The following is a 57,671-nucleotide window of genomic DNA, read 5'->3' as shown; positions in this document are numbered from 1 at the left end:
AGGAAAAGGCTACTGGCCGGCTTTTTGGATGCTTCCTGAAGATGACCTGTATGGAGGCTGGGCCGCTTCTGGAGAAATTGACATCTTAGAAGCAAAAGGCAGCCGTCCTCATGAAGCCATTGGAACGATTCATTATGGTGAAACATGGCCTAACAATAAATACACCGGCGCTGAATATACGTTTGAAAATGGATCCACGATTGCCGATGAACATGTATATTCGGTTGAATGGGAACCGGGAGAAATCCGCTGGTATGTAGATGGCGTACTTACGCAAACCCAGGACAACTGGTACAGCAAAGAAACGAATGCTTCAGCAAACCATACGTACCCTGCACCATTTGATCAGCCGTTTCACATGCTTCTGAATCTTGCCATTGGCGGAAACTTTGATGGGGATCCGACGGAAGACACGATGTTCCCTCAATCGATGAATGTGGAATATGTGCGGGTGTATGATCTGACAGGACGCCCCTACCAAACTCCTGAACTTCCAGTAGTCGAAGCCGAGCCGCTGCCGGAGGACGCAAAATTGCCGCTTGAAGATGGCAACCTGATTTATAACAACAACTTTGATGAGGAATGGGACGGCGTAGAGGGAATTGAAGGCGTTCCAAACACGGATTACTGGTACTTCCTCACACTGCCGGACTTTGGGGGGCAAGCCGCAGTAACAATCGACTCACTTGAGGACCACTCCTTTGCAAAAGTGGATATCCAAAACGGAGGTAATCAGCCCTATGCTGTTCAGCTTGTTCAGGATGCCACGATTGGAAAAGGCCGTTATTATAAGGTCACGTTTGATGCGAAAACAACAAACACCCGGGACATTAATGTAAAAGTCAGCGGCGATGCAGACAGAGACTATGCCACTTATTCAAACAGCCAATCATTTAAACTGACTGATCAGGTGGAAACGTATGAAATGGTGTTCCAAATGACAGAAGAAACGGATATTGCCGCCAGGTTAGAATTTAACCTCGGACTGTCAACTCTTCCTGTATGGATAGGAAATGTAAGAATAGAAGAAACCACTCCTTCTGAAATGGATGCAGATGCGTCAAAACCGGCTCTGCCAGACGGCAACCTCGTATATAACGGAACCTTTGATCAAGGCTTTCCGGACCGTCTGTTATTCTGGAATAGCATCGACTCAAAAGAAGCTTCTTCCATTGAAGTAGATCCTGATTCCCGAGTATTAAACGCTCAGGTACTCAAGGAAACAGCTCATGCAGAAGATGTTCAACTCGTTCAAAAAGGGATCCAGCTTCAAGGTGAACAGGAATACGAACTAATATTTGATGCAAAAGCAGACATTCCCCGGGAAATTAAAGTCGAACTGCGCAGTCAGGATGGGAATGTGACGTACAGCAAACAGTCAATTCCCCTTACAACAGACTGGGCAGCAAGCGCAATGAGTTTCACAATGCCTGAAGTCTCAGACTTAGATTCTCAGCTGATCTTTCATTTAGGCGGAAAGCCGGTTAAAGTGGAGCTCGATACAATTTCACTTAAGAAAGTGGGCGGCCCAATCAATCCGCTCCCTCTTGAAAACGGAGATTTTGAAAACGGATTAGAACCTTGGCAATCCTATATTCACTTTGATGCTTCAGCAAGCATTCAGCATACAGACAGCCAGGCGCATATCCTTATTGACCAGGAAGGCCAGGAACCATGGAGTGTTCAATTCTTCCAGGATAATCTTATTTTAGAGCCAAATAAAGAATACACTCTTTCGTTTGAAGCTCAATCAACCGTCGACCGGTCCATAGAGGTCACGATTGAAAACGCAGAATACACACGATTCTTGTCTGAAACCACTGAACTTAAGGAAAACAGCACACGCTATGAATTCACCGTACAAACACCGTCAAGTGAACCGGTAAGTTTGAAGTTTCTTCTCGGGAAAGCCGGTTCCCCAATCGGAACGCATGACATCGTGATTGACAATGTGGAATTAAAGCAGCAGTAAATCTAAAGGAAGCCACGATGAGAAATCATCGTGGCTTCCTATTTGCAACTGAAATTTTGAATTTATCTTCAACGAATACTTTTGCATGTGAATCCGGCTCGCCCAAAAAGGTCTTTTACAGGAGGTGCTGTATGAGGTGATGCTTCACTGTTTCTCGTTAGGCCGCCCCTTTAAATCATTTAGTGATAATATCAACCCGGTTTGTCCATATATACCCCTGATAACCTTCCGGGATTTTTTCCAGACTTTCTTTCGTATCAAACCCCTCTGACCATTTGCCATTTCCCTCTACAATGACGACTCGTGTATTAACCGATTCCATGCGGTCAATAAATTTAGCAGGCCATCCCCATAGAAGCTTCGCATATTTCAAAGGTACATGCAGCTCCATATTATGCAATTCCTTTGGGATGTACCCTGTCCAGCCCGCTACTTCATACATTACTAGCGCACTGACCATCATGTCCTTTGTCAACAGTTTCATCTCTTCATGCTTCGATCGCAGGTAATCAAATCCTTCCCCTGCTCCGTCACCATAAACCGTTATTCGATTCAACTGCTCCTTAGATAGATTGCTTAAATAGCCCTCCCAAAGTACTTTCGTGGTTTCCAGTTCGCCATCTTTGTCGTGAATCAGAAACGATTGATCAGGAAAAGCTGCAAGCACTTCGTCCAAACTGGGCATCAATCCGACACCTTTACCGCGAAATGGGTAGCTTTCCCCCTCATCAGCCGTATAACGATACCCAACATCCAGTTCCTTCAATTCTTCCATTGTATACTCGCTGACTTCGCCTTTCCCATTTGTGCGATAAGCTAAATCGAAATCATGAAAAACAGCTAATTGGCGATCTTTCGTTAGCTTTATATCCAATTCCACAATGTCTGCTCCATGGTCAAAAGCAGCTTTTATAGAAGGCAGAGTATTTTCTAAATAAGGATGCTCTGGCGGATAAATGACTTCAGCTGTATTTGTATCGTACTCCACCTTGGATACATCGAAGGTTTGAGCCAGCCCTCTATGAGCAAGAACCTTAAAATCCGTATCGTTAGAATAAAACAGGCTCGTATTATTCAACCACACGGCCACAGCAAATAAGAGGAATGCCCCTAAAAGGATGAGCCTTTTTTTCCGGTTTCTCTTTTTCATTTATGACTCCTTTCTTGTCATCAATTAACTTCATACTTTAAGAGTAGAACTGTGGACTCCCGATCTCTGTTCATGTACTTAGCATCTCACTACCTGGTATAGGTCTCGGAAGATGCCTCAATCATTTTGACCATCTCTCCAGCCGGCAGAGGTTTACTCAAGAAATATCCCTGTATTTGATCGCATCCTTTTTCACTTAATATCTCATACTGTTTTTCATTCTCCACGCCTTCAGCAATAACGGTCAGGCTAAGATTGCGTGCTAAGTTCAATATGGTGGAGACAATGGCTGCATTGCTCCTATTATTCTCAATATCATCAATGAATGTTTTATCAATTTTTAATATATCGATCGGCAGATTTTTAAGGTGGCTCAAAGAAGAATAACCTGAACCAAAGTCATCTACTGAAATATTGATTCCCAGACTTCTTAATTTTTCCAGCTTCGCCACAACTAATTTAATATCCATCATGGTGCTTTCTGTTATTTCCAGCTCTAAAAATTTTGGTTCGAGGTCAGCTTGTATGAGTACATTCTCTACCTTTTCCACAAAATCCTTCTGGAGAAATTGAATGGTCGACACATTAACGGAAACAGAAAACTGATTCATCCCTGCAAGATGCCACTTCTTTAGCTGTAAACAGGCTTCGTTTAAAATCCAGTCCCCAAGCTTCACAATGAGTCCCGTTTCTTCAGCCAGCGGAATAAACGTAGAAGGAGAAATAGAACCATATTTTTTATGCTTCCACCTTAATAGAGCCTCCGCTCCTATGATTCCTTTTGATCTGAGCTCCATTTTCGGCTGGTAAGCCACACTTAGTTCATCAAGTTCAATCGCCCGTCTTAAGCCATTTTCCAAATTGGTTTTTAACAGTATTTGTTCATCCATACTGGCGTTGAAAAATTGATAGCGGTTTTTCCCCTGATCTTTGGCGCTGTACATTGAGGTGTCCGCTCTTTTTATTAACGTGTCTGCATTGCTGCCATGCTGAGGGTAGAGGGTAATCCCGATACTTGATGTAATAAACAGTTCGTTTCCATTGATCGAAATTGGGTTTTCCAACTCTTTCACGATTTTTTCTGCTGTCTGTCCTGCTTCCTCCCTGGATGTGCTGCATAATAGAATCATAAATTCATCCCCGCCCTGACGAGAAACGATATGCTGGTCTCCAACGATTTCTTTTAATGATCTGGCAACATGTTTTAATAATAAATCTCCTATGTGATGTCCTAATGTGTCATTAATAAATTTAAATCGATCCAAATCAATAAATAAAATTGCCAGTCCATTATCAGAAGACAGTGACTCTTTCATTGCTTTCTCAACTGCTTCTTCAAAATACCGTCTGTTGGGCAGTGAAGTCAGGCTGTCATGATACGCAATATATTCTACTTCTCTCATAGACTCTTCTAATTCCTGATTTTTAACATGCAGCTCTTTTGTCCGATCTGCTACTATGATTTCAAGCTTCTTATTCAGCTTTTGAGATTGAATAAGGAAATCGCGATTTTGTATTAACGTGAAAATTTGCCGGATAATAATTAGTAATGTTGAAATAATAGAGCCTATCACAATACTGTTAAATTCCAATACCCCTTGAAAAATCATAAATACGAAAATAATCACTACGCTTAAATAAGGCAGAATTAATTTGATCGTTAGCGAATTTTCACCTGATCTCTCCATACTCTTTTCATCAGTTTCTACCATTTTTTTATCAGATTTCTGGTTGTACAGGCTCCCCAGCCCAAAAAGCAGCATAGAAAGAGGCCAAAGGGGGTCACTAAAATTATCTGCTGCATATCCATAGTTGATCATGATGTAAAGAAAAGAGATATTCGCAAGCAATAACACCGTAAATCCCAGTATGTTAATGGCAAAAACTTTTTTTGGGAAAACCGTATCCTGAGAATAATAGATGCTTAATATCGCAAATAACATAAGGAGGATGCCGACCAGATAGCTGATAAAGGTGAAGACCTCCGCCCCTCCAGTGCTGAGGCTGAACAATGGATCGATTAAAAAATGCCAGCTGATGGATGTCGCCACCACCATGACAATAAAGATATCGAAAGCGTACTGAATGGTTTTTGCCGTATTTTTGGTTAGGGACATGATAAAGACGAGTGCTGAAATAAATGAAAGGATGCTTAAATACCAGAGTATATCGTAATAAATTGTACTGGTGGTAAGATCGTATACGACTAAATTATATCTGAAAATGAACGTTCCAAAACCGTAGCTTAATGCAGCAATAGAAGCCAGCAGCCAATAGATCCTTATTCGATCACCCTTTAAAAGAAGAAACTGCTTGAAGATCATAGCTCCTGCAACTAAAGGTGCGATCACTTGAAGAATACTCCCAAAGAACGTCATAACCTCACGATTACTTTGAAAAAAAACAATAAGTGAATAATAAAAAAGGATATATAGTGCGATAAAATAAATAAAGTGTTTGGGTTTTAGGTTCATTTACATTTCCGCCTTATGTAAATATTTTATAGGATAGTCTTACTTACCTAATAAAATAAGTATATTTTACTATATAGATGATTATATACTACTATATAGTATCGGGTATACATGTCAATTATTTAATGGGTTACTCCGCAATGCTGGCAAAATATTTTAAAAATTCCAACGGGTATCATATTTGTGCAATGTGTTCATAATCTGCGTTTCAATTAATATGTTCAATGGAGAGGGATTCAATCGTTGCACGCTTATATAATATGAAAAGCGGAGGTGCGCATGGAAAAACTGATTGCAAAATTAGCGAGCCTGCTGAAAATAGACAATGTAAATAAGATAAACGAAAATATAATCGAAATAGATCATAATGGAAATGAAGTACCTGAAAAATACTTACTTCATGCCCTTCTCTCTTCTGTTAAAGGGAACCCCGATCAGTCATGGCTTTGGGTTTGGAGAGGTTCTGTGGAATCCCCTTCGAATCCTGTATATGAATCATTGCTTACACAATTTTTTAAGGATATTAAACCCGATAAGAGCGAATTAAATGTGCTTCACGGCTCCATAGAAATCGCCAATCAAATGCACGCCATCTCCAAAGGATTGTCCTTGCACAATGTGAATGCGAAATCCATTAATTATTACCCCTACTATCTGGGCTACTCCTCTGACTACACGATCAATTTACTTAAAAAAAGAAGCACACCTGCGCTAAACTCAGTTCTGCGAAAGCTCGCTGTGGAGTTTACTAACCGCTATGATCAATTTCATTTTCACTTTGGCACGACCCTTACATTCGATTATTCAGATCTCGCTATTTTAACAGCTGCTAAAAAACCGATGATCATGCACCACTGGGGAAGTGATGTGAGAATGCATTCAGCCGCTCTCCGCACAAATCCTTATGCACTGGTAAAAGACAAGAATGAAGATAAGATCAGTAAAAAGCTTACAACCCTATCAAAATCCATCAAGCATTGCATGATTCCGGATTATGAATTATACCCTTATGTAAAAGACTATTATGAACACGTCCATATCGTGCCCTCGATGATTGACTTAACGGCTTACCCATCTGACACATGTCTGCCAAAGAATCCACTTCCCTTGCTTGTTCATGCACCAACCTCTCCCTCTATTAAAGGAACCAAATATATACTCCAGGCAATCGAAAAACTAAGAGCAGACTATTCATTTACCTTTAAGCTTGTCCAGGGACTCTCTCACAAGGAGGCAAAAGAGATTTATAAAAAAGCGGATGTGATTATTGATCAGCTTCATGTGGGGAGCTACGGCTTATTCAGTGTAGAGGCGATGGCTCTTGGAAAGCCGGTGGTCTGCTGGATCACGGATGAAATGAAACGTCACTACCCTAAAGAGCTCCCTATTCTGTCAGCCAACCCGGATACCATAAAAGACGTGCTTGAAACCATTTTAAAAAACCAGGATATGCTCAAGGATATCGGGCAAAAAAGCAGAAAATATGCTGAAACTTACCATGATGCAGCCGTTAACAGCAAATTAATTAAGGATATTTACACACAACAAAAATAAAAGAGCGCCGGGGACGATGCCTCGCGCTCTTTTACCGGTTCACTTCGCTTCAGAAGGACGCTTTCTGCATGAACCGATGAACGTGCCGTCTTCTTCTGCAGGAGTCGTTTTTGTCACGTTCCCTCCAGCCATCTTTTCGTTTTCTCAAGCCCTTCAAAAAGCGTATGTTTGTTTTTCCAGTTCAGTTCCTGTTCAATTTTAGCTGTGTTCATGCATCTTCTTTGCACGACATCCACTTCGCGCTTGGGATGATATTCATCAGCGAGTGTTTGCGTACCGGTTACTTGTTTAAGGACCTGGGCAAGTTCGACGATGCTCGTTTCCTCACTGGTTCCCACATTGTATTTCTCCCCGATGGCCGCATCTGTTGTTGCCGCAAGCAATGTGGCCTCAATCGCATCCTCTATATAAGTAAAGTCCCTTGTTTGTTTTCCGTCTCCGTAAATTTTAAGCGGCTGCCCGTTTTGGACTGAATCAAAAAATTTAGCAATCACCCCGCAGTAAGGATTAGAAACAAGCTGCCCGGGACCGTAAACGTTTGAAAATCTCAGCGTCGTGACAGGCATTTGATACAGAGTGTAATACACATCACAATAGTGTTCGGTTGTAAATTTGCTCGCTGAATACGGCAGTCCAATATTATAGTAGGACTCAGGAGTAGGAAGAATATCGGCATTTCCGTAGATAGACGCAGTTGAGGCGTAGATAAACCGCTTCAGGTTAGGGCATAGCTCTTTTGCTTTACGCAGCAGCGTGAATCCGCCGAGCACGTTTGTATGAAAATCAGCATCTACATTGATAACGGACAAGAGAAGATTTTTGCACGCAAAATGAAATATATACTCCACCTTTGGAAGAATTTCATCTAAGACCTCTTCGTCTGTAATGCAGCTTTGATAAAAAGTGACTTTATTGGATGCCGGGACCGCTTCTTTAGAGGCCGTTGATAAATTATCAATAATATAAATATGATCTGATAAGGGCAGTAAAGCCTGAACAAGCTGAGAGCCTAAAAAACCAGCTCCTCCTGTAACCAGCACATTTCCAAACAACTTCATCCCCCCTATTCTTTTTCTAATGAAACGCTGGATAAATCCGCCATAATCAGTGTATGCGCAGATGATGCTTCATGAGACGGCATCTTTGTATTTTGGGTGGGAGTTATGCGTTTAAAAAAAGACATAAAAAGGTCTGGAGGGCATCCTCCAGACGAGGTATTTCTAATTGATTCTATATTGGTTTATAAATCAATTGATATACTGTAAAACTCAAGAAATATAATATTGGATACCAATATTATATTTAAACTTCTTGAACTTTTATTGAAGTTTTGCATCCGCTATTTAAAAAGGTTGGTATATTCTTCTTCACTACTTAGTTCCGTTAAAAATGGATGCAGGGAAATAATTAAAATGAATACAATAGGAAATGAACTTAATAAAATGAGGCCTGGAACATCAAAGAAAATGTTAATCAAAAGCGGTATTAGTATGAAAAAATTTAAGGAGGCACTTTTCATTCTTGACTTTTGTGTTTGATATTGCGTTTCACCACAATAAGGACAAGACATTGCGGGGTTTAAAGTGAAAGTCTTTTTGGAAGTTTGTTTCCAGGACCACTTATTATCACATTTTCTACAAAACGGCATATAACCCCACCCTAAAATTATTTTTTAGCATATTACACTCTACTATTATAGGTGTATTCAATTAAAAATGTTTCATCTGTTATCGTTACGAATGTACATCCATTAATATGCCCGGTTACTTAAATAAGCAGGTGCGATTCCGCTCTTTGAGAAACGCTCCGATTCCTATAAGACTTAATTTCAAGATGTTTTGTGGGATCATTATCTAAGAAACACGCCAGCACGCTAATCCTAATCTTATTTTCCTACTAACAATCTCTCCGCGCACCCTATTTAATAATTAACGAAGCGTTTTCCGTAATGGTTGTTTTGTTATCTTCCAATGTGATGTATTCCATACTACTTCTTGTTTATCTACGAGGAGGATTATGTTTCTTACTCATTTTAAAACCCCTTTATATTAAATACGAAAAAACATACTTAAGTTTCAAAATTAAGCATTTCATTTTGAACTGAGTTTTCCACAATCTTTTGCCATTAGTTTAAGTGAAAAAAATCACAAATATATATTATTTTTATTATAACCTCTGCTTCCACTCTGCTTCTTAATTAAGTAAGTCCTTATCTAACAAAATAACCTCCTTAGATATAATCCAAAGAGGCAAAGCAGCATGACATTTTTTAAACGTTTCATCTTTTTTATAAACATCCCAGCTTTATTTTAAATCCAGACCAGGATTTATATGATTAAATCGGTATAGCTTACTACACTTTCAACAAGGATTGAGTAGTCGCAGGCAGCAGGATTTCTATTGTCGTTCCCTCATTAACTTCACTTTGAATGTTCAGTTTGCCTTTATGGCTTTCAATAATTTTATAGCAGGTCATGAGTCCAAGACCCGTACCCTTTTCCTTTGTGGTGTAAAAGGGTTCTCCAAGAGTGGAAAGCCTCTCCTTAGGAATGCCGACTCCTTGGTCCACAATGATGATTGAAATTTGATCTTCTTCTTTTTCCTTTACCTTCACATCGATGATTCCGCCTTTTGGCATGGCTTCAATTGAATTTTTAAGGAGGTTCAGAAATACCTGCTTAATTTGATTTTTTTCGCAGCTGACCATTGGCAAATCACTTTCGAACTCAACGAAAATCTGGACATTATTTAAAATAGACTGTGTATTGATTAAGGTGACAACGTCTTTGATCAACACCTTCACATCTTGTTCGACAAACGTTGCTGCACTTGGTTTGGCGAGAACAAGGAATTCGCCTACGATTTCATTGATCCTATCAAGCTCTGAAAAAACAATATCAAAGTATTCCTCTTTTCGATTATTGGCCTGTAGCAGGTGGATAAAGCCTTTAATTGAAGTAAGGGGATTCCGGATTTCATGGGCGATACCTGCTGCGAGCTGACCGAGCATGGCCAATTTTTCAGATTTTTGAATGAGCTGTTCAGATTGAAGCTTTCTGCTCGTGATATCTTTTCCGATGGAGAGGATAGCCGGTTTGTTACCAAATGCAATGGACAGTGAAGAAACCTCGAAGAAAAACTTCGATCCGTCCAGACGTTTTAATCTGTGCTCGATACTGTTTAACGGCCGTTTCTCTTTTTTTGCCTGTTTTACTCGTTCCCTTATCCGTTCTTCATACTCTGCATCAATAAAATCCAGAATTGATTTGCCGAGGATTTGTTTCTCAGTGGAAGCCCCCATCATTAAAACCGCTGCTTGATTAACGTAAATAATAGTAGAGTCCCTGTGGATCAGAATGGATTCCGGCAATGAATCCAGCAATTGTTTATAGCTGTCTTCACTCGAACGTGCCTGTTTTTCATAATAACGGGCTTTATCGTATTGCCAGCCCACAAGCCAGGCGATAAGGGTAAAGATAAAGAAGTCCATTGTGAAAAAGGGTTCACCATTAACTATTTTTTGATACGCCGTAAATACGAGAGAAATCAATACTAAAATTATTTGACCCCATTTATTCATTTCATCCCTCTTAAATTTATTTTTGCTAATATCATAGCATATTGCCAGAAGCTTTTAATTACTTTGAAAATAATAATTTGGGCTTGATGCCGCGTGATTTCACCGTTAATTAAATAGTAAAAAAAGTCCGGAAGGCATCTTCCGAACCATTAATTCTCTTAAATTCACCAACCTTCATTCGCACCTTTGGCTCCCTGATTTATCAGCCACTCGATCAGTGAATGATGCGCGTGGTTTCGTTGTACTGCCTCTAGCGGGGTCAGGTTGTCGTAGCCAATCCAGTTAAGATCAGCCTCTTGAGCAAAAAGATATTCTGCTGACCTTTTCTGCCCGCCGTGACACGCTAACCAAAATGCCTCAGTAATTTGCTCAGGAGCTGGTGAATCACCACCTTGAAATCGCTGCTGAATCCGATTCATAAGTCCAAGTGCAGCTTCATTCCAAAGCTTCGTTTGTGCTCCGCGTTCAACTAAACGGGTCGCTGCATTCCACTGTGCGAAAGCAACCGCATCGTCCAGCGGAGTCCCGCCTCCAATCACCGCTCCATCCGCGTCGATCTCAGCACCGCCATCTAAAAGCGCATCCATTACTTCGACATCATTACTGCTTGCAGCCCAGTGGAGAGCCGTTTCGTTATGTGGACCCATGAATCTCGCATTCACGTCAGCACCTGCCTCGATCAGAACTTTCACCGTCTTTGCACCATTTGGAAAGTTCCCCGGCCAGTCGGTCACAATAATATGAAGGAGCGTACGCGACATGCCAAGCTCATTGCTATTTTCAACATAATCTCTTCGAACGATTCTTGCATGAACAAGATGTGGATGCTCAGCAAGCAGCTTGTCTAACGTGTCCGCCTGGCCCGTTTGGATTGCCTTAACTACTTCTGCAGCCAGATCTTCGTCTTCATATATAATGGTCATGGTTTGCTCCTTTCTGGACCGGTAATTGCTCAAAAACATATTATGCAAGATCTACATAATTACTAGATTCAATTAGTCCCTCATTGTAATCCAATTCTATTAATTGAAATTTATTATTAGTTTTTGCAGGAATTTTGGACAGAACACTGCCGTTGTATAAATATAAAAGGATGTTTTGGATTTCTGGAGTCTCATGATTAAAATGATCTTTCACCAAAGTTAATAATGAATTCAAATTTTCTGCCAGCCTGCTTCCCGCAGGAGCCGTTCTAATTTTATAGCTATCTCCAACTATATCGTTGCCTATATGTTCAATAAATTGGTCCCAACTTGCAAATTCTCCTTTAAACCAACTTTTTATGTAATCCGTAAATATATGATGGCGTCTCTCCTGTTCTTCCCGCAAAAGCAAATAATCCCCTTTTATTTCAGAAGAACGATCCCATTTACTTTCCCCAAGATACACATGAGTTTTGCTCAAGAAAATAAAGTCAAACTCTCCAAACTGGGCACTATTTTCACCACCACGGCGACCAAAGCTCGGTCGGTAAATAACCTTACATTCTGATATGGATGATGAATCTTCAAGCTTACTCAAAATCGTCGACAACTGATGCTTTAAAGCCCATAAAGTATAAGCGTCTTCCCCATATGATAGTATCTGCATGTTTTCAGCTCCTTAACTTCGATCTTGGTAAACCACTTAGATGACAAGAGAAGTATTTTAAATATACTTTCGTTATTTAACCTCCTATACCTTTAAATTGTTTTTAAATTATTTTTCACTCATAAGAATGTAACCCCTCCTTTAATAAGGAGAGGCTTCTTTTCATACTTTTGATTTTTGATTCGGTTAAACAGACAAGGGAATAAACACATTAAAAACCCCGATAAATTTCATTTCCCTTTCCTGGAATTTAGTTTCAAACGTGTTGAAGATCACATAGTCCTCTACTTCTGTATTGTTTTCAATCAGCTGCTCTCCAAAAAGGGAGATCCCCATGGCTGCCATAGGCGATTGTTCATCAAGTCGATTGCTTATGTTTTCAATCAACCAGGCATTATACCTTTCTTCAGAAGGCTTGGTAATAAACATGATGACAAGTAATGCGATGAGCAGGATTCCTGTGATGGCGATCCACTTTTTCAATGTTTTATCCCCCTATATAAGGAAAGCAGACAAAACGGACCTGCTTTCCTTTTGTTTTACATTCTTCTCCATTTACCCGCTATGCTGTAGAGGACAGGGATGAACACCAGGGTTAAGAGCGTACTGGTTGTTAAGCCCCCTATTACCGTAATGGCCAGGCTCTTTGAAATCACACCTGATGAACTTTGTGAAAGGGCTAAAGGCACTAACGCCAGGATAGTGGCAAGTGCGGTCATAAGGATGGGACGAAAGCGTGAATTGCAGGCTTCAATAAGTGCCTGGTGCAAGGACAGGCCTTGTCTCCTGTTGCTTTCTACCCGGTCCAGCATGACAACGGCATTTGTTACTACAATTCCAATGAGCATAAGCATGCCGATCATGGCACTCATCGATAAACTTTCTCCCGTCAGCATAATCGCTCCAAGAGAGCCAATCGGCACAAAAATAATTGACGACAGGATGACAGCTGGTGTTATGATTCCGCCATAGGTCAAGACAAGCGTTAAAAACACAAGTCCTACTGCAATGATCAAGGCCTGCCCTAAGTCACGGAATCCTTCTGTCATCATTTCCTGTCCGCCCCCTGTTTCCCACTCCACTCCCTCCGGCAACGAGAGTGTGGCAATGTCCTGTTCGACACGCTGGGTCACTTCCCCAACTTCTTCAGAGATACTTTCAGCCGAAACAGTATAGGCAGACTCAGCGTCCTTGTGAGCAATCGCAGCTGGGATTTGCTGTTCTGCAATTGTTGCAATATCCGATACCTTTTTCGGTCCTGCCGGTGTTAAAATCTCTGTATTCTCTAACTCTGTTTTAGTTGAAAGCAATGAATCGTAGGATACAAAGATTTCTTTTTCTTCTTCATCAAGAATCATTGTTCCAATAGAATGTTCATTCATTTGATCTTCCACCTGTTGATAAACGGCCGCTTGTTTGACTCCCTGTTCCTTAGCCTCCTCTGTCAGTTTGAGTTGAAGCTTGGTTTGTTTTTGTTCAGCCCCGCTTGCTACATTGGTGACATCGTCATTTTGCAGCAATGCTTCTTCAACCTGGCTTGCTGCCTCAATTAAATGGTCCTGATTTTGTCCATACAATGTAATATCAATCGTTTTACCGGAAGGGGGGCCGATTTGCTGTACTTCCTGTATTCGAATTGAGCTCTCTTCATACTCTTCCTTCACAAGGTCCCCTACCTTTTTTTCAAGAGGAGCTTTATGGGAAGGAACCGTCTCACCTTCTGTTAACTGAATATAAAACAATGCAGTGTATTCATTTGAGCTGTTTTGTCCGGGCACGCTTGTGTAATTCGCTGACCCAACCTCTGTTTGGACGTAGTCTGCTTTTTCGTAGCGGCTTAACTCCCCTTCGATTTCTTTTGCCAAATTATCTGTTTCTGCCAATGGAGTTGAGGCAGGCAGTTCCACTTCAATCTGCAGAGCACTTGCCGGTCCGCTTGGAAGAAATGATTTGCCGACAGACGGAATCATAGCGATCGTACCGGCCAGCAGTACCATTGCAATCGAGATGACGATCCATTTTTTTGATAGAGATATTTTTAACATATGATCATATCCCCGCTGCAGCCAGCCTGCTTTTTCCTCATGCAATCCTGTTTTGAGGAAAATCATGCTTAGTACAGGAATGAGCATGAATGCCACAAGGAGGGATAGAACAATGGATGTCACTACAGCAATTGAAAACGGTCTGAAGAATTCTCCAACCACTCCTCCTACAAATGCAAGCGGCAAAAATACAACAACGGTCGCCACTGTTGAAGAAGTTACGGCTCCAACCACTTCTTTTGCAGCTTGATAAATTAACTCGCGTTTGGTGTACTCCACTTTCTTTTGCAGCCATTTAAAAATATTCTCTATGACGACAATGCTGTCATCCACAATTCGTCCTATAGCCACAGCAATGCCGCCAAGGGTCATAATGTTCAGGGTATACCCCAGATAATCCAATACAGCAATCGTCCCTAAAATGGACAACGGCAAAGATAGGATGGCAATAATGGTTGCCCGGAAGTTCCTCAGAAAAAGCAGAATAATGATGACGGTAAATAGTGCACCAAATCCACCTTCTTTGATGAGAGAGTCGATAGATTTTTCGACCTCCTCACCCTGATCAATAATCGTGAATTGCCCGTACTCATTTTCTCCGCTAAATCGTTCAACCTCCTCCTTTACAAGGTCAACCACTTCTGCTGTATTTCCTTCCTGCGTTTTAACAACCTCAAGCACAACAGCAGGCTCACCGTTATAACGCGTAATGGCGTTTACCGTCTCTACTTCCTTTATCTCTGCAATTTCTTTTAAAGGAACAGATGCTTGCTGTGGCTGCTCTATCGGAGAGTCCGGATTTAGTGCTGCCGGTCCTGCAGCAATCGGTATTTCCACTTCTTTTAGCTCTTCTATACTTTTTATTTGGCTCTCAATCGAAACCGGAATGCCATTTCCTTCACTTTGAAGTGAGCCTAATGGCAATACGTAATTTGCTTGTTCAAGATGCGCAGCGATTTCTGCTGCTGTTACGCCTGCTTCCTTACTTTTTTCCTCATCTACTTCAACCATTAATTGAGTGGCTGATGTGCCGGAAACGGATGCACTGCTTACCCCTGAAATATTCTGTATTTGAGGAAGTAATTCATTGGTTACATCCTCCTGCAGTGAAGTCAGGCTTTCTGCTGAGAAAGCAAGCTTGTAAATAGGCTTAGAACTGGCAGAAACTCTTCTATATTGTAATTCAGCTTCTTCAGGCAGACTGATTTTATCGATCGCTAATTGAATGTTGCGATCGATTTCCTCCATGTCTTCGCCAAATTCATAGCTCACCTGAATAAGGGCAGTGTTGTCTCTGGTCGTACTGGTTAATGTGTCATAGGGCTTTACATTTTCTATTGCTTCTTCTATCGGCGTCGTGACTTCATCTTCCACCTCTTCAGAAGAATGATTCGGATAAACTGCCTGTATTAACAAGGTAGGAGCCTCTACGTCCGGATAGGTTTCCACCTGTATCTGTGAAGTTGAAACAAGACCTGCTGCAATAACCAGCAGAGATAATACAAGAATGGCTATTTTATTTTTCAAGCTGAGCTCCAGCAATTTTCTCATCTTCCTATCTCCTCTCTTTCATACAAGTAGCATAAAAAAGAATTGTGACCTGAAGATGACCAAAAGATTAAATGAGGAGTAAATAAAAAAAGCCTGTGACAAAAGTGTCTCAGGCATCTTGACCGGTTCACTGCGTTTCAAAAAAATTTTTAAACCTCCTTTAAATTTTATTCTATTTTTTTGGCAGTTTAATCATAAACGCAGTTCCTTCATTTTCACGACTTGCAACCTGAATGTCCCCTTCATGAAGGTCGATAATTTTTTTAACAATTGCCAAACCGAGTCCACTCCCCTGCTTTGACCGAACTCTTGCACGATCTACCGTAAAAAAGCGGTCAAAAACATGCGGCAGATCTTCTTCCGGTATTCCCGCTCCTGTATCTGAAAAAATGACAGAAATAAATTCTTCTCCTTCTTCCAGGGCTGCTTTAATTTCTCCGCCTGTCCCGACAAATTTTAAACTATTTATCAGAAGGTTATGCCATACCTGCTCAAATTGATCCTTGTCTGCAAACCATTCTATAGGTTTCAAATCCTCTAAATGAATGTGAATCCCTTTTTCAAGCCATTGAGGCTGATGGGTTAAGAAGACATGCCGAATCTGCTTGTCCACTCGGTACATCTCTTTATTGAGAGGATTTTCTTTGCTTTCAAGCACTGAGAGCTTTAATACATTTTCACTTAATTTTGCAAGCCTCTCACTCTCCTTTTGAATAATAGTTAAGTAATGGTCCTGCTGCTCTTTTGTAAATTCATTTTCCTTTAACGCCACCGCAAAGCCTCGGATCGAAGTTAGGGGAGACTGAAAATCATGTGATACATTCGAGATAAATTCTCTGCGCATGGTTTCCAGGTTGTTTAATTCATTGTTCATTACATGAAAGCTTTTCGCCAGTTCTCCGATCTCATCTTTTCTCCTGACCGGAACATGTCCTGTAAAATTCCCCTGTGCAATCTTTGACGTATAGAGCGTCAGTTTTTTAATAGGCGTTACTAAATAAAGTGCAACCAGAAGATACAATGCACTCCCGATCAGCAAAACACTCAATAGCACCGTCATGAGCGCTTCTTCAATGAGATTTAGTCTGCCATTTATTCCTGGCTTCAGAAAAAGAGCATAGTTCTCTCCATCTGCTTCAAAGGGCAGCCCAACAGACGCATTTTTCAATAACCTTCTATCTTCATTTTCAACTCTGTGAACGTCTCCACTGAGGACTTTAGTAATTTCATCGGGGTCTGCATAATTTTCCTGCCTTGCCCTTCCGTAATAAGAAGCTTCTCCGTCTTCCGTAAACAAAGCAATATTGTAGCGGATGGACGATACGCTCTCCAGGTATCCTTCAAGACTCTCTGGCTCCAATTCATTGTATAGCTTGATAATCGTCTGGCCAGACAGCATCATTTCTTCCTCCAGTTCGTTCATCACGCGTGTTTCATACATATTATAGGTGATCATAAATGAAATCGTCACACTGCTGATGACGACAGCTAAAAAGGTAACAACCATTCTCAAATACAATGAATTAAGCACGAGGTTCAGCCTCCAACCTGTATCCCAGACCGCGAATCGTCGTAATCTTCACGAGTGAATGCTTCTCCTCCAGCTTTTTTCTAATTTTTTTTATATGCGAATCAATCGTTCTTTCATTTCCATAAAAATCAATGCCCCAAATCTCTTCAATAAGCTGATCTCTCGAAAACACCTGCCCCGGATTGGTCGCAAGCTTATATAGGAGCTGAAATTCCTTTAGCGGCAAATCAATGGGGCTGTTATTCACCATGACCTCCAAGCTTATGCCGTCAATTCGTAAATTACCGACAACTGCCTTTTTTTCAGCGTGAATTTTACTCCGCCGCAGCAATGCCTTCGTGCGCATCACAAACTCTTTCGCATCAAAAGGTTTAACAATGTAATCATCCGTGCCATGCTCAAACCCTTTTACTTTATCTTCACTTTCCCCTTTTGCCGTCAGCATAATAATCGGGATCGTATACTCTTCTCGTATTTCCCGGCAAAGGTCCCAGCCATCTTTTCGCGGCATCATAATATCGATGACAGCCAGGTGAATGCTCTGGCGTTTAATAATATCCAAAGCTTCTTCCCCGTCCCCTGCCTGCAACACATTAAATCCTTCCATCGTCAGATAAAGATTAATTAACTCTCGTATATGGCTATCATCATCTACAACTAAAATGGATACTAATGACATAAAATTCTCTCTCCTATTAGTCAATCCTGCTATTTTTAGTTACAACTCATAAATTATTAACTACTCTATTTCTATTACTATACTCACAAACAACAGTCTATATTCTACTTTATCTTGAAAACACTTCATTTACGGCTTCGTTTAGCACGAGAAAGCCTGCCCTGACTGGCTTCATTTTTACTAAACTGTTTAATCCAATGGTTTTTTGATTTCCTTTTTCTCTATTAATCTGTTCAGTTGAAAGCACTAGAAATTCCCAACGATCCAAATTTAGAGGATTTACAACGCTGCGATCCTTTTCATGAAGTAAACAGAACACATATACATCTGCGCTTTTCATAGTTTCTGCAGCATATGTATTCGTGCTCGCTGCCCAGCCTTTTGCAGGCGCAATGTCAAACGAAATAATGGAATTTTTAGTTTGCGCCCATGACTGAACATAAGCGGCAGATTTCACTTCAATTTTTATGCCTGAAGGTGTTACTAAATCATAGGCGTCCCACTCTATTCTCACCATGTTGGTTGCATTAACAGCTTTTGCTACGATAAACTCTGCCAGTGTTCCGCGAAGCGCATTATTTAACAGATCTGATTGATTTCACTGCCTAAATTCCAATAGAATCATATCTGTCTCGGCACCTCTATGAAGAAACCGTTCCTCCCCACTTTTTCTCATTAGACACTCCCCCTTTCAAAAGATTAAATACTTGAATGGGAACCGTTGCTGCAAGACAGCCTTACTATATTATTTCCATCAAGTCTATACCTTTATCTAGTTTAGATACTACCCATTGAAAAAATATGGAGTCACATTTAACAATATGGTAATCAAAAAGAATGAAGTTCAAATTTTTGAAACGTTTAATAAAGGCTACTTATTTAACTAACTGAGCAGTAAAATTGAATAAGGCAGGTAATTAAGATTGTACTAGTAAAATACTTTTTCAGAAAAGGACGGTGTAAAATGATTAGTGCAGAAGAAATCACCATTTACCCACTTCAGAACGAATTAATCAAAGACATCAATAATACAAATGATTCCTTTAAAGTGTTTGGTAAGATTGTACCCATTTTACAATCAGGAAAATGGTCTTTTGAAGAGAAACTATTCAATGAAACGCAAGAAATTCGTTTTCCGGATGATCAACTTGATTGGAGCCAATATATAAACCAGGGGGATAAAGCTCTATTTTTAGCCTATAAGAATACGAGTTGTATTGGACAAATTAGAATAACGAGGGATTGGAATCGCTTCTGCTATATTGAAAATATTGCTGCAAAAAAGGAATTTAGAGGATATGGAATTGGGAAGCTGCTCTTATCTAAAGCGGAAGAGTGGGCTAAACAAAGAGATCTTATCGGAATGTCTCTGGAAACGCAGGATGATAATCTTGGAGCGTGCAGGTTTTATGTGAAACAAGGATTTTTACTAGGTGGAGTTGACACCTTGAAACAGGCCTATAATCCAAATATAGAAACCACTTTGTATTGGTATAAGTTATTCAACTAACAGGTACGTTACTTAATGAAGCCCCCTAAAGCCAGATGGCCTCAAGGGGCGGAATAGGTAAAAAAGCTCTGGCAGAATCATAACTATCGTTAATGGTCTGCTTTTAAGCCCAATCTTTTATCCAAATCATCCTTTTGCATCAGATGGTGACGAAAATGCATTTCGATAAGAGCAAACCATTCTCTGGCATTCAGCCACCCAAAGCCTCCATGTTCAGCTTTGTATTTTTGATTTATATCCCCTACTTTCTTTTCCCATTCCTTCACTCTGGTCATTAATTGTTCAAGCTCGAGGATCAAGACTTCTCTGCTTTTTGAATTGTCAGGCGGGGCATTCATTTCATCCGGTAACTTAATTTTAATTGGAGGAAACCCACCTGTTGAAAATATAGTTTCCCCAAACTCCGTCTTCCCGTCCTCTTGTTCTCTCCCAGCGGATGCACAATCCTCAACGTTGTCCAGATAATCCTGAGCTGAAACAATTAGATGGTCATACATTTGGCCGACGGACCAAACTCCTTCCTCAGGTACATGCCTTAGTTGTTCCATCGAATAATTTTGCAAGAAACCTTTATAAGCATCAATCAATTTCAGATTATCCATCTGCCCATCGTCCTTCCCGACTAAAACAAATGTTCTTATCAGGACTAAGTTTATTCTTATCACCTAAAAATTACAACAAAATTCTGATAATTAAAGGGCTACTAAGAGTGATCTATTTGAAATCTGGAACGAATGCTTCTAACGCTGTATAAATATCTATTTCTTGGAAGTAAAAATGTAAGAAGGCGAGAATACTTTCTTACGAGGATATGAACTCAGTTAAATATCTTCAGTATAAAAGTCTCCAAAAAGAGAACTAAAAATAAACCCCCATCAAGCCGGATGGCTAATGGAGGTCAGCGTTAGGAGTGAATTCACAGTGTTGGTCACTGGTAATTTCTAGATCCTTCGTTCATTCACCTCGGCCGCGTCTTCTCTGCATGTATGGCCGCTTTTTCGGTTTCAGATGTTGTGCGGTTCCCTTCTCCTTCTTTCTTTGTTTTTTCGTCTCCACCAAAAACATGGTCCACGTCGTCCATAAGCGCTTCGTATCCCTGCTTGGCGACAAGCTCTTTGTCATTTTTGCTTGATGAACCGATTTGCGTGTTGCTCATTCCCGCATTGTCATGGAAGTTGGTGTCGGTGGCTCCAGGCAGCAGCGCTGTTACGGTAACGCCTGTGTCACGAAGCTCCTCGCGAAGAGACTCGGCAAAGGCAAAACCAAATGATTTAGACGGACCGTATACTGTTTCATAGGGTGTTGGGGTCGTAGCTGAAATAGAAGATACAATCAGGATTTTGCCCCGGCCGTTTGGCACCATATGCTTCACGACCCGTTTAGCTGTATGGACGGTTCCTGTAATATTGATGGAAATAAGCCTCATTTCTTCTTCTAGGCTGGTCTCTAAAAAGGAGCCTCCCCCGATTCCAATCCCAACATTTAGCACAGCGGCTTCCACCGGGCGCTTGAAGTCACTGACAAACTTCCAAAACCCTTCAACCCCCTCGTATGTCGCAGCGTCTGCTTTATGGGGATAAACTTCTGCCCCAAGCTTCTGAAGTTCTTCAGCCGCTTCAAAAATACCGTCGCTTGAACCCGTAATGGCAAGATCATAGCCATCTTTCGCAAACAGCTTTGCCATCTCAAATCCCAATCCTGACGATGCGCCTGTAATCATTGCAAGTGAACGTTGTTCTGCCATCTCTCATTCTCCTTTATGTACGACTTTTACATGAGTGAGTTAGTGAAGCATCTCTTCGTACTCTATTTCACGCTGGGCTCTTTTTAAACATTTGAAAAGTAATAGACTCCTAAAATTGAAATATGTGCATTTCTTGTAAGCTTAAGCTAATAGAAAAAACCTCGTGCATTTTTTTACACAAGGTTTTTTAGTAAATACGCTCATACAAACACACAGCGAGGCAAGAACGAAAGCTATCTCCTTGAAAATAAAACTTCAAAGAACAGCCATTCGAATAAGCTACTCACTTTGACTGTTACAATCCGGAAGCAAGTGAAGGATATCAAATGTGAAGGTGGCTTTGTTTCCTGCACGTGAAGCAGCGACTAAAACCCCGACAGACTGAACGCCAAAGTTGCAAAAGTCAGGACATGGATCGGAATCTTCTACTGAAGCATAACAAATTACATTGTCAGCACATGTGGTACCAGTACATGAGAATGGCAATTGATTGACTACTGCACAGTTGCCCTCGCCATCGTTAAAAAACGTACTGAATTCAAGGTTGAAATAATAGTTGATATACCCTACAGCCTTGACCTCATTTACGGTTACGCCCCCTACTACTCCACACGGGGTACAAGCTGAAACCTGAACCGGCGTGATGCAGCAGTTTAAGAAAAATGGGTCATTCAGCACATTAACGATAAACGGCGGCTGTACGATTCCTGTTTGCACAGAACCCGCTGGGAACTCGATCGTACACTGATCAAATAGAATCTCAAGACAGTTTGCTTGCTGGACTTGCTTAAGCTCTGTTAATACATCAAGCATTTGCTGGTGAGATTTTGGATCAGTCGTCTGTTCCATCTTCTCCTCGATTCTTTTAATCGTTTCTTCAAGCTTCAGCTTATTTGCCTGCTCCGCCTCAGCATCCCGGTTAATATGAATATTTTTACGCATCTTTACACCTCCTATCTTACTTCTATTAAGATATTCATAGATTTGAGAATTGATTGGACAAATTATTCGAATCAAATAAATCTGCATTTTAGCTATAATTTGTGAAAACCGGAGTTTATACTTAGCGTATAAACTTCCAACTGGAGTGTGTTTAAAATGAATGTTAAAACGATAGAAGCCCGCGGACATACGTTCGCCCTAGTTACATCTGCTTCCATTCTGTTATCCGATCAACAAAGCGCATTGGATTTTGTGATGACCATAAGCAGTGAAACAGCAAGCGAGCGAATCGCTTTAAATAAAGAAGCGATCTCAGAGGATTTTTTCAAGCTGCATACAGGACTTGCAGGAGAAATTCTTCAAAAATTCATAAACTATAACATAAAATTTGCCATTGTCGGAGATTTCTCATCCTATACCAGTAAGCCATTAAAGGATTTCATTTATGAATGCAATAAAGGGCATCACATATTTTTTGTATCCACAGATCAGGAAGCAGTAGAACGATTGGCAGGTCGTTAACAAGATAAAGAGGATATGGTCGAAAATTTAATATAAAAGAATGCTAAGGATTTACCAATCGAGAATTCTAAGGAGGAAAATAAATGCCGCATCAGAATTCGAAAAATCCCAACTCTAACGAAAAGTCAGGGTTAAAACTTTTGCTAACTTCCGCGGGCGTCAATAATCATTCAATCCATCATGCGCTTGTGGACATGCTCGACAAGCCGATCGAAGACTGCACCGCTTTGTGCATTCCGACTGCTATGTACGGCCACCCCTGGGTAGGTCCCGGTGTCAAAGCCTGGGAGTTTATCACCGGAAATGCTGAAAATCCCATGGTTAACCTTGGCTGGAAATCTGTTGGCATTCTCGAGCTGACTGCGCTGCCAAGCATCGGCAAAGAACGATGGGTTCCTCTCGTAAAGGAAACAGATGTTTTGCTGGTATCCGGTGGTGACGCCCTTTTCCTGAATCACTGGATGCGGGAATCAGGTCTGGCAGAACTTTTGCCGTCACTGAATGCGGTCTATGTGGGGATGAGCGCAGGGAGCATGGTGATGGCTCCTAAAATCGGCGAAGAATTTATTGGCTGGCTCCCGCCTGCTGGTGGAGATGCAGCACTCGGTCTGGTGGATTTTGCGATGTTTCCTCATTTAGGTCACGAACTGCTGCCGGACAATACATTGGAAAATGCAGAAAAGTGGGCTGAGGGCGTCTCAGTACCCGGGTACGCAATTGATGATCATACGGCCATCAAAGTAAGCAATGGCGAAGTTGAAGTCATTTCAGAGGGACAATGGAAACGATTCAACCTTTAAAGTGCAGCTAAAATGAAAAAGCCTGATTTCAAATGAAAGTCAGGCTTTTTACTATTGCGCTCTTCTGTTATTAAAAAAATTCTGGATAATGGTTAATTAAAAAAGGCCCGCCATAAAAGCAAACCCAGAGCGATTGAACATATCAGTCGATTTTATTGTAATTCGCTACTGCCCTTGTCTTCCCTTCGATTAAACCCTTTATCCAAAGGATACACGGGTCTGTTTACCCTTTTGTAATTTAAATTCTGTAAATTGTAGCAGCTCAGTCCAGGTGAGTCTACCGTAATAATTTTCTTCGCGAGTGGTGTAAAAGAAGAACGAAAATGATTTTCGGATTTTAACGCAACGATTTTATAATCTGTCACATCAATCCCGTGCAGAATAAACATTTGTTCATCAAATGTCTGTGCTCTTATGGAGCAGACAATGACATCCACATGCCCTATTTGAAGTCTCGCTGATTTTCCTAAATTCATTTTTTTCCCTTTATACATTTCGGTGCTGTGCACAAACTTTCCATCCGACAGTGCCTTCACATAAGCGTGAACGGCTAAAGGGCTTCCGTGCAGGGAATCCGTTTTACCCCCAAGCGAGATGGATATCCTGCTGCCTATTCCCGCTTCATGAGCGGCTTTTGCCGTTTCCGGATCATACATAAAACCAAAACAAGCATGTTCAATATTCATTTCAATCATTTCTTTCAATAAGTGAGTGCCATCTCCGGGTGCACCCGCTCCAGGATTATCCGATGTTTCATTTATAACAATGGGACCGCCCTGCTCTGAAAGGGCTTGTTCTAACCCTTCTCTTGGACCAGGGAGAGGAAGATAAAAATCCTCACGCAGATCCCAGATTTCGTCGGTTACATCCCGGGAAATTGTTGCAGCTAATTCCTGATCCCCGTCCGTAGTCGTAAGCACGGAAAGTCTCATGTCAGGGATATCGGTATGGGAAAAACCGTGAAAGAACGTGCAATCGATGACACCCTGCTGTTCTTCCCATTTCCAGCATCGCTCATTGATATCCTTGACCGGGGAATGATCCGATGTGCTTGAAGGAATCATCATCGGAAGCTTTTCAAAATGCATCACAGGCTTAATTTTCCCCTCCACAATGTCGATTAAGGTTTCAACTGCTTCTTGTCCTCTTTCATAACAGTCTGTATGAGGATAAAAATTCACCCCAAGCAGCGCATCCGCTTCGTTAATCATCGTTTCTGTTAAATTTGCATGCAGATCGAGCGTAGCCACTATGGGAATCTTTTTGCCGACCACTTCTCTTACTTCAGATAGGATGCTGCCTTCAAGATCCTCAACCCCATCTGCGATTCCGCCTCCATGAAGGACAAGACAGATCCCATCGAGGTCTCTTACCTGTTTAATACTTGATAAAAGATTAGCAAGCAATTCCTGGTAGGCCTCACGCGTAATCAACCCCATTGGATTGGCACTGGCCCAAAACGTGGGAATAAGCTCCACGTTCATTTCTTCCCCTTTTGAAATGATTCCGCCTAAGTAATCGCCTACTCCTCTGTGATTGTTGATGATCTCTTGACCGCTTTCCCATTCATTCTGCTTAAACATATCCACCGTTGCCTTTACATTTGAAAATGTATTCGTTTCATGTTTAATTCCGCCGATTGCGATCTTATGTTTCGTCATTTTTACTTTTCCTCCTGTTATTCACAACATTATGCTACCAATCTCATGAACAAGTAATGATGTAAATGACATGCTGCAAAATGACCTGATGATTTGGTCTATTAATGTATTCAAAACAATAGAGGATGGTACTAAAAGAGGGAATTCAATCCCCCGATACTGGTCTTAGGGATTCCATAATTTTCTTTTTCTAATAAATATTCTTATCTTTAATCATACAGTAATTCAGATAACTATAACAATTTACGTTATCCAATTATTCCTTTGATGCTGGTGGATTTAGAAACAAGAATCTAACGAAGTGGAGGGATTGACCCTTGCGCAATGGAGAAAAATGACTGCTTGAAAGAATGAAACTGTTTTCTATCACTGCTCACCTAACCATAAGTTGAATTTCCCACCCCGCTCCCCTTTTTGCTATACTTTACCTGAAAGCGCAGGTGATCTGATTGTTTAAAATCCTTTTAATTGAAGACGATGAAACGCTGTTTAAAGAAGTTAAAGACCGGCTGACCGCCTGGCAATATGAGGTGTACGGGGTTGAAGACTTCCAAAAGGTAATGGAAAGCTTTGCCCAGACCCAGCCGGATTTAGTGATTATTGATATTCAGCTTCCGAAATTTGATGGCTTCCACTGGTGCCGCATGATCCGTGAGCATTCAAATGTTCCGATTATCTTTTTATCCTCACGCGATCACCCAACAGATATGGTCATGTCGATGAATTTGGGGGCAGATGATTTTATACAAAAACCGTTTCACTTTGAAGTCCTGATCGCAAAGGTTCAGGCGATTTTGCGCCGGGTGCATAACTACAGCTCAACCACATCTGACCTGAGAATGTGGATGGGGGCTGCGATCGACATGGAAAGCAATCGTGTGAAAAATGATCAGGGCACGATCGAGCTGACAAAAAATGAAATCTTCATCCTCAAGCTTTTAGTTGAACGAAAAAATAAGGTCGTGACCCGTGAGTATTTGATGGACCTGCTTTGGGATGATCAGCGCTTTATCAGCGACAATACATTAACCGTCAATGTGAACAGACTGCGAAAAAAACTGGCGGAGATTGGACTAGGCAACGCCATCGAGACGAAGGTTGGTCAAGGATACACGGCGATCGAGAAGGTGGAAAAATGATCAGGAAATTTCTGATGGAGAGAATAAGCTGGATTGGACTCATTTTGCTCCTGCAGCTTGTAGGGTTGACCATCGCCTACCTCGATCCTTCCCTGTCTTTTAGTTCAATGATGTATTACGTCTTTTTGTCACTCGTGATTTCTTCCGTGTTTATCATCATCCGTTATTTTAGAGAAACTCCCTTTTATAAAGAACTTGAACTGCGGGAAGCAACAACAGATCTCACCAGCTTCCCTGAACCGAACAGCCCGTTTGAAGGATCTGTTTATGAACAGGTTACCTCTGCCATTGAAAAGCTGGAAAAGGATGCTTCCCATAATCAGCTGCTTCTTGAAGAGGAAAAAGACGAACTGCTTTCCTGGATCCATGAAGTAAAAACGCCGTTAACTGCGATGAAACTAATCATTGACCGGACCGAGAATCACCAGTTAAAATCCGAGCTTATGTATGAATGGCTGCGAATTTATTATTTACTTGATCAGCAGCTGCATCAAAAGCGCATCCCTTTCATTGAAAATGACTTGTTCATTGAAAAGGTTGAGCTTGAACCACTGATTTATAGTGAAATTCATACGCTGCGTTCCTGGTGCTTAAAAAAGAAAATTGGCTTTGAAGTAGAATTGGATTCCCCTCATGTGCTTTCGGATGCGAAGTGGCTCGCTTTTATTCTCCGGCAGCTTTTAACCAATGCCGTTAAGTACAGCCATGAAGGTTCTGATATTACCATTCATTCCTCTCAGCATATGGGTCAAACCGTTCTGACCCTGTCTGATCAAGGTCGCGGTATTGCCGCCCGTGACCTGCCAAGAATTTTTGATAAAGGCTTCACGTCTACCGGCAATCCCGATCAGCACGCGACCGGCATGGGGCTGTACTTGGCGCAAAAGGCTTCCGTCCCCCTTCACCTTCACCTCTCTGTTCAGTCAACTGTGGGCACGGGAACAACTGTGATGCTTACCTTCCCAAAAGAAAATCAATTTCTCGAAATACAGGGCGTGTGACAGAAATGTCACACGCTTTGCTTTATTGTTAGGACAATCAAAGGACTTCACAAAAAGGAATCGATACAATGAATGTATCTTAATTACTTGGAGGAAATCGCCATGACTATATTAGAAGCGAAGAAAATTTATAAGAGCTATGGAAATAAATTCACGAAGCAGGAAGTGTTAAAAGGAATTGATGTCCGCATTCAAAAAGGGGAATTTGTGACGATCATGGGCGCATCCGGCTCAGGAAAAACCACCCTTTTAAATGTACTGTCGACAATTGACCGTTTAAGCCACGGCTCCTTAATTATTGAGCAGGAGGACCTGACCAAAAGCAGAGAAAAGAAGCTTGCCCAGTTCAGAAAGCATCATTTAGGCTTTATCTTTCAGGATTATAATCTGCTCGATACGCTGACCGTAAAAGAAAATATCCTGCTGCCCCTCTCCATCACAAGTACGTCTAAAAAAGAAGCGCAGAGTAAATTTCAAACAGTTGCACGGGATCTTGGCATTGAAGACATTGCAAATAAATATCCGAACGAAATATCAGGCGGCCAAAAGCAGCGGACCTCTGCAGCAAGAGCCTTCATCCATGAACCAAGCATTATTTTTGCAGATGAACCTACAGGTGCGCTTGATTCAAAAGCAGCATCTGATTTGCTTGCCAAGCTGACTCATTTAAACGAAAAACGCCTGGCCACCATTGTAATGGTCAGCCATGACCCTGTTGCCGCAAGTTACAGCAGCCGGGTGATTTTCATTAAAGACGGGCAGATTTATACACAGCTCAACAAAGGCGAAGAAAGCCGCAATACCTTCTTAAAAGATATCATGAAAACACAGGGCGTACTGGGTGGTGTGCACGATGAGCATTAATCAGCTGATTTTCCGCAGCTTTCAAAAGAATCTTAAAAGCTATTACTTATATGTATTTGCGCTGATCTTCAGTGCCGCTCTTTATTTTGCCTTCGTCACGCTGCAATATGATCCATCTATGGATGATGCGTCCGGTTCCGTAAGAGGTGAAGCAGGCATTAGGGCCGCTTCTGTGCTTTTGATCGGGATTGTTTCGGTATTTTTACTGTATGCGAATAATTTATTTATCAAACGCAGAAGCAAAGAAATTGGGTTATTTCAGCTAATCGGCATGACAAAGAACCGGATATTTGCCATTCTGAGTGCTGAAAATTTGCTGCTTTATTACAGTTCACTGATCGTTGGTACATTTATCGGCTTTGCTATATCAAAATTAGTGGCCATGACCTTATTTAAACTAACGGGCGTGGAGGATACAGCAAATCTCTATTTCTCCAGTCAGGCTTTTATCCAGACGCTGCTTGTCTTCAGTGCCGTCTATCTTTTGATCATGGCGATGAACTACTTATTTATCAAACGCCAAAGCATCTTGTCCCTCTTTCATGTAAAAAGCAAAACCGAAAGCCGGGTCAAAAAGATTTCCATCATTGAAATTTTGATCGGACTGCTTGGGATCCTCCTTATTGCCGCGGGTTACTATGTATCATCACGGCTTTTTGATGGGGAATTTGTATCGATGACTCAATTGTTTGCTGTAATGGTCTTTATCCTGGGAAGCGTGATTCTTGGAACGTATTTCTTCTATAAAGGGTCTGTCAGCTTTATGGCCAACCTAATTCGGAAAAAGAAAGGCGGCTACTTAAACATCAACCAGGTCATGTCGCTTTCCTCGATCATGTTCCGGATGAAATCCAATGCCATGCTCCTAACCATTATTACCACGGTGTCCGCACTTGCGATCGGCCTGCTGTCGTTAAGCTATATCTCCTATTACTCTGCTGGAAAAACAGCTCAAAGCGCTGCGCCTGATGATTTCACCTTTGTCTCAGAAGAAGATGCAGCAGTGTTTGGTGAGATATTAGATGAAAACGGCATTGCGTACAGTGAAAAACAAATCGACGTCATTCAGGCGGAAGTCGGGATTGAAGATATTCTCGGGACGGAACTAGATAATTTTAACTTTGAAGACGGCAAAATGATCATGGCTGTCATTAGTGAGAGGCAAGTGGAGGATATTGAAGTAAACGAGGATGAAATCTTATTTTCCGGCTCAAACGATGCCCTGCAGGCCCTTTTAAATTTGCAGGATGAAGGAACACTCATCTTACATGGCGCCACCACTGCTGTTACCAAAGAGTATGCCGGACTAATTGATGAAAGCGTTCTGCCATTTTATTTCGCTGGCGGAGTGCCTGCAGCCATCGTGGACGAAGCTGTTTTTGCCGCGCTTTCTAAAGATAGGAACGAAGAAATCCAGGAAGAGTCCTCTCTCTATATTGGCTTTACCCTGGAGGACAGTGACACTGTGGAAAACGCGAATGAACTGTTTAGCGGCATGCCATTCAGCGATGAGCCTGGAAGCAATTCTCAATACGCAGCAGAGCTCCAGCAAAAAATGAATATGGGCTTTATCATGTTCATCGTCGGATTTCTCGGCCTCACCTTCCTAATCACATCAGGCTGCATTCTCTACTTTAAACAGGTTGAAGAAGGAGACGAGGAACAGCCAAGCTACAAGATCCTGCGAAAACTCGGCTTCACTCAAAAAGACCTTTTGCAGGGAATCCTCCAAAAGCAGCTGTTCAACTTTGGAATCCCGCTTATCGTCGGTCTCCTGCACAGCTATTTCGCCGTCCAATCCGGCTGGTTCTTCTTCGGAACCGAGCTGTGGACGCCGATGATCATCGTGATGGTGTTGTATGCTGCACTGTATTCCATCTTTGGGATTTTGTCGGTGCTGCATTATAAGAAAGTGATTCGGATGTCGCTGCAGTAAATACAATTGAATAGGAAAATCCCCTGTCCTGGATGCTGTGAGTAGAATATTCAGCATTGTTATTAGTAGGACAGGGGATTTTTTATGTTCACTCACTTTAAAAAGCAGAACCGCCTCGATCTTTATAGTAAATCGTCATGTTTTGTGTTTTCATTGCATCTACTTGTTCATCAAATGATTTTATTGCTTGGTCGATCGTATCATCTGCTTCTTCCAATACCGCCTTATTTCGAATAAATTGCTGGTCTGCTTTTTCTTCCATAGACTCAATTAATTTGCCTTTGCTGCCGCCTTCTGAACCAAATTTCTTGATTAGCTTGTAAACTTGTTCGTCCACATCTGCAATTCGATCGAGTGAAGATTGAAAATATTGTTTTCTATATAGATGTTCTTCACTATCAACAATTTGATGAGTAACGTTAATAGACTCCTCTGTGGCCACTTTCTTCTACTCCTTCCGCAAAGTGATAATTGAATAATGAAGCGATAATTTCATCCTTTTGAAAGATCTGCTCAATTGCTTCACGAGTTGAAGTAAGAAAATCTTCTGTCCGCTGAATCGCAGTCGTTAACTGTTCCCAAATCGGGTCAAATGAAATCCCAGTAAGTGGTGTTAGGGAATCATGAACCTCTATTTTAGTTACAGTCTTCTGACCCCTTGCGGAATAAACGTACTTTCTAAATATGGATGCTGAATAGGCTTGAGGGTTATGTTCAATATCATTAATAATCGTAACAACCTTTGTTTTTTCCGTATCAAAAGCTTCTACAAGGCCATTCTGATAGGTGCGCATGATAACAAAAATAGCCCCCCGCTTTTCTTCAAGCAAGGCCTGGCCTTCTTGATACATCCGAATGGCTTCAGAGATATTTACATGTACTTCCTGACCATCCTGCTGCCCTACTGCAATCATGTCGTTCCCCAAATACATTCGTCCATTTTCTTTTCCAAGTGTATTTAACATTTCTTCAATACTGTGACTATGTACGATCTCTTTAAGCAAAGGACCAAGAATCTTTTTAAATACATCCGGACTATTGGAGAGGCTTGAAGCGGCAGAAATGATATCACCTATTTTGGTAACAGAAAATTCATTTGATAGAATGGTTTCCAAATTAGATCTCACTGACTCAATCTCATTTAGTAAAGTCGTCTTCTCACTTTCAGAGATGTACCCATTTGCAGCTAACTCATTTACAATAATTTCTCCATTATCTGAAATATGCCGCACAAGTCTAAGGAGTTCTGGCAGCTTCGTTTTAACATCTTGGATCATATTTTCCGTCTCTTTCATATTAGAGGCAAAAACAAAATTAAAACCCAAAACCCCGCCATCTCTATACTTATCCACCAATTTCATATCAATACCTGTAAGTTCTTTAATTACCTCATCACTGTCGCCTTTTTCAGAGGCGTCAGCATACTGTATAGCCAACTGTTGAAAATCAGCAATAATTTCATCCGGTACTTTATCCATCATGTCACGCAATCCCGAGAGTTCCGGGTTTGTGTCTACCATCTCTACGTTGCCCAGCATGACAAAGCCTCTTGTTCCTGCTAGTGCAAATAGAAGATCATCAACTGACAATGTTTGATGGATATTTTGGGCTTTGTCTTTATAATAGTCTTCTCCAAATGCTTTTAGTTCGTCGGGTGGTAAACCATATATACTATCAGGATCACTTCTATTAATTTTAAATCTTTTTATTAAAGCTTCTCGAAAATTTATATCCGTTTCAAATAATTGATAAATAGTCGGTTGTGCACCGTTCACTCCATACAATTTATCAAAAACGTCCTCAGATAATTGGGCTATAATATTATTATTGTGTCCTAATGAGTGGGAAAGACCAATTATCGTAGTCGTTGACTGAGATTTTGAATCTGTTTTAAAATTTTCTAAGGCTTCTTCCTTAAATCTATATATACTTTGACTTTGAGTTGCCCTGGTTCCAGCAAATATAGAACCGACATTATAGTTCCAATCAGTTCTATCGGTACTTCCTTGGGAAATAATATATATCTGATCTATATTTTGTTTTTCAGAATAAAAATGTATTGCAGTGCCATCATAACCTGATTTATCACCTTCTAACCTCTTTGCATCATTAGATGATAAATAATTAATTTCAAGCTCCAATGATTCCCCAGTTTCTTCTAAATAAATTCTTTTAACCTCTTTAATAAAGTTCTCTTCGTCTAAATTTTTGTATTCCAATTCTATAATTCGAAGTCTCAAGGATTCACTAAACAACACTTCATTGTTCATCTTTATCTTCCTCTTTTGAATTGGTATTTAAAAAATTAAAAGAAGCTGCAATTTTTGTTAATTTATTTTCCTCATCATCAACTAGCTCTGTACACTCCACATCACTGCCTTCCGAACAGCTGGTAGTATAAAAAATTTGCGCACTTCCATCTCCTGATTTATTTTGTATGAAAATGGCATAGCTCATTGTTTCTCCAAAACTATTATCACTTGAAGACTCTAACTTACCCATATATATATCTTTATTACTGTCTTCAGTCTTTTCAAAAACAATGTCTTCATCTGCTTGATTCTTTACACTATCAAGATACTCTTCAACAAATTCGATTTTGTCAAAGTTATTGAAAGTCATTTGTAAACTTGATTCCGATCCGTTGTTATTTTCTATTCCTGTAAGAAAACTTTCGAATGTTTCCTCTGACTCCAATGTATAACTATTTTTACTGATTACCGTCCCCCCCGGTATCCACATCTCATATAAACCAGTACCAGACTCAAATGGGTATAGATTATCAGCCACTTCTTCAGTAGATTTCATAAAACTCCGAGTAAACTCATCTTGAAAAGCACGGACATCTGGTAAATCTTCGACACTCATTTCACTGGGTTTTAGCTGCTCTTCTTGATTATTACCATTAGCCATTTGGCAACCTCCTGAAATTAGAACACTTACAAACACGAATAACATTATTTTTTTGTTAAATAACATGTTTGCCTCCTTCAATATATTATTCCACTTTATTATAGCATTTAATGGAAAAAAGACTACAATCTAGCTATTCAACAAATGATAGAGAACTGATGGAAAATGTTTCCGGAAAATTTAATTCATTTCTTCAAAATCATATATTTTCATCACTCCTTTTAAAGCTAACTGAAGATGTAATCTTAATTACTTTTTCTTTTTCTGCATCAACAATTGCTTTGCAGTTAATTTTCTTTTCTTCACTACAAAAAGTTGTATAAACTAACTCTAAACTCCCATTCCCCTCTTCATTTTGGACTAACGCAGCATAGCCCATTGTCTCTCCATACCCTTCTTCCTCTAAATACTCTAAAGGAGCAATGAAGATGGCTTTATTATCAGAACTAACTTCTTCAAATTCAAGTTCTTTGTCGATACTCGACTTTAAGAATTCTAGATTTCTCTCGACTGAATCTATTGTATTATGATGATCAAATGTAACCTGCAGCTGGGAAAAAGACTCGTTATCATTCTCTATATTTCCTAAGAACTGTTCAAAATTCTCTTGTGCTTCTAAAGAATAAAGTCTCTCATCAAGAGTTGAATGTACTGGCAGCCACATCTCGTACAAATTTGTACCTGAACGAAACTCATAATAGCCACTATCTACTTCTTCAATAGATTTCATAAATGTTCTAGTGTATTCATCTTGAAAGGTGTCATTTTCAGGAAAATCTTCTGCATTCATTTCACTAGGTTTAACTGTTTCTTCCTGGTTATTACCATTAGCCATTTGGCAGCCTCCTGAGAATAAAACTGGTACAAACACAAATAACATGATCGTCTTTTTAGTTAACATGACAGCCTCCTTTTAATAGATTAATTGCCGCTTCACTATCTAATTTCTTGTTTAATCCATAATCTACGCATTTTCTTCATTCGTTACTACCGTCATTTTTAAAGTCAACAGATAATGAAAGTTTTACGATCTTTTCTTTTTCTACTTGTGGTTTACATTCAAAGGAAATGTCTTGGCGACAAAACGTGGTATAAAGTAGATCTATGCTTCCTGTCCCTTTAGTGTTTTGAATAAAAACACTAAATCCTATCGTTTCCCCATACTCCTCTTCATTAGTAATTTCAAGAGGGGCTAAATAGATATTTTTTTCTTCAGCTATAATTTCTTCATATTCCAAGTCATATTCAGACCTGGAGTTTAATCGATCTAAATTTAAATCTATTGAGTCTTCATTGTTAAAATCAACAAAGGTAACTTGTAGTTGTGAAAAAGATTCATTTTGGTTTTCAAAACTTGCCAGGAAATGCTCAGACGTATCATCAGATTCATACAATTGTTTATCCATCACAAATTCTGGGGGAACTAACATGTTGTACAAATCAGTTCCTGACTCAAATTGATATAAGCCATCTTGATTTTTCTCTGCGGCGTTGATAAATCCACGGGTAAACTCATCTTGAAAAACTGGAACGTCAGGTAAATCTTCAGCACTCATTTCACTGGGTCTCACCTTTTCCTCATCAGGATTGCCAGCAGCCTTTTGGCAGCCTCCTGATAGTAGGACACTAACCAACACCAGCAACACGGTTCTTTTGTTTACTATCATGTTTCCCTCCTAATATATATTCTCCAGATTATTTTAAAGTAGAAATGGATATCAATTTAGCCCATCTTCAGAGTCCTTTAATTTCTTAACTCCCATCCATCTTCACTCATTTTCATCATTTCCTTTAAACTTAATTGATGATGATATTATTAATATGTTTTGTTTCTGTTTTTCTCCTGTTAATTTTTGACCACAATCATTGGTATTTTCTTCACTACAAAACGAATCATAAAGTAACTCCAAACTCCCCACTCCTTCAGGGCTTTGAACAAACGCAATATACCCGAATCTTTCACCATATTCTTCGTCATGGGTACGTTCCAGCTCGGCTAGATAAATGGTTTGTCCTTTTGAATTAATTTTTTCAAAATCTAATTCTTTCTTACTCTTTAAATTTATATTATCCAGATTTCGATCTACCAAATTCGGTTCACTATAATTCACGAATGTTGCATGCAGCTGAGTGATAGACTTATTGGAATGTTCAATAGTAGCGAGGAATGTTTCAAACTCACCTTCAGCTTCTAGTGAATAAGATTTTTCTTCAATAATCGTTTCTTCCGGCAGCCAAAGCTCATATGCCTTTGTACCAGATTCAAAAACGTAAAACCCCGGTTCAGCTTCCTCCAAAGACTTCATAAACCCCCGGGTAAACTCATCCTGGAAAACTGGAACGTCAGGTAAATCTTCAGCACTGGTTTCACTGGGCCTTACCTTTTTTTCATCAGGAGTATCAGCAGCCATTTGGCAGCCTCCTGATAGTAGGACACTAACCATCACCAACAATACGGTTCTTTTGTTTACTAACATGTATTCCACCTCATATGTATTCTCCCATTGGCTAGAAAGATCAGCCGAGTTAAACGAAATCTAGCTAAGCATCAATGTCATGTATTTTCATCACTCTTTTTAAAGGTAACGGAGGATGCAATCTCTAAAATTTTTTCTCTTTCTCCTTCTTTCATACTTTCATAACTGCAGTCATTTTTATTTTCCTCACTGCAAAAGGTGTCATAGATTAGATCGACACTTCCTGTCCCGTTCGTATTTTGGACAAAGACCGTGTAACCGAATGTTTCCCCATAGCCTTCATCTTCTGTATACGGTAAAGGAGCGATATAAACAAGGGTTTCATCAGATTCTACTTCTTCAAACACTAATTCATTTTCTTTGCCTGATTGTAATCTGTTAAGATTTTTTTCTATTGATTCCTGTTTATTAAAATCCACAAAAGTGACTCTAAATTGTGTGACTGATTTATTTTCATTGGAGATAGTGGACAAAAAATACTCGGATTTTTTATCAGAATCTACCTCATAAAGCTTCTGGTCAATCACAGTTCCTTCTGGAATGGACATCTCATACAAATCCGTACCTGACGTAAACTCATAAAGTCCGCCCTCTACCTTCTCTGTTGATTTCATAAATCCCCGCGTAAATTCATCCTCAAACGTTTCATTTTCCGGCAATTCTTCTGCATTCATTTCACTTGGTTTAACTATTTCCTCCTGGTTATGACCAACAGACATTTGGCAGCCACCTAAAATTAAAACACTTATAATTAAAAGTAGAATTTTCTTGTAGTTAAAAATCATAATACCCTCCTACTAAATATTCCTTTCATTTACTATAGCATTTTATGGAAAAATAAATATATTGTATTACAGCAGCAGAACCTTCTGTCAGGAGCTTCAGAACAGCTTTCAATTGCTGCGCTATATTTCATCTTTGGTATTTTGTCGGTGCTGCACAATAAGAAGGTGATTCGGATGTCGATGCAGTAAATATAATTGAATAGGAAAATCCCCTGTCCTGGATGCTGAATTTCTTTCTCTCTTTAACAGAGATAGCTCAGCATTTTTCTTAGGACAGGGGATTTTTTATGTATACTCTTTAAAAAGCAGAATCGCGCACTCAGATAAAGCGCGACATAGGAACATACGGTGCTGAGATGGTTTTACTGATTTCAATCCAAGTAAGACAGTCATATAACATGAGGCATTAACATTTCAATCAAAGCACACAAGTAGAGTTAGATTGTAAGTTTCTCGACAGTTGGCTGAAACGGTGAAATTCTACCTGTTTGCTTAAGCTATCATTAACTCAAATTCTTCAACGCTTCCCGCCTGCTTAGCGGCTTCAACTCATTTAAGGAAACAAACTCTTTCACAGCTGAAGGATTTGTTTTCGCGTATTCCCTCAATACCCACCCGATCGCTTTTTGAACAAAAAATTCTTCACTGTCAGCCCTTTTCACAATGTATTGAAATAAACGCTTTTCATCCGTTCTATTTTTATAATAAAGCTGATAGAGCAGCGCTGATCGTTGCAGCCAAATATTCTCATCTAAAATCCATTGATCTGCATATTGTGAGATTAGTGCTGGATAGGCTGTAAACATATGTCCCATTATATGAGGGGAAATCACATCCACCGTATCCCACCATGACTTCTTAACGATCAAAGAACTCAACCAGGGCATATCCTCAGGGGTAAGTTCTTCTTTTACTTTTATTAACAGATCGAGCGCTGCTTTTTGATACTCTCTTTCTGACCGTTCCCATAAAAGAAGGATGATAGATTCCAGATTTTCTTTTGCGGGCACACCAAATTCTTTTACAAACTCTTTCGTAAGTTTTCGCCGTAAGGGTGTTCGAATCCCTAGAAATTCAAATTGGTTCCTCATATAGTTTTTAGACCAGTCAGCATACTCCATTTCAATATGCTGGGTATATACTTTCACAAGTTCATCCACATACTTTTCATTTGATATCATCGCAATCTCCTATATTCTAATTTTTACAGCTGTTCTTCTTTTCTTCCCCTTTAATGTTAAATATTTACTCTCTAAAGTATCTCTTCCTTAAATCCACATACCCCTCAACCTCCTGCCAATACTCCTTTTCATTTTGCGGAACAGGAATCCAATCTTTATCAGGCCAATTTTTTTGGACTTCTTCGAAGGTCTTCCCCTCTAAGTATTCATAGTCTACCGTGCAGCCCTGCTGTTGCCTTATCGGCTTTAAAAAGATGTAGCCATCGGACACTTCCTTGAGGGTGAAATTTTTATAAGGGACAGGATGGTAGTTGACATCGGGGATATCGCCCATGGCCGTGTTCTCCAGATCAAAGCCGCCGGGTTTATTATGTACGCTCTCCATAACTGCTTCGATCGTTTGCATTCCCCCTGTGGTATCTGGAAGCAGCGTGTCGATATTTACAGCGGGCTGATGCATCAGAATAGTACATATTTTAGAGCCGAATTTTTCATATAATCGGTTGCCAAACCCGTCTCCCTGGAGAATGTAGAACTGGTCCGCATTATAATCAAGGACAGGATTCTTGAGTTTTGTAAAGGCGTGTGGTGTTCCAGTTAATACAAAGAGCTTTTCAGACTTGGCCAAAATTTCTTTTTCAACAAGATCGGCCCTGAAGGCAGCGATGTTTCCTTTATGAAATACCTTCCTTAAGCTAATAGGCGTTCTCATACCCGAAAAACCTTCCCAATTATAAATGTAGCTCAGGTTTACTATCCTGAATTTTTTTGCGTCCTTTGGCAGGGACTTGTTCAATTTCCAGACAGCTTTATAGATTTCGGCGTATTCTTTATAAGCCCATTTAACATTGTAGGTAAACAACAAGTTTCTTGCTTGTGTCTCGTCATATTCTTCGCTGGTAATCAGCCTGTCTAAGTCAGCCTGATCTTCACTCGCCCCAAACTCCATCCCGAGGTTATACACGCCAGAGTGATATAATAAGGGAATAAGGGTAATGACCATATTAAGTGTGTCTTTTACAGCGTGGTCTTCTCCTAATAAAATTACTTCATGATCATTAAACTTCCTTAGGATATACTGCTCCGGAGTTAAGAAGTTTTCTTTTAAATAGTTGATATACTTTTGCATCGTTACACCATCCTTTTTATTATCTAATAAGCCAATTCATCATGCGGGAGAAACTTATAGTTCGACCCAAATTTTTATTCACCCTTACTTTAAGAGTTTACTAATACTAATGGTTTAAGATAATTAAGGAAAAAAGCGCTCTTTTTTGATCTTTATACGAAGCAAAATAATGGGGAAATTCAATGAGGAAACCCAGAATAAGGCCACTCCATTACTATAGTACATTTTATTTAGCCATAAATGTCTGATATAATTACATCTATCTAATTTGATCTTTCTGTTTATAATTCTTTTGTAACAGTGTCTTCAATGAAGTAAATGACCTATTTTGAAAGGAAGTTAAAGATGAATTCACCATCTGATTATAATCGCCTCGCCCTCCACAGGTTTAAAAACTTCGATGAAGCTGCTGAAAGTATCCTGCATACCATCAGCGAACTTTTGGATATTAACACATTATTTATTGCGAAAAATGATAGCAGTACCAATGAAATTGTTAAAGTGGTAAATAAAAATGAAACATTGTTAAACGAAGGGGACAGCTCTCCTTTTAAGGATACCTTTTGTAAGCTGAGTGTGGATCATGGAAAAGGGGTGCTCCTTATTCCTGATATTACTCAAAATGAGCAATCCAAAGAGCTGAACGTGACGGAGACATTTGGAAGAGGAAGCTTTGTCGGCGTACCGATCTATTATGAAGACGGCAGAAATTACGGTACGATTTGCGGTCTGGATACTAATTATTTTGATTTATCCGAACGTGATAAACGATTGTTTCAAACCATGAGTTCTTTACTTTCCTATGTTTTAGAATTAGATGAGGCTACTAAGCAGATAGAAGATTTGTCTGCACCACTCGTGCCGATCACAAAGGGAGTAGCCATTTTACCTATCATAGGGAATATCGATTTAAATAGAGTAGAAAGGATTACAGAGCTGACCTTGCTCAAGAGTCAGCAATTGTCCCTGGATACGATCCTCATTGATTTATCCGGCATCACCCGAATGAATGATGAAGTCGTCACGTATCTCATGCGAATCGTAGATTTATTGGATTTGGTGGGAATTATTCCAATCCTGACAGGCCTTCGCCCGGAAACAGCTATGCAAGCGATTCGTTCACATGTAGATGTAAATCAATTTCAAATTGAATCCACTGTTGAAAGTGCACTTAATAAAATTGGATTTGAACTTCATAGAAAGTAGAAGGAAGATTAATTTGAATGAGCCTGAGACAAATATGTCTCAGGCTTTTTGATCGGTCGTTTTTTCCTTCTTTTCCATGCTTCCAAGCTACATTTACTTCTGTTTCCTTCAACTTTTATAACCTCCCCTAGCTTGTCCTATGACTAGTATGAAAAGGGCAGGAGTTAATATGGTCATCAACCATTCCGATAGCCTGCATAAAAGAATAGACTGTGACAGGACCAACAAACTTGAAGCCGCGTTTTTTAAGGTCTTTACTTAATTGAATGGATACATCAGTTTGGGATGGAATATCCTCATCGGCGCTTCTGTTGTGGATGATGGGGGTGAAGTGCACATATTCCCAAAGAAAATTGGATAGACTTCCAAATTCTTTTTGTATTTTTAACGTTTGGATGGCATTATGTTGAACGGATCGGATTTTAGCCATATGTTTGATTACTTGATGCTCTTCTTTTATTCCTTCCAGTTCACTTTCGGTCAATTCCGCACAGAAGCTGATATCAAAGTTATGAAATGCTTTTTTATAACTTTCCCGTTTCGATAGTACAATATCCCAGGACAATCCTGATTGAGCCCCTTCAAGAGTGAGCATTTCAAAAATGTATCGATCATCCTTGTTTGGGATGCACCATTCCCTATCATGGTACTCTTTCATACGCTGGTTATCGCCTGGCCATAAACATGCAGTCAACTCGCCCACTCCTTCCTATGTCTCATAACAAACAGATGCCTGCGAATCCAGCACACTTGAAATAAACTCGGCAGCTTCTATATGCTTTGGATGGGAAAGGTATTTTTCCATCTCTTCGTGCGTTTTAAAAGTAGTGATAAATAGCAAATCATAATCATCTTCTCCGGAACGAGTATTTAGCTCTACCTGTATGGTAAGCAAATACTTTATCTCGTTTTTCATACGTAGAAGAATGTTTTTAGTTTGGTTGATTTTATCTCGGTCATTTAACTTCAGTAGTACATTGTTTACTATCATGCTTTCCCTCCTTGCTATTTAATTGATCAAAAGGCTTTTTATCGTGTCATCATGAAGTTGAAAATGAAAATCCAGGAGCAATGGATCCGGCAACCCTGTTTTGTCATAATCACCAGAGAGCTTAAAGGTGACGATTATTTCCTCATCGTTTTGTTGGGCTGTAATGGGATCAAGCTTTACATTTGCTCCAAAGTGAAAGTCTTCACTCCATTTTTTTATCGCGGGCTTGCCCACGCGTTCTTGTCTTTCATCTACAACGATGGCTTCATCTGCGAAGCAATCAAGAAATGCCTTTGGATCAGGTTTGTTTGAAGCGGCAATAAACTGTTGAATGATTTGTGGGAGTTGTTTGATATCCAAAATGATTTCCTCCTTAACATGAGTAAGCTGACTTGCTACTGCTAGTGTAAAGGACTTAACCTGACAACAATGTGTCAAGTTAGCTAAAAATAGTTTTCAGCCATCTTCTTAATCCGTCTCGCCAACTCAGAGCGGATCGGTTTTGGTTCCATCACTTCAAGCAAACTGCCATATGAAAGAAGGAAATTAAACAACCATTCACCACCTGGCAAATTGGCATTAATCCTATAAGATCCATCCCCCTCCAAAGTTATCTCGTCTGCATTAAAATCATCGTATACGCGGTAAGCTCCTTCACCCGCTATTTTCAGCTTAAGTGAGATTTTATTGGTCTCGATTTCTTTTGAGTCTGCTGCAGCGATTAGATTTTCCGGGTATTCATAGAGTGGAGACTTATCTGTAATCGATAGATCGGCCATACGTGTAAGTTTAAATGTTCTTAACGCATTACGGTCAAAGCAATGCCCTTGGACATACCAGGACTTATCTTTAAATAGAATTTTGATTGGAGCGACCTTCCGGCTGCTTTTTTCTCCATCACTTCCATAATAGTCAAATGTGATGGACTGCTGGTTGAGGATGGCGTGTTTCAATTGATGAAAGATCTCTTTTTGCCACTTCCCGCTCCCCCACGGTGAGAAATCCACTTCGATCCAATCCACACGATTTTTCTCAAATAAACTGTTTAATTTAGACTGCACGTGATCCAGATCCGGAAACCGAACAGCAGATAAGCTTTGTAAAGCAAGAAGGATTTCGTCCTGCTCCTTATCAGAAAGCAGTACCTTATTTAGCGTAAACCGGTCAACTAAATGGATGCCCCCTCCTTTTCCCTGTTTTGCATAGATCGGAACTCCCGCCTGACTCAATGCCTCGACATCCCGATAGATAGTTCGTGTTGAAACTTCAAAATGCTCCGCTAATTCTGAAGCCGTGACAGATCCTTTTTCAAGCAAAATATAAACAATATAAAACAGCCTGCTTTTCTGCATGCTATCACCTCTTACTTATTGTAAATTCTTTAACTTGACATTAGTATGTCATGTTATCGATATTTCTAGTGCAAGTGGAAAACTTGATGAATAATGTAAACCACACTTTTTGCTCGATAGGGTTTTGGAGGGGAGGTTAAAGAGCGGAGGTTATAGAGGAGAAATCTAAAGCAACAAAAGAGGATCACATCGTTTGAAGACTATACACGGTGAAAAAGAGGAGGAAAGATATCGGAGGGAAAATCGGTGGTGGATCTTTACTGCAGAAGTGTAAAATTAAACTGACGTCTTCATTTATTCGATAGTGAAGGAAAATGAATTCGGCGATACAGGTCAGGATTTAAAAACTGATATCAACCAGGAAGCAAGCGCTAATTTTTTCTCATTTTGGAAGGCAATTATACTTGTATCTCTTTCTTTGTATAAATTTTATTTAAGACAGCGAGGATTTTTTCATCTTGATTTATCTCTCTTCTAATAATTTGTACTGCGCTTTCCATATTTGACTTATCTAAGTTAATAATTTGCTTCATAATTTCTTTGTATTGCTTAGGATCTTCTATAGCAGCTCTTAACATTGCTATCATAAAATATCCTCTACGCTCAATTGCACTCGTAATTGTTTTAAGCATTTCAACACATTCATTAATTGTAGCAGGCTTTTTATTTTGTAAACTATGACCCGAAAAGAAAGACTTGACTTCATATTTTTCATCAACATAATCCCATAAGAAAAAGGTATTCACATATTTTTTGAAAGACTCACCTTGAAGCCAAGTCTTATCTAATTGCATAAGCTGAAGGCTTAAATCCCAATAGTCAGAAGTTTTAATAGCTCTTCTGCCATTAAATCCTTTCGGTACTAATATAAAATTACCAATCGTGTGAGTTAATCTCACATATTCTTTAAGTAAAGGTCCAATCTCGTTGTTTTCTAGTACATATTTAACTAAGTTTAAAAATTCTTCTTGGCGAGTATCTAGCTTACTCCAATGCCTTTTTCCTTTAATCTGTTTAAAGTATTCTATCTTTCCATTTAGATTTACAACTTGAATGACTTGCGTAATTACATTAAAAAATGAATTCATCGTATCTGGCCCCATCAGCATAGCTCTAAAATAGCATGTGCTTTTATATCTATTTTCTTTGTCGCTATTCCATTCCCATAGCACCTTGTAAATATCACGTGTTAATTCACATGTCCTTGTACCATTATTTCCACTTCCGTCGCAGTCCCACTTTTTTCCTTCATTTCTATACTCTAGCCATAAATCGATATTTTCTTCCTTTTTGTAAATGCCTCTTTCATGTTTAAAATCATACTTCACTAGCTCATCGATATTTTTATTTTCTTCTAATAGCGCAGTTGCATTTTTATATGCCATACGTTGTTTCCCATCCTTTATAATAATATCTGTCTATAATCTAAAATTACTCTGAATAACAAATATGCTTTTAAAAGCAACAATGCCTACTTAAATTAATTAATTTCTAACAACTTCATTTTCTCAAAAATCTTTTCAGATATATCCTCTGGGCTATTCACTGCTAAAAGAGGAATTCCTATCGCCACTGCTTTTTCAAGTCCCCAGTATCTTGATTTTCCTATTGCAGTGGATTGACTGGTCCATAATTCATTTTCTTTAGTAATAGTAAAGAATCTTTCATTGCGGAAGGGATCCCAAAATATCGAGTGATCTGAGGTTGCTGGTGTTCTGGTCCAAATGGCAAAATCAAATTTGAATTTGACAATTGAAATAACAGGGAAATTTTCTTCACCTTCAAGATCAACCTCAATACCAAATACATCTTCATCAAACATATTAGGCAAATGTTTTAGCGGAGTATTACCTTCTTGCTGATATAGCTTAATAAAGTTGCTCGTCAACCAGCCTTCAGGGTTTGAATCAGACTTCCAGCGTAAGAACTTCGGTGTAATGGAATTAAACCCATGAACTTCTCCTACCCTATCTAGCTCTGAAAATAATTTATTTAAGTTTTTATAGGTTTCTTTTAAAACATGAACAGCATTAGAAATATTTGCTCCGACCTCACTCGCTGAATTCGAAAACATATGATTGCTCCTCCTTAATAATTTGTTTAGTAGGCCAGTTCCAGCATTTCTGATCCCTTATAGTCCGATCCTCGTTAAATTGATAGTGAGCTTTTGATATAGCTACAGTGTTTTCATTAACTCCAAACCCTCTAAAGCGGATTAATCCCTTTTTCACAAGTAGCTGCAATAAATCCTCTACAATGTATTGCTGCCCCTGATCATGAAGGCTTAAATCTATCATTTTTAACGATTCGTGAATGTCTTCCCAGTTCAAATAACCAACATCGACTGATGGAGCAATAATCTTTCTTCCCTCCATTGAAGCCTTCACCTCATGCATCATTTCATAAGGAGAAAGAAAAATAAGGTAAGCATTCCGCTCTAAAGAGATTCGATCCAGCATTCTGGAGTATCTTGCAAGCTGATTTACACTATCTACATGACCCGCTAAATCTAATCCGGGAACATCTTCAGACGAGATTCCGCTGAGATATTTTACTTCTATTCCAATGATCATGTCAGGAAACGTAAGTAATAAATCGATCTCTCCCTCATCTTCACGATGCCAAAAACTCCATGTTCCTGAATAACCCCTTTGGTTATTTAATTCAGTTACCCACTGATCCTTAACCAAATTCTGTTTGAAGTTAGTTGCTTCCAAGACCTGTTTCAATCCTGATTCAAAAGGGAGATAACGAATCGCACCAAAAAAATCTCCCGTCAGCTTGTCCTCCAAACGATCAGATAAATTACTGCCAGATTGAGATATTTTATTATGTATTTCTGCTAACAATGTGATACCTCCTTCAAATGAATAATGGACTTATAAATATCAATTTAATACACTTTGTAAACATTAGATTATTTACTTATTATATCCTGATAGAGATTGTGTGAATGGAAAGTTTCACGATCACTCGTTTATACAGAAGTTGAAATCAAGCGATAAGTGGTCCAAGTATCGCAATTATTATGATTTTGGGATAATTGGTCACATATTTTTCAAGAGATTTTCTACAAATATATCTATTAAATGATAATTAATGCTATTATATACATGGTTTAATTTTACTTTATTTGTTTAATTATTGTAATAAAAATAAGATTAACCACTATTAAAATGGTAGGATGGAGGATTTTATTTTGTATAAAGAAAGATGGTATTATTCTGTATGGTTTATTTCACTGTTAATGACTATGTGGTTTCTAATATTACCTTTAGCAGCAGCTATTACTCTCATAGTCTTTCGACAGAAAGAAATGAAAAAAGCTCGTTCGGAATGGGAAAATAGTGGTTTTAAGGAGTATGGAGAAATTAAACAGGCCTCAAGTGAATTACGTAATCAATATGATTCGTTACTATCACAAAAACAATTGCTGCTTGCAGAACTTGAGGAATTTAAACCTTATCAAAACGAAGTTGAGTTGAAACAGAAGTTAAAAGAACAAAATAATCTTTTGGAGAAACAAAAGGAATCACTATTGGATCAAGTACAGTTGCTTGAAGATTTTAATGAACTTGAGGATAAATACAAGGAAGTTGAGACTTCTCTTAATGATCTCATATCTTCAAGACAACAGGTAAGTGAAAATGTTGATTCACTAAAGAGCCAAATTGTTGACTTGGAAGAAGATATTTTAATGCAGTCATTCGGATTTTATCAGCCTAAATATGGATTTGAAACTTCCGAGCTGTATCAAAATGCTCTCCTAGAACTACGAAATGAGCAAAAGAAACTTGTTAAAGAAAAGCGGGCAACTAATCATTCAACTGATTGGACAATAAGCAATGACAAGAAAAAAGGTAAGGAATTTATTTTAGACACAGTCAAATTAGTTCTACGTGCTTTCAATAATGAATGTGACAACGTAATTAGCAAAGTGAAATTTAACAATGTTGAGGCTAGTGAAAAAAGGATAGTAAAGATTTTCACTGAAATAAATAAATTGACGGATATGCAGCACGTATCTATTACAAGTGATTATTTAAATCTAAAGCTAAAAGAGTTAAATTTAAAGTATGAATTCGAACAGAAAAAGTTAGAGGAAAAAGAAGAACAGGCAGCAATTCGAGAGCAGATGCGTGAAGAGGCAAAAGCACTCAAAGAATTAGAGAAGGCAAAAGAAAAAGTTGAAAAAGAAGAAAAGCATTTTACACTTGCTTTGGAAAAGGCTCAACTTCAACTTGCTGAATCAAATCCTGGTGAACAGGATAAACTTTTGGAGAAAATTAAAGAGCTGGAAAACCAACTTACATTGACGCAAAAAAATAAAGAAGATGTATTATTCAGAACACAAAACACTAGAGCAGGATATGTTTATATCATTTCTAACATTGGCTCATTTGGAGAGAACGTGTATAAGATCGGAATGACCCGCCGTTTAGAACCACTGGATCGTGTAAAAGAACTGGGTGACGCTTCTGTTCCATTCTTATTTGACGTCCATGCCATGATATTTAGCGATGACGCTCCAATGCTGGAAAACACCTTGCACAGAACCTTTACCCATCGTCGTGTAAATCGCATCAATGAGCGCAAAGAATTTTTTAACGTTTCACTTGCTGAGATTGAAGCTGTTGTGAAAGATAACCATAATAAAACTATTCAATTCACTAAACTTGCCACTGCGGAAGAGTATAGACAATCTGCTCAGATGGATAAAGAGTTGTTACACGCTTAGTATGTATAGCTCTCGCTCATTGAAATGAGAGGGCCCTTTTCGTTTCATACCTGCTATTTCAATACAAGTCGATCAATAATATCAATAAGAAGTTGAAAGCATTGTTCAAAGCATGCCTCTCACATGTTCATGCAATTATAAAAAAATCCCCCCACACACAGTGGAGGGATTTTTCTAATTTACGGGCGATGATTACATCATGCCGCCCATTCCACCCATGCCGCCCATGTCAGGCATTCCGCCTCCGCCATTCTCTTCTGGAATGTCGGCTACGACTGCTTCTGTTGTTAGGAACATAGCTGCTACGGATGCTGCGTTTTGAAGTGCAGAGCGTGTAACTTTAGTTGGGTCTACGATGCCTGTGTCGATCATGTTGACCCATTGGCCGTTGGCTGCGTTGAAGCCTACGCCGATTTCTTCTTTTTTCAGTCGCTCAACGATGATGGAACCTTCAAGGCCTGCGTTGTGTGCGATTTGACGGATTGGCTCTTCAAGTGCACGGAGCACGATGTTGATACCTGTTGCTACGTCGCCTTCTGCTTCTACTGCCGCTACTTTGTTGTAGACGTTCACTAGAGCTGTACCACCACCGGATACGATTCCTTCTTCAACTGCTGCACGCGTTGAGTTCAGCGCGTCTTCGATGCGTAGTTTACGTTCTTTAAGCTCTGTTTCAGTAGCTGCTCCGACTTTGATTACAGCAACACCGCCAGCTAATTTCGCAAGGCGCTCCTGCAATTTCTCTTTGTCGAATTCAGAAGTAGTTTCTTCTAATTGAGCACGGATTTGGCCTACGCGTGAACCGATTTTGTCAGCTTCGCCGGCGCCTTCCACAACCGTTGTGTTTTCTTTTGTTACGACTACTTTCGCTGCGCGTCCAAGCTGAGATACATTGGCTGATTTAAGATCAAGGCCAAGGTCTTCTGTGATCACTTCAGCGCCAGTAAGAACCGCTAAGTCTTCAAGCATTGCTTTACGGCGGTCACCGAATCCAGGAGCTTTCACCGCTACTGCATTGAATGTTCCGCGAAGCTTGTTCACAACAAGAGTAGCAAGCGCTTCGCCTTCTACATCTTCCGCTACGATTAGAAGCGGTTTGCCTTGCTGAACAACCTGCTCAAGAACAGGAAGAACTTCCTGGATGTTGCCGATTTTCTTGTCTGTGATTAAGATATATGGATTTTCAAGTACCGCTTCCATTTTATCTGAATCTGTTACCATGTAAGGAGAGGCATATCCGCGGTCGAATTGCATACCTTCTACTACATCAAGCTCTGTTGTGAAGCCGCGTGATTCTTCGATTGTGATCACGCCGTCGTTTCCAACGCGCTCCATAGCTTCAGCGATCAATTGACCAACTTCTTCGTCAGCAGAAGAAATCGCTGCAACCTGTGCAATCGACTCTTTGCCTTCGATTGGTTTAGAGATGGCTTTCAGCTCTTCAAGTGCTGCAACTACTGCTTTTTCGATACCTTTACGTACGCCTACAGGGTTCGCACCAGCTGTTACGTTTTTAAGGCCTTCACGGATCATTGCTTGCGCAAGAACCGTTGCAGTTGTTGTACCGTCACCGGCAATTTCGTTTGTTTTGCTTGCTACTTCAGCTACAAGCTTTGCACCCATATTTTCAAATGCATCTTCAAGCTCGATTTCTTTTGCGATCGTTACGCCGTCATTTGTAATTAGTGGTGAACCAAATTTTTTCTCAAGAACCACGTTCCGTCCTTTTGGTCCAAGTGTTACTTTAACTGCGTTTGCAAGTTGATCGACACCGCGAAGCATCGAACGGCGAGCTTCTTCACTAAATTTAATATCTTTAGCCATGTTAAGGTTCCTCCTGTTTTGCAGGCGCCGGAAAATGTCCCCGTCTGCCTGATGTATTTTTTCATGCTCTTTATTTAATAAGTAAGTGGTTGTTCATTATCCAACGATTGCTAAAATGTCGCTCTCACGAAGGATTAAGTATTCACTGCCTTGATATTTCACTTCTGTTCCAGCGTATTTCGAGAAGATGATGCGGTCTTCAACAGATACTTCAAGTGCAACAGTTTCTCCGCTTTCAAGAACGCGTCCTGTTCCGACTGCAACAATTCTGCCTTCCTGCGGCTTTTCTTTTGCGCTGTCCGGAAGAACAATCCCGCTTGATGTTTTTTCTTCTGACTCTACCAACTCAATTACTACGCGATCACCTAATGGTTTTAACAAGTGAAACAACCTCCTTAAGATATGTGTTCTCCTTATTAGCACTCTAACTATCCGAGTGCTAACACAGTTATTATGATAAAGAATCCTCACCCTTTTTGCAAGCACTAACGTTTACTTTTTTTCCGACATATTCTGCCCTTTTTTGAGAGGTTAAATTTGATGGGGGTCTGTTTTATTAGTAGAATATAGTTTATCGGCATTTGTATTACAGCACGTCGAGAAAACTGAATTAAAGGGGAATACATGTGAATCGAACCTTTCTGATTATTATTATTGCCTACGTTGTGATGCAGCTTTCCGGCATTGTCGGCGTTCCGCTTTTATATTTGGGCGGTATGCGATGGACGGATGCGGATCCTGCGGCGATGCAGAATTATGCAGCCGGTTACTGGGTGTTCTTCAGCTTCCTTGTGACCTTAATCATCACGCTGATTCTTCTCAATAAGCGTAAAGGTGCGCTTGATCTTCCGGGAGAGCGTTCAAATGCGGGGATGGTCGTTGTGTGGTCCATTGCTGGGATTTTCCTTGCCTTCTTCAGTCAAATGATCGCAGCGATGATCGAGATGCTGATCGGCATTGAGCCTGGCTCTGAGAACACCGCAGATATTATTTCCCTGCTTGAATATGTACCGGTGGCCGCTTTGGCTGTAGCCGTTTTTGGACCGATCTTAGAAGAGATTGTGTTCCGTGGCGTCATTTTCGGCTGGCTGTACCGCAAGTATAATTTCTTTATTTCCGGTATGCTGAGTGCGTTAATTTTTGCGGCGATTCATTTGGATTTCACGCATATTCTGATTTACACAGCGATGGGCTTTGCCTTTGCGTTCCTTTATGCGATGACCAAGCGTATTATTGTCCCGATTATTGCGCATATTGCCATTAACTCCTTTGTGGTGCTTGTACAGTTTGTGTTTGCAGACCAGCTTGAGGAACTAATGGAAATGAATGAAGCAATGTTTATCCTGCTTCGTGGGATTATTGGAGTGATACTATGAGGAAGCCGTTAACTCACGGCATTACTTACATTCTGCTTGGAGCCGTGTTTACGTATTTTGCGATCAACACGGTTAATACGGACGGCTGGGGATTTTTCGCGTACCTGTTCATTTTATTCGCGACCTATGATATTGGATCCGGCATCCGGTTAATCGGGCTTCATTTTCGAATTAAAAAGCATTTAGACCAAAAAAAGTAGCGGCGAAATTATTCGCCGCTGCTTTTTTGATTGGCCAATTCCCGGTCAATCCGTTCTCTTCTTTCTTTTTCATCGATCTCCCGCTGCTTCGCTTCTGCTTTCAGCGCTTTGCGGTAGCCGATTTTGGCAATCCACAAACTGATTTCATACAGAATCAAAAGCGGAACCGTTACAAGAAGATGGGAAAAAATATCAGGCGGTGTCACAAACGCCGCCACCACAATCAGCACAAAGTACGCATACTTTCTGATTTTAGACAAAACCATTGGTGTGACAATGCCAAGGCGCGTTATAAACAGCATGATCACTGGCAGCTGAAACAAAAATCCGAATGGAATCGTCATTTGAAATAAAAATTGAAAATATTCGTTGATTCCGATGACCTGCTCAATGCCAAGGTTGTCGGATAAATTCATCATAAACTGAACAACAAACGGAAACAGGATAAAATAAGCAAAGGCAAGGCCGCCTAAAAATAATAGTGCAGATGCCGGAATATAGCTTAGCGTCACGCGCCGTTCCCGTTCATGAAGCCCCGGGCTTACAAAGGACCAGAGCTGAAATAATATTAAAGGCGCCGTCATGATAAACGCAATAAAAAGGATGATTTGAAAGTAGATCTTTACGGGATCTGTCACCCGGAATGCGTTAAGCGTCATTTGCTGTGCTTCATCAGAGGATTGCAGAAACTTCATGAGAGGCTCTGCTAGGAAAAATCCGACGGCAATCGCAAAGACAAAGAAAACGACTACAAGGATGAGTCGTTTTCTTATTTCATTTATATGATCATGGACGGACATATCTTTCTCGTTCATATGGCCACCATCCCGTTTTTAGTGCTTCTCTTCTTTCTTCTTGTCATCGTCGTCGTCAGCTAGACCTTTGGTTGCGTCTTTGAACTCACGAAGCGTGCTGCCCGCTGCTTTTCCGAGTTCCGGAAGCTTTTTCGGACCAAAAATCAATAGAGCGACAATGGCGATGATGACTAGGCTCATTGGACCTGGCATATTCATGTACCTCCTTTTCGTTCTTATGCCCCTTAAGGCAACAGTCTGTAAAATGATGAAGGCTGTAGTTTTATCATAAATCATTTGGGCTTGTTTGGCTATTCTATTCCTTCACCCAATTGTGACGGTTCTACGTCTTCTTCTGTTCCGTAATGGCGCAGAAAATAAATCAGTGATTGAAGCTCAACGGCCAGATCAATATGATGAATACGGATCTGATCCGGAACATTCAGCCGGGCAGGCGTAAAATTCAGGATGCCCTTAATATTCATCGGAACAAGCCGGTCGGTAATCGTCTGTGCAGGTCCTGCCGGCACAGTGAGGATCGCGACTTCAATGTCACTGTCCGCCACCCGCTCCTCAAGCTCGTCCATAGAAAAGATCGGCACATCGCCAATCGACGTCCCGGCCTTTTTCGGATCGGCATCAAACGCCATTTCAATTTTCGTGTTGTTGTTTTTCAAAAAGTTATAATGAAGGAATGCGGTCCCGAGATTCCCCACTCCAATTAAAATCACCTTGGTGACTTCATCCTGGTCCAGCGTTTTTCTGAAAAACGTCAGCAGATAATTAACATTATAGCCATATCCCTTTTTTCCTAACGCACCAAAATAAGAAAAGTCGCGGCGAATGGTGGCTGAATCCACCTTTACGGCCTCACTCAGCTCTTTTGATGACACCCGCTGCTTCCCTGACGAATGAAGGTTTTTCAAGAAGCGGTAATAAAGAGGAAGCCTCTTGGCAGTTGCCTGTGGTATTTTCATTTCCTGGTTCATTGTTTCACTCCCTTTAGACTCCATCATGGGATGATCTAAACGGTACCCCGTAAAATCATGTGAAGTAGTCAAAAAATCTGTTAACGCTTCCAACACTTCCGACTGTAAATACATCAGATGAGGAGCGTTTCTCTATAGGCAGAAAAGCGTTTGATCGCTTCTGTATCCAATTTATACAAAGCATTTAAATTTATCATACACCATTCCGTTCCCTCAGTGCAAAGTTTGCATGCTCTTTCACAAATTCGTTATATTGCACATCGGTTCTTTCATGCGATACACTTAAAGGAAGAAAATGAGGTGAGCCTGAATGATTTTACTGCAAGTTAATGGACTCTCGAAAGCATTTGGCGCTGAAGAGATTCTTTCCAATATAAAGCTCGAAGTTCAAACGAAAGACCGCATCGCACTCGTTGGGCGAAACGGAGCAGGGAAATCCACCCTGCTGAAAATGATAGCGGGCAGCATGTCCTATGATGAAGGAGAAATCATCAAGCCAAAGGAAGTCTCTCTTGGCTACCTGGAGCAGCACAGCGGACTCGAATCCCAGCTGTCGATCTGGGAAGAAATGCTGTCTGTCTTTGACCACCTGAAAATAATGGAGGTTAAACTGCGGGAAACCGAACAGCAAATGGCCGATCCTGCGGTATACGAAAATAGTGAACGCTATGAGCGCGTGATGAAGGAGTACGATGCACTGCAGGTTGCGTTTAAAGACCAGGGAGGCTACCAGTATGAAGCTGATATCCGCTCGGTTCTGCACGGACTGCGCTTTGGACAGATGGATCATGATACCGCGATTTCAACATTAAGCGGAGGTCAGAAAACGAGGCTGGCACTTGGTAAAATGCTTTTGACCAAGCCGGATATTATGATCCTGGATGAGCCGACCAACCATTTGGACATTGAAACCCTGTCCTGGCTTGAGCAGTATTTGCAGGGCTATCCCGGCGCTATTTTGATTGTGTCGCATGACCGGTATTTTCTTGATAAAGTCGTGAATCAGGTGGTCGAGCTCTCCAGGCACCGCTCACGCAAATATCACGGAAATTACAGCTATTATCTCGACCAAAAAGCCTTAAGCTATGAGCGTGAAGTAAAAGAGTTTGAAAAGCAGCAGGGAGAAATTGCAAAGCTCGAGGACTTTATTGCACGCAATCTTGTTCGTGCCTCAACTACTAAGCAGGCACAAAGCCGGCGCAAAAAGCTTGAAAAAATGGACAAAATGGACCGTCCGCAAGGAGATGAGAAATCAGCTAGCTTTGCTTTTTCGATCGATCGCCAAAGCGGCAATGACGTGCTGAAGCTGAACGATCTCACCATCGGCTACGACCGTCCCCTTTCAAGCCATATCTCCACATCGATTACCCGTCAGGACAGTCTGGCGTTAATCGGACCAAACGGAGTCGGAAAATCCACTCTGCTGAAAACGCTCGTAAAAAAACTAGAACCTCATGCAGGCTCCATTCAATACGGTTCAAATGTCAGCATCGGCTATTACGATCAGGAGCAGGCGGAGCTGAATTCCAGGAAAACCGTTTTAAACGAACTGTGGGATGACTACCCGATGAAAAACGAAAAAGATATTCGCACTGTCCTCGGCAATTTCCTGTTTTCAGGGGAGGATGTGTTAAAGCCGGTTAATGCACTGAGCGGAGGAGAAAAAGCAAGACTTGCACTCGCCAAGCTCATGATGCAGCAATCCAATCTATTAATTTTAGATGAGCCGACCAATCACCTGGATCTTGACAGTAAGGAAATACTTGAAAATGCACTGATGGATTTTCCCGGTACGATTCTGTTTGTTTCCCATGACCGGTACTTTATCAACCGCATCGCTTCTAAAGTACTTGAGCTCTCTCCTGAAGGCGCAACAGAATTTCTTGGAGACTATGATTATTACCTCGAGAAAAAGCTTGAAAAAGAAGAGCATGAAGCATACGAGCGTGAACAGGCTGAAGCAGCCAACCCTTCCCTGTCACCGCAGAAAGACAAAAACAGCTTTCAAATGGATAAAGAGCAAAAAAAGAAAGAACGCCAAAAGCGGCGCAGACTCGAAGAAATTGAAATACAAATCACCGAGCTGGAATCTCAAATCGAGGAAAATGAAAACATTCTCTGTGACCCTGACATCTTTCAGGATCACGAAAAAGTAATGGAATGCAACGAAGCGATTGAACAGGCAAAAGCGGTGATGGACGGACTGATGGAAGAATGGGCTTCTCTTGAAGAAGAGCTCGAAGAATAGATTTATTCAGGGCGGATGTGAATATCCGCTCTTTTTTTATGTAAATATAAATGAGTCGAAATATGTTGAAACGATGACATCCATGTAACAATCCACAGAGTTACCCACAAATCGCACAGCTTTTATTCAGTTATCAAGATAGTTTTCCACATTATCCACAATCGCCTTCTAGTTTATCCCCATTATCCACAGTTAGCGACACACTGAAATATTTACAGTTTTTACACAGGACTTTTAAACTTATCAACAGGTTATCAACAGACTGTGAACAAGTACAAATGTTCTTACAATTTAAAAAATCATCAGGCAGTTAACCTGATGATTTTGTTATCTTAGCTCAAGTCCTGGATTCCCATTAAGCGTGTAATCCGAACGTTTCCCCTGTTCATAGGAAATGGTGCCGGCAGCTGCGATCATGGCCGCATTATCTGTACAAAGAGAAAGCGGCGGAATGACTAGTTCTATATCCGCACGATCATTAAACGTTTCATTTAATCTGTCACGAAGCCCTTTATTCGCCGCTACACCGCCTGCCACTAATAGCTGCTTGGCTCCAAACTGGCTGACTGCGCGCTCTGTTTTGGTTACCAGCACATCAATGACACTTTCCTGAAAGCTTGCTGCGAGATCCTTTGCATCGAGCTGTTCCCCGCGCTGTTCTGCATTGTGAAGGGTGTTGATAACTGAAGATTTCAATCCGCTGAAGCTAAAGTCAAATGACCCTTCTTCCAGCCAGGCTCTCGGCAGTTTAATCACAGGCTTGCCTTCCTGGGCCAGACGGTCGATATGCGGTCCGCCGGGGTATGGAAGTCCAAGCGTCCGGGCTACTTTATCGTACGCCTCTCCTGCTGCATCATCCCTCGTTTCGCCGATCACTTCATAGGAGCCATGCTCTTTCATGAGGACAAGCTCTGTATGTCCACCGGAAACCACAAGCGACACTAAAGGAAATGTCATTTCTTTGCATAACCGGTTGGCATAAATATGACCTGCGATGTGGTGCACACCAATCAGCGGTTTTGAATGAGCAAAGGCGATGGCTTTTGCTGCATTGACGCCAATTAATAACGCCCCCACGAGTCCGGGTCCTTCTGTCACAGCAATCGCATCGATGTCTTCAATTGTCAATTCAGCCTGTTTTAATGCTTCTTCCACAACAATCGTCACCTGTTCTACATGGTGCCTGGACGCAATTTCCGGGACCACCCCGCCAAAGCGTTTGTGGCTTTCAATTTGCGAAGAAACGATGTTTGAAAGAATCTCAGTTCCTCCCCTGACGACAGACGAAGCCGTTTCATCACAGCTAGTTTCAATTCCCAATATCAATGTTTGGTTTGTCATCTTAATTCCACCCACATGACTAACGCATCCTCCTGATTATCTGTATAATAATTTTTCCTGATGCCGCCTTCTAAAAATCCGAGTTTTTTATAAAGAGAACGGGCAATGTCGTTGCTGACGCGCACTTCAAGTGTGACCGTTCTTGCCCCGGCATCCTCCGCAAACTCGAGAACTTTTTTCATTAATTGTTCGCCCAGCTTCTGACCGCGCAGCTTTGGAAGGATGGCGATATTAGTCACATGCGCCTCGTCCATAATCAGCCACAGTCCGCAATAGCCGATGACCTCTTCATTCTTCAATAAGAGAAGATATTTAGCAAACTGATTCACTGTTAACTCATTTTCAAAGGCAACCCGCTTCCATGGCACAGAAAACGATTCCTGCTCTACAGCCAGCACCGCATCTATATCACTCATGGTCATCCAGCGGAACTCCAGCTCATCCTTCATGAGAATCCGCCTTCTTTTGCTGTTCCAGCCATTTTGTTTCTGCTTCAGCCATTCTTATATAATTTGGCACCACATCATGTACGTGCCCCGGTTCCATTTGCATCCCGATTAACCCGAGTTCAGCTGCACGGGGCATATTCTCTGCTAGTGAAGCAAAAACGGCCTGATCGCCAAGCTTAGCTTCAATTTGTTCACGAAAAACGGCTGCATCCTGTCCTGTAAACAGTATTTTTTCATCCAGTTCAATTAATTCATCCAGCCAGTCTTCCATCAATCCGTTCATATCTTCCTTGACCTGAACAAGCTCCTGGTTTTTATAGGTGTATAAGCCGGTATACGCTTGTCCTCGTCGCGCATTAAACACAGGGCAGACAAAGCCATTAAAATATCGGCCAGGCCCTGTCAAAGCAGCCAGGCTCGAAACGGCAACAAGCGGAATAGAAAGTGTCCAGGCGAGCGTTTTCGCAAGCGTAACCCCAATTCTCACACCTGTGTAGGATCCCGGACCCTTCGCCACGACAATCCGTGTTAGATCCTTTGGAGACAGATCAACGGATTGCAGCATGGATTCAATCGCAGGCATCGCCTGAATCGAGTGATTCTTTTTGCTGTTGATCAGCGTTTCAGCTAAAACCGCGTGTTCATTCAACAGTGCAATGGACAGCGGAGCAGCAGAAGTATCAATAACAAGTACATTCATCGCAAAATCTCCTTACAAAGCTCTTCATATCTTTCACCTGCAGGACGCAGTTCAAATCGTCTGGTTTGCTCACCCTCGTAAAAGATTGAGATTTCAAGCCGCTGTGGGGGAAGCTGTTCTTTTATTAAGTGTGCCCATTCCACAAGACACACCCCTTCACCTTCAAAATATTCATGAAAACCCAGATCCTCGCCCTCTTCTCCAAGACGATAGACGTCCATATGATAAAGAGGAAGCCTTCCCATATATTCTTTCATAATGGTAAAGGTCGGACTGTTGACCGTTCTTGTCACACCGAGTCCCTTGGCAACTCCTTTAGAAAAAGCGGTTTTTCCTGCACCAAGATCGCCCTCCAGTGTAAGCACATCACCAGCTTTCAAAAGCTCACCCAGCTTACAGGCAAATTCGGCAGTTTCATCCGGATGGTTTGAATTCCAGTTATAAATCACTGCACGTTCCCCCATTTTTATCTTTTCATCTTTATTGATAACACTTTTATCAATTCTATTCTTTCATTAAAAAAGACTCACCCGTTTGGAGTCAGTCATGGTTTATACGCTTCTATTAGTGTACATGATTTCTAGCGAAAGGCAAAGTCCTCTACACCGGAGCTTCCCGGTTTTAGACAAAAAAAATAACCATGAATGAATTCATGGAAAATGGCGGTCCCGACCGGGATCGAACCGGCGATCTCCTGCGTGACAGGCAGGCATGTTAACCGCTACACCACGGG

At 40.6% G+C, this 57,671-nt stretch carries 55 protein-coding genes (1 of these 55 running past the window's edge); 14 read left to right on the top strand and 41 right to left on the bottom strand.

The annotated features are described in order from the left end of the window. On the top strand, positions 1–1,972 hold the 3' portion of the coding sequence (locus P6709_RS15510) for a carbohydrate binding domain-containing protein (protein WP_278241852.1). The gene continues 1,031 nt to the left of window position 1, outside the view; 1,972 of the gene's 3,003 nt are visible here — the last part of the coding sequence; the start codon falls outside the window, past its left edge; the stop codon is at positions 1,970–1,972. 175 nt (positions 1,973–2,147) lie between these two features. On the opposite strand, the gene P6709_RS15505 is transcribed toward P6709_RS15510, so the two are convergent. Then, complete coding sequence (locus tag P6709_RS15505) at positions 2,148–3,122, bottom strand: glycerophosphodiester phosphodiesterase family protein (protein ID WP_278241851.1); 975 nt, start codon at positions 3,120–3,122, stop codon at positions 2,148–2,150. 89 nt (positions 3,123–3,211) lie between these two features. Next, positions 3,212–5,596 (bottom strand): DUF4084 domain-containing protein, encoded by a 2,385-nt coding sequence (locus P6709_RS15500; RefSeq protein WP_278241850.1) that lies wholly within the window; start codon positions 5,594–5,596, stop codon positions 3,212–3,214. 279 nt (positions 5,597–5,875) lie between these two features. Between P6709_RS15500 and P6709_RS15495 the strand changes: the two genes are divergently transcribed. Further along, positions 5,876–7,150 carry a glycosyltransferase gene (locus P6709_RS15495; protein ID WP_278241849.1) on the top strand — a complete coding sequence of 425 codons (1,275 nt, stop codon included), beginning with the start codon at positions 5,876–5,878 and terminating at the stop codon, positions 7,148–7,150. 113 nt (positions 7,151–7,263) lie between these two features. Here the strand turns inward: P6709_RS15495 and P6709_RS15490 are convergent, their stop codons facing one another. The 10 genes from P6709_RS15490 to P6709_RS15445 all read right to left on the bottom strand — a co-directional run bounded on the left by P6709_RS15490 (position 7,264) and on the right by P6709_RS15445 (position 18,643). After that, entirely contained in the window at positions 7,264–8,202 is a 939-nt protein-coding gene (locus tag P6709_RS15490; RefSeq protein WP_278241848.1) for an NAD-dependent epimerase/dehydratase family protein, read from the bottom strand. 287 nt (positions 8,203–8,489) lie between these two features. Further along, complete coding sequence (locus tag P6709_RS15485; protein WP_278241847.1) at positions 8,490–8,798, bottom strand: TIGR04104 family putative zinc finger protein; 309 nt, start codon at positions 8,796–8,798, stop codon at positions 8,490–8,492. A gap of 705 nt (positions 8,799–9,503) precedes the next feature. Beyond that, positions 9,504–10,730 (bottom strand): ATP-binding protein, encoded by a 1,227-nt coding sequence (locus P6709_RS15480; RefSeq protein WP_278241846.1) that lies wholly within the window; start codon positions 10,728–10,730, stop codon positions 9,504–9,506. A 164-nt stretch (positions 10,731–10,894) separates the two neighbouring features. After that, entirely contained in the window at positions 10,895–11,653 is a 759-nt protein-coding gene (locus P6709_RS15475) for an ankyrin repeat domain-containing protein (RefSeq protein ID WP_278241845.1), read from the bottom strand. A 40-nt stretch (positions 11,654–11,693) separates the two neighbouring features. Further along, positions 11,694–12,320 carry a hypothetical protein gene (locus P6709_RS15470; RefSeq protein ID WP_278241844.1) on the bottom strand — a complete coding sequence of 209 codons (627 nt, stop codon included), beginning with the start codon at positions 12,318–12,320 and terminating at the stop codon, positions 11,694–11,696. Positions 12,321–12,506: 186 nt separating this feature from the next. Further along, a complete protein-coding gene (locus P6709_RS15465; RefSeq protein ID WP_278241843.1) occupies positions 12,507–12,803 on the bottom strand; it encodes a DUF4359 domain-containing protein in 297 nt (98 codons plus the stop codon). A gap of 56 nt (positions 12,804–12,859) precedes the next feature. Further along, complete coding sequence (locus P6709_RS15460) at positions 12,860–15,916, bottom strand: efflux RND transporter permease subunit (RefSeq protein WP_278241842.1); 3,057 nt, start codon at positions 15,914–15,916, stop codon at positions 12,860–12,862. Between the two features lie 172 nt (positions 15,917–16,088). Next, positions 16,089–17,447, bottom strand: a complete 1,359-nt coding sequence (locus P6709_RS15455) for a sensor histidine kinase (protein ID WP_278241841.1) — start codon at positions 17,445–17,447, stop codon at positions 16,089–16,091. Continuing rightward, the gene (locus tag P6709_RS15450) at positions 17,440–18,126 is read right to left on the bottom strand and encodes a response regulator transcription factor (protein WP_278241840.1); all 687 of its coding nucleotides are present in this window, start codon (positions 18,124–18,126) and stop codon (positions 17,440–17,442) included. The genes P6709_RS15455 and P6709_RS15450 overlap by 8 nt, the downstream gene beginning before the upstream one ends. A gap of 109 nt (positions 18,127–18,235) precedes the next feature. Then, positions 18,236–18,643: a hypothetical protein gene (locus P6709_RS15445; RefSeq protein WP_278241839.1), complete on the bottom strand. Its 408-nt coding sequence runs from the start codon at positions 18,641–18,643 to the stop codon at positions 18,236–18,238. A gap of 447 nt (positions 18,644–19,090) precedes the next feature. On the opposite strand from P6709_RS15445, the gene P6709_RS15440 reads away from it, so the two are divergent. Then, positions 19,091–19,636, top strand: a complete 546-nt coding sequence (locus tag P6709_RS15440; protein ID WP_278241838.1) for a GNAT family N-acetyltransferase — start codon at positions 19,091–19,093, stop codon at positions 19,634–19,636. Between the two features lie 89 nt (positions 19,637–19,725). Here P6709_RS15440 and P6709_RS15435 read toward each other — a convergent pair whose 3' ends face one another. The 3 genes from P6709_RS15435 to P6709_RS15425 all read right to left on the bottom strand — a co-directional run bounded on the left by P6709_RS15435 (position 19,726) and on the right by P6709_RS15425 (position 22,322). Then, complete coding sequence (locus P6709_RS15435) at positions 19,726–20,238, bottom strand: DinB family protein (RefSeq protein ID WP_278241837.1); 513 nt, start codon at positions 20,236–20,238, stop codon at positions 19,726–19,728. A 356-nt stretch (positions 20,239–20,594) separates the two neighbouring features. Then, positions 20,595–21,380 carry an SDR family NAD(P)-dependent oxidoreductase gene (locus P6709_RS15430; protein ID WP_278241836.1) on the bottom strand — a complete coding sequence of 262 codons (786 nt, stop codon included), beginning with the start codon at positions 21,378–21,380 and terminating at the stop codon, positions 20,595–20,597. Positions 21,381–21,659: 279 nt separating this feature from the next. Further along, a complete protein-coding gene (locus P6709_RS15425) occupies positions 21,660–22,322 on the bottom strand; it encodes a hypothetical protein (RefSeq protein ID WP_278241835.1) in 663 nt (220 codons plus the stop codon). 156 nt (positions 22,323–22,478) lie between these two features. On the opposite strand from P6709_RS15425, the gene P6709_RS15420 reads away from it, so the two are divergent. Both P6709_RS15420 and P6709_RS15415 read left to right on the top strand, forming a co-directional pair. Then, positions 22,479–22,844: a DUF4180 domain-containing protein gene (locus tag P6709_RS15420; protein WP_278241834.1), complete on the top strand. Its 366-nt coding sequence runs from the start codon at positions 22,479–22,481 to the stop codon at positions 22,842–22,844. Positions 22,845–22,927: 83 nt separating this feature from the next. Then, the gene (locus P6709_RS15415; RefSeq protein ID WP_278241833.1) at positions 22,928–23,644 is read left to right on the top strand and encodes a Type 1 glutamine amidotransferase-like domain-containing protein; all 717 of its coding nucleotides are present in this window, start codon (positions 22,928–22,930) and stop codon (positions 23,642–23,644) included. Between the two features lie 152 nt (positions 23,645–23,796). On the opposite strand, the gene P6709_RS15410 is transcribed toward P6709_RS15415, so the two are convergent. Beyond that, positions 23,797–25,305, bottom strand: a complete 1,509-nt coding sequence (locus tag P6709_RS15410) for a M81 family metallopeptidase (protein WP_278241832.1) — start codon at positions 25,303–25,305, stop codon at positions 23,797–23,799. Between the two features lie 449 nt (positions 25,306–25,754). Between P6709_RS15410 and P6709_RS15405 the strand changes: the two genes are divergently transcribed. The 4 genes from P6709_RS15405 to P6709_RS15390 all read left to right on the top strand — a co-directional run bounded on the left by P6709_RS15405 (position 25,755) and on the right by P6709_RS15390 (position 30,245). Further along, complete coding sequence (locus P6709_RS15405; RefSeq protein ID WP_278241831.1) at positions 25,755–26,444, top strand: response regulator transcription factor; 690 nt, start codon at positions 25,755–25,757, stop codon at positions 26,442–26,444. Then, positions 26,441–27,445, top strand: coding sequence for a sensor histidine kinase (locus P6709_RS15400; protein ID WP_278241830.1), 1,005 nt, complete (start codon positions 26,441–26,443; stop codon positions 27,443–27,445). The genes P6709_RS15405 and P6709_RS15400 overlap by 4 nt, the downstream gene beginning before the upstream one ends. 102 nt (positions 27,446–27,547) lie before the next feature. After that, positions 27,548–28,309 carry an ABC transporter ATP-binding protein gene (locus tag P6709_RS15395; protein ID WP_278241829.1) on the top strand — a complete coding sequence of 254 codons (762 nt, stop codon included), beginning with the start codon at positions 27,548–27,550 and terminating at the stop codon, positions 28,307–28,309. Then, positions 28,299–30,245 carry an ABC transporter permease gene (locus tag P6709_RS15390; protein ID WP_278241828.1) on the top strand — a complete coding sequence of 649 codons (1,947 nt, stop codon included), beginning with the start codon at positions 28,299–28,301 and terminating at the stop codon, positions 30,243–30,245. The genes P6709_RS15395 and P6709_RS15390 overlap by 11 nt, the downstream gene beginning before the upstream one ends. 97 nt (positions 30,246–30,342) lie before the next feature. Here P6709_RS15390 and P6709_RS15385 read toward each other — a convergent pair whose 3' ends face one another. The 9 genes from P6709_RS15385 to P6709_RS15345 form a co-directional block, all read right to left on the bottom strand. Next, the gene (locus tag P6709_RS15385; RefSeq protein WP_278241827.1) at positions 30,343–30,687 is read right to left on the bottom strand and encodes a hypothetical protein; all 345 of its coding nucleotides are present in this window, start codon (positions 30,685–30,687) and stop codon (positions 30,343–30,345) included. Continuing rightward, a complete protein-coding gene (locus tag P6709_RS15380) occupies positions 30,665–32,515 on the bottom strand; it encodes a DUF6792 domain-containing protein (protein ID WP_278241826.1) in 1,851 nt (616 codons plus the stop codon). Before P6709_RS15380 ends, P6709_RS15385 begins: the two co-directional genes overlap by 23 nt. Next, on the bottom strand, positions 32,505–33,158 hold the full coding sequence (locus tag P6709_RS15375) for a hypothetical protein (RefSeq protein ID WP_278241825.1): 654 nt from the start codon (positions 33,156–33,158) through the stop codon (positions 32,505–32,507). The genes P6709_RS15380 and P6709_RS15375 overlap by 11 nt, the downstream gene beginning before the upstream one ends. 199 nt (positions 33,159–33,357) lie before the next feature. Further along, positions 33,358–33,993, bottom strand: a complete 636-nt coding sequence (locus P6709_RS15370; RefSeq protein ID WP_278241824.1) for a hypothetical protein — start codon at positions 33,991–33,993, stop codon at positions 33,358–33,360. 142 nt (positions 33,994–34,135) lie between these two features. After that, positions 34,136–34,825 (bottom strand): hypothetical protein, encoded by a 690-nt coding sequence (locus P6709_RS15365; protein WP_278241823.1) that lies wholly within the window; start codon positions 34,823–34,825, stop codon positions 34,136–34,138. Positions 34,826–34,927: 102 nt separating this feature from the next. Then, the gene (locus tag P6709_RS15360) at positions 34,928–35,569 is read right to left on the bottom strand and encodes a hypothetical protein (protein ID WP_278241822.1); all 642 of its coding nucleotides are present in this window, start codon (positions 35,567–35,569) and stop codon (positions 34,928–34,930) included. A 143-nt stretch (positions 35,570–35,712) separates the two neighbouring features. After that, a complete protein-coding gene (locus P6709_RS15355; protein ID WP_278241821.1) occupies positions 35,713–36,354 on the bottom strand; it encodes a hypothetical protein in 642 nt (213 codons plus the stop codon). A gap of 569 nt (positions 36,355–36,923) precedes the next feature. Continuing rightward, on the bottom strand, positions 36,924–37,601 hold the full coding sequence (locus P6709_RS15350) for a DNA alkylation repair protein (protein ID WP_278241820.1): 678 nt from the start codon (positions 37,599–37,601) through the stop codon (positions 36,924–36,926). Positions 37,602–37,665: 64 nt separating this feature from the next. Next, entirely contained in the window at positions 37,666–38,730 is a 1,065-nt protein-coding gene (locus P6709_RS15345) for a hypothetical protein (protein WP_278241819.1), read from the bottom strand. Positions 38,731–39,075: 345 nt separating this feature from the next. Here P6709_RS15345 and P6709_RS15340 point away from each other — a divergent pair, with 345 nt between their 5' ends. Further along, on the top strand, positions 39,076–39,936 hold the full coding sequence (locus tag P6709_RS15340) for a GAF domain-containing protein (RefSeq protein ID WP_278241818.1): 861 nt from the start codon (positions 39,076–39,078) through the stop codon (positions 39,934–39,936). A 127-nt stretch (positions 39,937–40,063) separates the two neighbouring features. Here P6709_RS15340 and P6709_RS15335 read toward each other — a convergent pair whose 3' ends face one another. From P6709_RS15335 to P6709_RS15305, 7 genes are all read right to left on the bottom strand, one after another. Beyond that, positions 40,064–40,630 (bottom strand): DNA-3-methyladenine glycosylase I, encoded by a 567-nt coding sequence (locus P6709_RS15335; protein ID WP_278241817.1) that lies wholly within the window; start codon positions 40,628–40,630, stop codon positions 40,064–40,066. A 15-nt stretch (positions 40,631–40,645) separates the two neighbouring features. Continuing rightward, positions 40,646–40,927, bottom strand: coding sequence for a Dabb family protein (locus P6709_RS15330; protein ID WP_278241816.1), 282 nt, complete (start codon positions 40,925–40,927; stop codon positions 40,646–40,648). Between the two features lie 18 nt (positions 40,928–40,945). After that, the gene (locus tag P6709_RS15325; RefSeq protein WP_278241815.1) at positions 40,946–41,287 is read right to left on the bottom strand and encodes a nuclear transport factor 2 family protein; all 342 of its coding nucleotides are present in this window, start codon (positions 41,285–41,287) and stop codon (positions 40,946–40,948) included. Positions 41,288–41,370: 83 nt separating this feature from the next. Continuing rightward, positions 41,371–42,279, bottom strand: a complete 909-nt coding sequence (locus P6709_RS15320) for a helix-turn-helix transcriptional regulator (protein WP_278241814.1) — start codon at positions 42,277–42,279, stop codon at positions 41,371–41,373. Positions 42,280–42,677: 398 nt separating this feature from the next. Then, the gene (locus tag P6709_RS15315; protein WP_278241813.1) at positions 42,678–43,664 is read right to left on the bottom strand and encodes a hypothetical protein; all 987 of its coding nucleotides are present in this window, start codon (positions 43,662–43,664) and stop codon (positions 42,678–42,680) included. Between the two features lie 95 nt (positions 43,665–43,759). Then, the gene (locus P6709_RS15310; protein WP_278241812.1) at positions 43,760–44,353 is read right to left on the bottom strand and encodes a hypothetical protein; all 594 of its coding nucleotides are present in this window, start codon (positions 44,351–44,353) and stop codon (positions 43,760–43,762) included. Beyond that, positions 44,331–45,128 carry a hypothetical protein gene (locus tag P6709_RS15305; protein WP_278241811.1) on the bottom strand — a complete coding sequence of 266 codons (798 nt, stop codon included), beginning with the start codon at positions 45,126–45,128 and terminating at the stop codon, positions 44,331–44,333. Before P6709_RS15305 ends, P6709_RS15310 begins: the two co-directional genes overlap by 23 nt. Positions 45,129–45,478: 350 nt before the next feature. Here P6709_RS15305 and P6709_RS15300 point away from each other — a divergent pair, with 350 nt between their 5' ends. Beyond that, positions 45,479–47,017 carry a DUF4041 domain-containing protein gene (locus P6709_RS15300; RefSeq protein ID WP_278241810.1) on the top strand — a complete coding sequence of 513 codons (1,539 nt, stop codon included), beginning with the start codon at positions 45,479–45,481 and terminating at the stop codon, positions 47,015–47,017. A 192-nt stretch (positions 47,018–47,209) separates the two neighbouring features. On the opposite strand, the gene groL is transcribed toward P6709_RS15300, so the two are convergent. Next, positions 47,210–48,841: a chaperonin GroEL gene (groL, locus tag P6709_RS15295; RefSeq protein WP_278241809.1), complete on the bottom strand. Its 1,632-nt coding sequence runs from the start codon at positions 48,839–48,841 to the stop codon at positions 47,210–47,212. A gap of 96 nt (positions 48,842–48,937) precedes the next feature. Continuing rightward, positions 48,938–49,222 carry a co-chaperone GroES gene (groES, locus tag P6709_RS15290; RefSeq protein ID WP_278241808.1) on the bottom strand — a complete coding sequence of 95 codons (285 nt, stop codon included), beginning with the start codon at positions 49,220–49,222 and terminating at the stop codon, positions 48,938–48,940. A 245-nt stretch (positions 49,223–49,467) separates the two neighbouring features. On the opposite strand from groES, the gene P6709_RS15285 reads away from it, so the two are divergent. Together P6709_RS15285 and P6709_RS15280 are read left to right on the top strand one after the other, a co-directional pair. Beyond that, positions 49,468–50,217: a CPBP family intramembrane glutamic endopeptidase gene (locus tag P6709_RS15285; protein WP_278241807.1), complete on the top strand. Its 750-nt coding sequence runs from the start codon at positions 49,468–49,470 to the stop codon at positions 50,215–50,217. Continuing rightward, positions 50,214–50,417: a YdiK family protein gene (locus tag P6709_RS15280; RefSeq protein WP_278241806.1), complete on the top strand. Its 204-nt coding sequence runs from the start codon at positions 50,214–50,216 to the stop codon at positions 50,415–50,417. Before P6709_RS15285 ends, P6709_RS15280 begins: the two co-directional genes overlap by 4 nt. Before the next feature lie 8 nt (positions 50,418–50,425). Here P6709_RS15280 and tatC read toward each other — a convergent pair whose 3' ends face one another. The 3 genes from tatC to P6709_RS15265 form a co-directional block, all read right to left on the bottom strand. After that, a complete protein-coding gene (tatC, locus tag P6709_RS15275) occupies positions 50,426–51,232 on the bottom strand; it encodes a twin-arginine translocase subunit TatC (RefSeq protein ID WP_278241805.1) in 807 nt (268 codons plus the stop codon). An 18-nt stretch (positions 51,233–51,250) separates the two neighbouring features. Continuing rightward, positions 51,251–51,424, bottom strand: a complete 174-nt coding sequence (locus P6709_RS15270) for a twin-arginine translocase TatA/TatE family subunit (RefSeq protein ID WP_426872471.1) — start codon at positions 51,422–51,424, stop codon at positions 51,251–51,253. A 98-nt stretch (positions 51,425–51,522) separates the two neighbouring features. Then, complete coding sequence (locus tag P6709_RS15265; protein ID WP_278241803.1) at positions 51,523–52,200, bottom strand: redox-sensing transcriptional repressor Rex; 678 nt, start codon at positions 52,198–52,200, stop codon at positions 51,523–51,525. 310 nt (positions 52,201–52,510) lie between these two features. Here P6709_RS15265 and P6709_RS15260 point away from each other — a divergent pair, with 310 nt between their 5' ends. Further along, positions 52,511–54,448, top strand: coding sequence for an ABC-F family ATP-binding cassette domain-containing protein (locus tag P6709_RS15260; protein WP_278241802.1), 1,938 nt, complete (start codon positions 52,511–52,513; stop codon positions 54,446–54,448). Positions 54,449–54,775: 327 nt separating this feature from the next. On the opposite strand, the gene tsaD is transcribed toward P6709_RS15260, so the two are convergent. The 4 genes from tsaD to tsaE are packed head-to-tail and all read right to left on the bottom strand — an operon-like array spanning position 54,776 to position 57,387. Then, a complete protein-coding gene (tsaD, locus tag P6709_RS15255; protein WP_278241801.1) occupies positions 54,776–55,789 on the bottom strand; it encodes a tRNA (adenosine(37)-N6)-threonylcarbamoyltransferase complex transferase subunit TsaD in 1,014 nt (337 codons plus the stop codon). Further along, on the bottom strand, positions 55,786–56,238 hold the full coding sequence (gene rimI / locus P6709_RS15250) for a ribosomal protein S18-alanine N-acetyltransferase (protein WP_278241800.1): 453 nt from the start codon (positions 56,236–56,238) through the stop codon (positions 55,786–55,788). Before rimI ends, tsaD begins: the two co-directional genes overlap by 4 nt. Then, positions 56,228–56,938 carry a tRNA (adenosine(37)-N6)-threonylcarbamoyltransferase complex dimerization subunit type 1 TsaB gene (gene tsaB / locus P6709_RS15245; protein ID WP_278241799.1) on the bottom strand — a complete coding sequence of 237 codons (711 nt, stop codon included), beginning with the start codon at positions 56,936–56,938 and terminating at the stop codon, positions 56,228–56,230. Before tsaB ends, rimI begins: the two co-directional genes overlap by 11 nt. Further along, positions 56,935–57,387 (bottom strand): tRNA (adenosine(37)-N6)-threonylcarbamoyltransferase complex ATPase subunit type 1 TsaE, encoded by a 453-nt coding sequence (gene tsaE / locus P6709_RS15240; RefSeq protein WP_278241798.1) that lies wholly within the window; start codon positions 57,385–57,387, stop codon positions 56,935–56,937. The genes tsaB and tsaE overlap by 4 nt, the downstream gene beginning before the upstream one ends. Positions 57,388–57,671: the final 284 nt, after the last annotated feature.

This window comes from Jeotgalibacillus sp. ET6 (assembly GCF_029667115.1).
Classification (GTDB): Bacteria; Bacillota; Bacilli; order Bacillales; family Jeotgalibacillaceae; genus Jeotgalibacillus.
This window is presented reverse-complemented; position numbering and strand designations above follow the sequence as displayed.

What these genes read in the sequence shown, in the direction of transcription:
- tatC (WP_278241805.1), bottom strand. Translation starts at nt 51,232, where the DNA reads ATGAACGAGAAAGATATGTCCGTCCATGATCATATAAATGAAATAAGA.
- P6709_RS15410 (WP_278241832.1), bottom strand. Translation starts at nt 25,305, where the DNA reads ATGACGAAACATAAGATCGCAATCGGCGGAATTAAACATGAAACGAAT.
- P6709_RS15265 (WP_278241803.1), bottom strand. Translation starts at nt 52,200, where the DNA reads ATGAACCAGGAAATGAAAATACCACAGGCAACTGCCAAGAGGCTTCCT.
- P6709_RS15375 (WP_278241825.1), bottom strand. Translation starts at nt 33,158, where the DNA reads ATGGCTAATGGTAATAATCAAGAAGAGCAGCTAAAACCCAGTGAAATG.
- P6709_RS15365 (WP_278241823.1), bottom strand. Translation starts at nt 34,825, where the DNA reads ATGATAGTAAACAAAAGAACCGTGTTGCTGGTGTTGGTTAGTGTCCTA.
- P6709_RS15350 (WP_278241820.1), bottom strand. Translation starts at nt 37,601, where the DNA reads ATGATATCAAATGAAAAGTATGTGGATGAACTTGTGAAAGTATATACC.
- P6709_RS15480 (WP_278241846.1), bottom strand. Translation starts at nt 10,730, where the DNA reads ATGAATAAATGGGGTCAAATAATTTTAGTATTGATTTCTCTCGTATTT.
- P6709_RS15315 (WP_278241813.1), bottom strand. Translation starts at nt 43,664, where the DNA reads ATGGCATATAAAAATGCAACTGCGCTATTAGAAGAAAATAAAAATATC.
- P6709_RS15475 (WP_278241845.1), bottom strand. Translation starts at nt 11,653, where the DNA reads ATGACCATTATATATGAAGACGAAGATCTGGCTGCAGAAGTAGTTAAG.
- P6709_RS15460 (WP_278241842.1), bottom strand. Translation starts at nt 15,916, where the DNA reads ATGAGAAAATTGCTGGAGCTCAGCTTGAAAAATAAAATAGCCATTCTT.
- P6709_RS15440 (WP_278241838.1), top strand. Translation starts at nt 19,091, where the DNA reads ATGATTAGTGCAGAAGAAATCACCATTTACCCACTTCAGAACGAATTA.
- P6709_RS15435 (WP_278241837.1), bottom strand. Translation starts at nt 20,238, where the DNA reads ATGGATAATCTGAAATTGATTGATGCTTATAAAGGTTTCTTGCAAAAT.
- P6709_RS15445 (WP_278241839.1), bottom strand. Translation starts at nt 18,643, where the DNA reads ATGGTGAGAATAGAGTGGGACGCCTATGATTTAGTAACACCTTCAGGC.
- P6709_RS15395 (WP_278241829.1), top strand. Translation starts at nt 27,548, where the DNA reads ATGACTATATTAGAAGCGAAGAAAATTTATAAGAGCTATGGAAATAAA.
- P6709_RS15345 (WP_278241819.1), bottom strand. Translation starts at nt 38,730, where the DNA reads ATGCAAAAGTATATCAACTATTTAAAAGAAAACTTCTTAACTCCGGAG.
- P6709_RS15400 (WP_278241830.1), top strand. Translation starts at nt 26,441, where the DNA reads ATGATCAGGAAATTTCTGATGGAGAGAATAAGCTGGATTGGACTCATT.
- P6709_RS15415 (WP_278241833.1), top strand. Translation starts at nt 22,928, where the DNA reads ATGCCGCATCAGAATTCGAAAAATCCCAACTCTAACGAAAAGTCAGGG.
- P6709_RS15495 (WP_278241849.1), top strand. Translation starts at nt 5,876, where the DNA reads ATGGAAAAACTGATTGCAAAATTAGCGAGCCTGCTGAAAATAGACAAT.
- P6709_RS15260 (WP_278241802.1), top strand. Translation starts at nt 52,511, where the DNA reads ATGATTTTACTGCAAGTTAATGGACTCTCGAAAGCATTTGGCGCTGAA.
- P6709_RS15425 (WP_278241835.1), bottom strand. Translation starts at nt 22,322, where the DNA reads ATGCGTAAAAATATTCATATTAACCGGGATGCTGAGGCGGAGCAGGCA.
- P6709_RS15360 (WP_278241822.1), bottom strand. Translation starts at nt 35,569, where the DNA reads ATGGCTGCTGATACTCCTGATGAAAAAAAGGTAAGGCCCAGTGAAACC.
- P6709_RS15450 (WP_278241840.1), bottom strand. Translation starts at nt 18,126, where the DNA reads ATGTCATTAGTATCCATTTTAGTTGTAGATGATGATAGCCATATACGA.
- P6709_RS15430 (WP_278241836.1), bottom strand. Translation starts at nt 21,380, where the DNA reads ATGGCAGAACAACGTTCACTTGCAATGATTACAGGCGCATCGTCAGGA.
- P6709_RS15330 (WP_278241816.1), bottom strand. Translation starts at nt 40,927, where the DNA reads ATGATAGTAAACAATGTACTACTGAAGTTAAATGACCGAGATAAAATC.
- P6709_RS15340 (WP_278241818.1), top strand. Translation starts at nt 39,076, where the DNA reads ATGAATTCACCATCTGATTATAATCGCCTCGCCCTCCACAGGTTTAAA.
- P6709_RS15370 (WP_278241824.1), bottom strand. Translation starts at nt 33,993, where the DNA reads ATGGCTAATGGTAATAACCAGGAAGAAACAGTTAAACCTAGTGAAATG.
- P6709_RS15310 (WP_278241812.1), bottom strand. Translation starts at nt 44,353, where the DNA reads ATGTTTTCGAATTCAGCGAGTGAGGTCGGAGCAAATATTTCTAATGCT.
- P6709_RS15390 (WP_278241828.1), top strand. Translation starts at nt 28,299, where the DNA reads ATGAGCATTAATCAGCTGATTTTCCGCAGCTTTCAAAAGAATCTTAAA.
- P6709_RS15485 (WP_278241847.1), bottom strand. Translation starts at nt 8,798, where the DNA reads ATGCCGTTTTGTAGAAAATGTGATAATAAGTGGTCCTGGAAACAAACT.
- tsaB (WP_278241799.1), bottom strand. Translation starts at nt 56,938, where the DNA reads ATGAATGTACTTGTTATTGATACTTCTGCTGCTCCGCTGTCCATTGCA.
- P6709_RS15500 (WP_278241850.1), bottom strand. Translation starts at nt 5,596, where the DNA reads ATGAACCTAAAACCCAAACACTTTATTTATTTTATCGCACTATATATC.
- rimI (WP_278241800.1), bottom strand. Translation starts at nt 56,238, where the DNA reads ATGAAGGATGAGCTGGAGTTCCGCTGGATGACCATGAGTGATATAGAT.
- groL (WP_278241809.1), bottom strand. Translation starts at nt 48,841, where the DNA reads ATGGCTAAAGATATTAAATTTAGTGAAGAAGCTCGCCGTTCGATGCTT.
- P6709_RS15280 (WP_278241806.1), top strand. Translation starts at nt 50,214, where the DNA reads ATGAGGAAGCCGTTAACTCACGGCATTACTTACATTCTGCTTGGAGCC.
- P6709_RS15470 (WP_278241844.1), bottom strand. Translation starts at nt 12,320, where the DNA reads ATGCAGATACTATCATATGGGGAAGACGCTTATACTTTATGGGCTTTA.
- tsaD (WP_278241801.1), bottom strand. Translation starts at nt 55,789, where the DNA reads ATGACAAACCAAACATTGATATTGGGAATTGAAACTAGCTGTGATGAA.
- P6709_RS15380 (WP_278241826.1), bottom strand. Translation starts at nt 32,515, where the DNA reads ATGAACAATGAAGTGTTGTTTAGTGAATCCTTGAGACTTCGAATTATA.
- P6709_RS15420 (WP_278241834.1), top strand. Translation starts at nt 22,479, where the DNA reads ATGAATGTTAAAACGATAGAAGCCCGCGGACATACGTTCGCCCTAGTT.
- P6709_RS15270 (WP_426872471.1), bottom strand. Translation starts at nt 51,424, where the DNA reads ATGCCAGGTCCAATGAGCCTAGTCATCATCGCCATTGTCGCTCTATTG.
- P6709_RS15355 (WP_278241821.1), bottom strand. Translation starts at nt 36,354, where the DNA reads ATGTCTGTTGGTCATAACCAGGAGGAAATAGTTAAACCAAGTGAAATG.
- P6709_RS15320 (WP_278241814.1), bottom strand. Translation starts at nt 42,279, where the DNA reads ATGCAGAAAAGCAGGCTGTTTTATATTGTTTATATTTTGCTTGAAAAA.
- P6709_RS15505 (WP_278241851.1), bottom strand. Translation starts at nt 3,122, where the DNA reads ATGAAAAAGAGAAACCGGAAAAAAAGGCTCATCCTTTTAGGGGCATTC.